The 55734-nt window shown below is 70.5% G+C and carries 54 protein-coding genes and 4 pseudogenes (2 of these 58 cut by a window edge); 27 read left to right on the forward strand and 31 right to left on the reverse strand.

What is annotated here, in order from left to right:
• Window positions 1-2869, reverse strand: partial view of a nitrate- and nitrite sensing domain-containing protein gene (locus AB0H32_RS03855; RefSeq protein WP_361113708.1) — the 5' portion only. 338 nt of this gene lie to the left of the window's left edge; the window shows 2869 of its 3207 coding nt (coding positions 1-2869); it begins with the start codon at window positions 2867-2869; its stop codon lies beyond the left edge, outside the window.
• Window positions 2870-3254: 385 nt separating this feature from the next.
• On the opposite strand from AB0H32_RS03855, the gene AB0H32_RS03860 reads away from it, so the two are divergent.
• Window positions 3255-4043, forward strand: coding sequence for a hypothetical protein (locus AB0H32_RS03860; RefSeq protein WP_361113710.1), 789 nt, complete (start codon window positions 3255-3257; stop codon window positions 4041-4043).
• A gap of 37 nt (window positions 4044-4080) precedes the next feature.
• Here AB0H32_RS03860 and AB0H32_RS03865 read toward each other — a convergent pair whose 3' ends face one another.
• Window positions 4081-4572 carry a MarR family transcriptional regulator gene (locus AB0H32_RS03865; protein ID WP_361113713.1) on the reverse strand — a complete coding sequence of 164 codons (492 nt, stop codon included), beginning with the start codon at window positions 4570-4572 and terminating at the stop codon, window positions 4081-4083.
• Window positions 4573-4801: 229 nt separating this feature from the next.
• Between AB0H32_RS03865 and AB0H32_RS03870 the strand changes: the two genes are divergently transcribed.
• Window positions 4802-5626, forward strand: a complete 825-nt coding sequence (locus AB0H32_RS03870; protein WP_361113716.1) for a lysozyme — start codon at window positions 4802-4804, stop codon at window positions 5624-5626.
• Window positions 5627-5769: 143 nt separating this feature from the next.
• Entirely contained in the window at window positions 5770-8181 is a 2412-nt protein-coding gene (locus AB0H32_RS03875; RefSeq protein ID WP_361113719.1) for a SpoIIE family protein phosphatase, read from the forward strand.
• A 290-nt stretch (window positions 8182-8471) separates the two neighbouring features.
• Here the strand turns inward: AB0H32_RS03875 and AB0H32_RS03880 are convergent, their stop codons facing one another.
• The 4 genes from AB0H32_RS03880 to AB0H32_RS03895 form a co-directional block, all read right to left on the reverse strand.
• The gene (locus AB0H32_RS03880; protein ID WP_361113722.1) at window positions 8472-8846 is read right to left on the reverse strand and encodes a hypothetical protein; all 375 of its coding nucleotides are present in this window, start codon (window positions 8844-8846) and stop codon (window positions 8472-8474) included.
• A 194-nt stretch (window positions 8847-9040) separates the two neighbouring features.
• Window positions 9041-10030 (reverse strand): serine/threonine-protein kinase, encoded by a 990-nt coding sequence (locus AB0H32_RS03885; protein ID WP_361113725.1) that lies wholly within the window; start codon window positions 10028-10030, stop codon window positions 9041-9043.
• 129 nt (window positions 10031-10159) lie between these two features.
• The gene (lon, locus tag AB0H32_RS03890) at window positions 10160-12580 is read right to left on the reverse strand and encodes an endopeptidase La (protein ID WP_361113728.1); all 2421 of its coding nucleotides are present in this window, start codon (window positions 12578-12580) and stop codon (window positions 10160-10162) included.
• A 212-nt stretch (window positions 12581-12792) separates the two neighbouring features.
• Complete coding sequence (locus AB0H32_RS03895; RefSeq protein WP_361113731.1) at window positions 12793-13599, reverse strand: rhomboid-like protein; 807 nt, start codon at window positions 13597-13599, stop codon at window positions 12793-12795.
• 219 nt (window positions 13600-13818) lie between these two features.
• On the opposite strand from AB0H32_RS03895, the gene AB0H32_RS03900 reads away from it, so the two are divergent.
• The 4 genes from AB0H32_RS03900 (at window position 13819) to AB0H32_RS03915 (ending at window position 20550) form a co-directional block, all read left to right on the forward strand.
• Window positions 13819-14496: a spermidine synthase gene (locus tag AB0H32_RS03900; protein ID WP_361113733.1), complete on the forward strand. Its 678-nt coding sequence runs from the start codon at window positions 13819-13821 to the stop codon at window positions 14494-14496.
• A 109-nt stretch (window positions 14497-14605) separates the two neighbouring features.
• Window positions 14606-15346: a response regulator transcription factor gene (locus AB0H32_RS03905; protein WP_361113736.1), complete on the forward strand. Its 741-nt coding sequence runs from the start codon at window positions 14606-14608 to the stop codon at window positions 15344-15346.
• On the forward strand, window positions 15343-16464 hold the full coding sequence (locus AB0H32_RS03910; protein ID WP_361113739.1) for an ATP-binding protein: 1122 nt from the start codon (window positions 15343-15345) through the stop codon (window positions 16462-16464). The genes AB0H32_RS03905 and AB0H32_RS03910 overlap by 4 nt, the downstream gene beginning before the upstream one ends.
• 291 nt (window positions 16465-16755) lie before the next feature.
• Entirely contained in the window at window positions 16756-20550 is a 3795-nt protein-coding gene (locus AB0H32_RS03915) for a multifunctional oxoglutarate decarboxylase/oxoglutarate dehydrogenase thiamine pyrophosphate-binding subunit/dihydrolipoyllysine-residue succinyltransferase subunit (protein ID WP_361113742.1), read from the forward strand.
• A 167-nt stretch (window positions 20551-20717) separates the two neighbouring features.
• On the opposite strand, the gene AB0H32_RS03920 is transcribed toward AB0H32_RS03915, so the two are convergent.
• Window positions 20718-20897 carry a DUF6104 family protein gene (locus AB0H32_RS03920; protein WP_023586593.1) on the reverse strand — a complete coding sequence of 60 codons (180 nt, stop codon included), beginning with the start codon at window positions 20895-20897 and terminating at the stop codon, window positions 20718-20720.
• Between the two features lie 345 nt (window positions 20898-21242).
• Between AB0H32_RS03920 and AB0H32_RS03925 the strand changes: the two genes are divergently transcribed.
• Complete coding sequence (locus tag AB0H32_RS03925) at window positions 21243-22166, forward strand: DUF4097 family beta strand repeat-containing protein (protein ID WP_361113745.1); 924 nt, start codon at window positions 21243-21245, stop codon at window positions 22164-22166.
• 2 nt (window positions 22167-22168) lie between these two features.
• A complete protein-coding gene (locus tag AB0H32_RS03930) occupies window positions 22169-23239 on the forward strand; it encodes a helix-turn-helix transcriptional regulator (RefSeq protein ID WP_361113748.1) in 1071 nt (356 codons plus the stop codon).
• 189 nt (window positions 23240-23428) lie between these two features.
• Here AB0H32_RS03930 and AB0H32_RS03935 read toward each other — a convergent pair whose 3' ends face one another.
• From AB0H32_RS03935 to AB0H32_RS03950, 4 genes are all read right to left on the reverse strand, one after another.
• Complete coding sequence (locus AB0H32_RS03935; RefSeq protein WP_361113751.1) at window positions 23429-23992, reverse strand: Clp protease N-terminal domain-containing protein; 564 nt, start codon at window positions 23990-23992, stop codon at window positions 23429-23431.
• A complete protein-coding gene (locus AB0H32_RS03940) occupies window positions 23992-24201 on the reverse strand; it encodes an HTH domain-containing protein (protein ID WP_361113754.1) in 210 nt (69 codons plus the stop codon). Before AB0H32_RS03940 ends, AB0H32_RS03935 begins: the two co-directional genes overlap by 1 nt.
• 118 nt (window positions 24202-24319) lie before the next feature.
• Window positions 24320-25285, reverse strand: a complete 966-nt coding sequence (locus AB0H32_RS03945; protein ID WP_361113757.1) for a zinc-binding dehydrogenase — start codon at window positions 25283-25285, stop codon at window positions 24320-24322.
• A 302-nt stretch (window positions 25286-25587) separates the two neighbouring features.
• Window positions 25588-26811, reverse strand: a complete 1224-nt coding sequence (locus AB0H32_RS03950) for an NADP-dependent malic enzyme (protein WP_361113760.1) — start codon at window positions 26809-26811, stop codon at window positions 25588-25590.
• Between the two features lie 631 nt (window positions 26812-27442).
• Between AB0H32_RS03950 and AB0H32_RS03955 the strand changes: the two genes are divergently transcribed.
• Genes AB0H32_RS03955 through AB0H32_RS03965 form a run of 3 tightly spaced genes read left to right on the forward strand, consistent with a single transcriptional unit; the run spans window position 27443 to window position 30181 of the window.
• A complete protein-coding gene (locus AB0H32_RS03955) occupies window positions 27443-28402 on the forward strand; it encodes an ABC transporter substrate-binding protein (RefSeq protein WP_361113763.1) in 960 nt (319 codons plus the stop codon).
• Between the two features lie 37 nt (window positions 28403-28439).
• The gene (locus AB0H32_RS03960) at window positions 28440-29378 is read left to right on the forward strand and encodes an amino acid ABC transporter permease (RefSeq protein WP_361113765.1); all 939 of its coding nucleotides are present in this window, start codon (window positions 28440-28442) and stop codon (window positions 29376-29378) included.
• The gene (locus AB0H32_RS03965) at window positions 29375-30181 is read left to right on the forward strand and encodes an amino acid ABC transporter ATP-binding protein (RefSeq protein ID WP_361113769.1); all 807 of its coding nucleotides are present in this window, start codon (window positions 29375-29377) and stop codon (window positions 30179-30181) included. Before AB0H32_RS03960 ends, AB0H32_RS03965 begins: the two co-directional genes overlap by 4 nt.
• A gap of 51 nt (window positions 30182-30232) precedes the next feature.
• Here the strand turns inward: AB0H32_RS03965 and AB0H32_RS03970 are convergent.
• A pseudogene (locus AB0H32_RS03970) lies at window positions 30233-30418 on the reverse strand (SAM-dependent methyltransferase); the annotation flags it as partial.
• Between the two features lie 318 nt (window positions 30419-30736).
• On the opposite strand from AB0H32_RS03970, the gene AB0H32_RS03975 reads away from it, so the two are divergent.
• The 5 genes and pseudogenes from AB0H32_RS03975 to AB0H32_RS03995 all read left to right on the forward strand — a co-directional run.
• Window positions 30737-30940: a transposase gene (locus AB0H32_RS03975; RefSeq protein WP_361113772.1), complete on the forward strand. Its 204-nt coding sequence runs from the start codon at window positions 30737-30739 to the stop codon at window positions 30938-30940.
• A gap of 384 nt (window positions 30941-31324) precedes the next feature.
• Window positions 31325-31660 carry a hypothetical protein gene (locus AB0H32_RS03980; protein WP_361113775.1) on the forward strand — a complete coding sequence of 112 codons (336 nt, stop codon included), beginning with the start codon at window positions 31325-31327 and terminating at the stop codon, window positions 31658-31660.
• A complete protein-coding gene (locus AB0H32_RS03985) occupies window positions 31660-32232 on the forward strand; it encodes a DUF6529 family protein (protein WP_361113778.1) in 573 nt (190 codons plus the stop codon). The genes AB0H32_RS03980 and AB0H32_RS03985 overlap by 1 nt, the downstream gene beginning before the upstream one ends.
• A gap of 63 nt (window positions 32233-32295) precedes the next feature.
• Window positions 32296-32463 carry a hypothetical protein gene (locus tag AB0H32_RS03990; protein WP_361113781.1) on the forward strand — a complete coding sequence of 56 codons (168 nt, stop codon included), beginning with the start codon at window positions 32296-32298 and terminating at the stop codon, window positions 32461-32463.
• A gap of 255 nt (window positions 32464-32718) precedes the next feature.
• A pseudogene (locus tag AB0H32_RS03995) lies at window positions 32719-33126 on the forward strand (ATP-binding protein); the annotation flags it as partial.
• A gap of 963 nt (window positions 33127-34089) precedes the next feature.
• Here the strand turns inward: AB0H32_RS03995 and AB0H32_RS04000 are convergent.
• Window positions 34090-34492 (reverse strand): annotated as a pseudogene (locus AB0H32_RS04000) (class I SAM-dependent methyltransferase); the annotation flags it as partial.
• 100 nt (window positions 34493-34592) lie between these two features.
• Here AB0H32_RS04000 and AB0H32_RS04005 point away from each other — a divergent pair.
• On the forward strand, window positions 34593-35222 hold the full coding sequence (locus AB0H32_RS04005) for a CGNR zinc finger domain-containing protein (protein WP_361113784.1): 630 nt from the start codon (window positions 34593-34595) through the stop codon (window positions 35220-35222).
• On the opposite strand, the gene sodX is transcribed toward AB0H32_RS04005, so the two are convergent.
• Complete coding sequence (gene sodX / locus AB0H32_RS04010; protein ID WP_361113985.1) at window positions 35126-35560, reverse strand: nickel-type superoxide dismutase maturation protease; 435 nt, start codon at window positions 35558-35560, stop codon at window positions 35126-35128. The two genes, AB0H32_RS04005 and sodX, sit on opposite strands and share 97 nt — an antisense overlap.
• Before the next feature lie 145 nt (window positions 35561-35705).
• On the opposite strand from sodX, the gene sodN reads away from it, so the two are divergent.
• On the forward strand, window positions 35706-36101 hold the full coding sequence (gene sodN, locus AB0H32_RS04015) for a superoxide dismutase, Ni (protein WP_356142172.1): 396 nt from the start codon (window positions 35706-35708) through the stop codon (window positions 36099-36101).
• A gap of 7 nt (window positions 36102-36108) precedes the next feature.
• Here the strand turns inward: sodN and AB0H32_RS04020 are convergent.
• Window positions 36109-36396: pseudogene (locus tag AB0H32_RS04020) on the reverse strand (tyrosine-type recombinase/integrase); the annotation flags it as partial.
• Window positions 36397-37329: 933 nt separating this feature from the next.
• Between AB0H32_RS04020 and AB0H32_RS04025 the strand changes: the two are divergent.
• Window positions 37330-38571, forward strand: coding sequence for a PP2C family protein-serine/threonine phosphatase (locus tag AB0H32_RS04025; RefSeq protein ID WP_361113787.1), 1242 nt, complete (start codon window positions 37330-37332; stop codon window positions 38569-38571).
• A gap of 115 nt (window positions 38572-38686) precedes the next feature.
• Here AB0H32_RS04025 and AB0H32_RS04030 read toward each other — a convergent pair whose 3' ends face one another.
• Window positions 38687-38848, reverse strand: coding sequence for a hypothetical protein (locus AB0H32_RS04030; RefSeq protein ID WP_361113790.1), 162 nt, complete (start codon window positions 38846-38848; stop codon window positions 38687-38689).
• 5 nt (window positions 38849-38853) lie between these two features.
• Window positions 38854-39459: a DUF5994 family protein gene (locus AB0H32_RS04035; RefSeq protein WP_361113793.1), complete on the reverse strand. Its 606-nt coding sequence runs from the start codon at window positions 39457-39459 to the stop codon at window positions 38854-38856.
• Between the two features lie 120 nt (window positions 39460-39579).
• Here AB0H32_RS04035 and AB0H32_RS04040 point away from each other — a divergent pair, with 120 nt between their 5' ends.
• The 3 genes from AB0H32_RS04040 to AB0H32_RS04050 are packed head-to-tail and all read left to right on the forward strand — an operon-like array spanning window position 39580 to window position 41106.
• Window positions 39580-40161 carry a DUF5994 family protein gene (locus AB0H32_RS04040; protein WP_361113795.1) on the forward strand — a complete coding sequence of 194 codons (582 nt, stop codon included), beginning with the start codon at window positions 39580-39582 and terminating at the stop codon, window positions 40159-40161.
• A 10-nt stretch (window positions 40162-40171) separates the two neighbouring features.
• Window positions 40172-40435 carry a hypothetical protein gene (locus AB0H32_RS04045; RefSeq protein WP_361113798.1) on the forward strand — a complete coding sequence of 88 codons (264 nt, stop codon included), beginning with the start codon at window positions 40172-40174 and terminating at the stop codon, window positions 40433-40435.
• The gene (locus tag AB0H32_RS04050) at window positions 40435-41106 is read left to right on the forward strand and encodes an ATP-binding protein (RefSeq protein WP_361113801.1); all 672 of its coding nucleotides are present in this window, start codon (window positions 40435-40437) and stop codon (window positions 41104-41106) included. Before AB0H32_RS04045 ends, AB0H32_RS04050 begins: the two co-directional genes overlap by 1 nt.
• 38 nt (window positions 41107-41144) lie before the next feature.
• On the opposite strand, the gene AB0H32_RS04055 is transcribed toward AB0H32_RS04050, so the two are convergent.
• From AB0H32_RS04055 to AB0H32_RS04085, 7 genes are all read right to left on the reverse strand, one after another.
• Window positions 41145-41630, reverse strand: a complete 486-nt coding sequence (locus AB0H32_RS04055) for a DUF5994 family protein (protein ID WP_361113804.1) — start codon at window positions 41628-41630, stop codon at window positions 41145-41147.
• A gap of 287 nt (window positions 41631-41917) precedes the next feature.
• A complete protein-coding gene (locus AB0H32_RS04060; protein ID WP_361113807.1) occupies window positions 41918-42190 on the reverse strand; it encodes a hypothetical protein in 273 nt (90 codons plus the stop codon).
• Window positions 42191-42233: 43 nt separating this feature from the next.
• Window positions 42234-42443: a hypothetical protein gene (locus AB0H32_RS04065; protein WP_361113810.1), complete on the reverse strand. Its 210-nt coding sequence runs from the start codon at window positions 42441-42443 to the stop codon at window positions 42234-42236.
• Window positions 42444-42875: 432 nt separating this feature from the next.
• Window positions 42876-43853, reverse strand: coding sequence for a magnesium transporter CorA family protein (locus AB0H32_RS04070; protein WP_361113813.1), 978 nt, complete (start codon window positions 43851-43853; stop codon window positions 42876-42878).
• A gap of 370 nt (window positions 43854-44223) precedes the next feature.
• Window positions 44224-45102, reverse strand: a complete 879-nt coding sequence (gene ppk2, locus AB0H32_RS04075) for a polyphosphate kinase 2 (protein WP_361113816.1) — start codon at window positions 45100-45102, stop codon at window positions 44224-44226.
• A gap of 32 nt (window positions 45103-45134) precedes the next feature.
• A complete protein-coding gene (locus tag AB0H32_RS04080; RefSeq protein WP_361113819.1) occupies window positions 45135-45368 on the reverse strand; it encodes a hypothetical protein in 234 nt (77 codons plus the stop codon).
• A 16-nt stretch (window positions 45369-45384) separates the two neighbouring features.
• Complete coding sequence (locus AB0H32_RS04085; RefSeq protein ID WP_361113822.1) at window positions 45385-46539, reverse strand: inorganic phosphate transporter; 1155 nt, start codon at window positions 46537-46539, stop codon at window positions 45385-45387.
• Between the two features lie 326 nt (window positions 46540-46865).
• Here AB0H32_RS04085 and AB0H32_RS04090 point away from each other — a divergent pair, with 326 nt between their 5' ends.
• Window positions 46866-47264 (forward strand): helix-turn-helix transcriptional regulator, encoded by a 399-nt coding sequence (locus AB0H32_RS04090; RefSeq protein WP_361113825.1) that lies wholly within the window; start codon window positions 46866-46868, stop codon window positions 47262-47264.
• A 91-nt stretch (window positions 47265-47355) separates the two neighbouring features.
• Complete coding sequence (locus AB0H32_RS04095) at window positions 47356-47772, forward strand: VOC family protein (RefSeq protein ID WP_361113828.1); 417 nt, start codon at window positions 47356-47358, stop codon at window positions 47770-47772.
• A 335-nt stretch (window positions 47773-48107) separates the two neighbouring features.
• On the opposite strand, the gene AB0H32_RS04100 is transcribed toward AB0H32_RS04095, so the two are convergent.
• The 6 genes from AB0H32_RS04100 to AB0H32_RS04125 all read right to left on the reverse strand — a co-directional run bounded on the left by AB0H32_RS04100 (window position 48108) and on the right by AB0H32_RS04125 (window position 53356).
• Window positions 48108-48413, reverse strand: coding sequence for a hypothetical protein (locus AB0H32_RS04100; RefSeq protein WP_361113831.1), 306 nt, complete (start codon window positions 48411-48413; stop codon window positions 48108-48110).
• Complete coding sequence (locus AB0H32_RS04105) at window positions 48410-48742, reverse strand: DUF952 domain-containing protein (protein WP_361113834.1); 333 nt, start codon at window positions 48740-48742, stop codon at window positions 48410-48412. The genes AB0H32_RS04100 and AB0H32_RS04105 overlap by 4 nt, the downstream gene beginning before the upstream one ends.
• A gap of 269 nt (window positions 48743-49011) precedes the next feature.
• Window positions 49012-49227 (reverse strand): hypothetical protein, encoded by a 216-nt coding sequence (locus AB0H32_RS04110; RefSeq protein WP_361113837.1) that lies wholly within the window; start codon window positions 49225-49227, stop codon window positions 49012-49014.
• A gap of 26 nt (window positions 49228-49253) precedes the next feature.
• Window positions 49254-49844, reverse strand: a complete 591-nt coding sequence (locus tag AB0H32_RS04115) for a dihydrofolate reductase family protein (RefSeq protein WP_361113840.1) — start codon at window positions 49842-49844, stop codon at window positions 49254-49256.
• A gap of 817 nt (window positions 49845-50661) precedes the next feature.
• Window positions 50662-51837, reverse strand: coding sequence for a family 2 encapsulin nanocompartment cargo protein polyprenyl transferase (locus AB0H32_RS04120; protein WP_361113843.1), 1176 nt, complete (start codon window positions 51835-51837; stop codon window positions 50662-50664).
• 112 nt (window positions 51838-51949) lie between these two features.
• Window positions 51950-53356 carry a family 2B encapsulin nanocompartment shell protein gene (locus AB0H32_RS04125; protein ID WP_361113846.1) on the reverse strand — a complete coding sequence of 469 codons (1407 nt, stop codon included), beginning with the start codon at window positions 53354-53356 and terminating at the stop codon, window positions 51950-51952.
• A 293-nt stretch (window positions 53357-53649) separates the two neighbouring features.
• On the opposite strand from AB0H32_RS04125, the gene AB0H32_RS04130 reads away from it, so the two are divergent.
• Window positions 53650-54246, forward strand: coding sequence for an N-acetylmuramoyl-L-alanine amidase (locus AB0H32_RS04130; protein ID WP_361113849.1), 597 nt, complete (start codon window positions 53650-53652; stop codon window positions 54244-54246).
• A 31-nt stretch (window positions 54247-54277) separates the two neighbouring features.
• Window positions 54278-55189 (forward strand): pyridoxal-phosphate dependent enzyme, encoded by a 912-nt coding sequence (locus AB0H32_RS04135; protein WP_361113852.1) that lies wholly within the window; start codon window positions 54278-54280, stop codon window positions 55187-55189.
• 19 nt (window positions 55190-55208) lie between these two features.
• On the opposite strand, the gene AB0H32_RS04140 is transcribed toward AB0H32_RS04135, so the two are convergent.
• A protein-coding gene (locus AB0H32_RS04140; RefSeq protein WP_361113855.1) for a Na+/H+ antiporter crosses the window boundary here: on the reverse strand, window positions 55209-55734 show its final stretch. It continues 1070 nt past the right edge of the window; only the last 526 of its 1596 coding nucleotides appear in the window; the start codon falls outside the window, past its right edge — the gene reads right to left on this strand; it ends in the stop codon at window positions 55209-55211.

The raw sequence follows: 55734 nt of genomic DNA on the forward strand, positions 1-55734 counted from the left end.
TCTCCGGGAGCAGCAGCTCCATCGTCGTCTCGGCGAAGGTCTCCAGCGGCTCCTTCGGCCGGGCCGGCGACTCCGCGAGGCCCGGCTCGGGAGCCTCGGCCCGCATGTGCGTCTCACCGATGCCGGAATCCGGGTCGGCGGAGCGCGCCTCGGCGTCCTCGGCGTCCGACTCGGCGACCCGCGCCTGGACGTCCGGCCCGGTTGCGCGTGCCTGGGCGTCCGGCTCGGTGGTCCCGGTCTCCGGGCCGACGGCATCCCCCGCGGCGCGCGCCTCGGCACTCGCGGCCTCCGGGGCGGAGGCATCCGCCTGCGCGTACAGCCCGCCGTCGCCGGACTCCGGAACGGCCGCACCCGCCTCCGCGAGCAACCCGTCGTCCCCGAGCTCCGGGACGGAGGCTTCCGCCTGCGCATGCAACGCGCCGTCGCCGGACTCCGGGACGGCCGCACCCGCCTCGGCGAGCAACCCGCCCACCCCGAACTCCGGGGCAGGGGCATCCGCCTGCGCGAGCAACCCGTCGTCCCCGGACTCAGGTTCGGCTGTCCCCGCCTCCGTCTGCTCTGCGACGTTCCCGGGATCCTGCTGTGCGGCCGCGGCCGTGGTCCCGGCCGCCTCCGGGGTGGTCTGCTCCGCCTCGCGGGCCGCCCTCTCCGCCAGGGCCACCAGCGGGTCCGGGTGCTTCGGGCGGGAGCGCAGGACGTTGGAGTTGGCCTCGGCGTCGGCGCCCGGGAGGGAGACGGTCTGGGTGGTGTCGGAGAGGAGGGCGGTCTGCGGGGTCGCTGCGGACGGGGCCTCGGTGAGGAGGGGCTGGGGAAGGACGACGACCGCGGCCACCCCGCCCTGCTTCTGCTCGCGCAGCTGGACGCGGACGCCGTGGCGGTGGGCGAGTCGGGCCACGACGTACAGACCGAGGCCCAGGCCGTCCTCGCCCTCCTGGTCGTAGGGCGAGTCGGGGTCGAACTCGGCCAGGCGGGAGTTGAGGCGGTCCAGGCGGTCCGCCGCCATGCCGATGCCCTCGTCCTGGACCGACAGCATCACCTCACCGCTCTCCAGCAGCCAGCCGGAGACCTCCACGGGCAGGTCCGGCGGGGAGAACGAGGTGGCGTTCTCCATGAGTTCGGCAAGGAGGTGGGAGAGGTCGTCGGCCGCGAAGCCCGCCACGTGGGCGTGCGGGGGCAGGGCGGCGATGCGGACGCGCTCGTAGCGCTCGATCTCGCTGACCGCCGCGCGGACCACGTCGACCAGCGGGACCGGGCCGTGGTGCTGCTGCACGTGCTCGGTGCCGGAGAGGACCAGGAGGTTCTCGCTGTGGCGGCGCATGACCGTGGCGAAGTGGTCGAGCTTGAAGAGGGTGGCGAGGCGCTCGGGGTCGTGTTCGCGCTCCTCCAGGCCCTCGATGACGGCCAGCTGGCGCTCGACCAGGCCCAGGGTGCGCAGGGCGAGGTTGACGAACGTACCGCCGATGCTGGTGCGCAGCCGCTCCAGCTGGGCGGCCGACTCGTTGAGTTCGGCGTGCAGTTCCTCACGGGCGTCGGCCATCTTCTGCCGCTGGCCGACCAGGTGCTTGCGGTCGGTCTCCAGGGTGGTCACGCGCTCGTGCAGGGCGACGGCGTGCGTGTGCAGGGCGTTGACCGAGCGGACGACCTGGGCGAACTCGTCGTTGCGGCCGGTGAAGGCGATCGGCTCCTGGGCCGTCGGGTCCTCGGCCCCGGCCAGGCGGGCCGAGCCGCGGCGCAGGACCGACAGCGGGCGGGTGAGGGTGCGGGCCATGGCGCCGGCGATGCCGACGGCGACCAGCATCAGGGCGCCGAGGACGGCGACCCGGATCTCCAGGGCGGTGACGTCGTCGTCCCGGAGCCCCTCGAGGTCCTTGGTGCGGTGGTCGTAGAGGGCCGACTCGGCGCCCCGCATGAGGTCCACACGGGCGGACAGGGCCGCGTCCAGCTTCTTGGTGCCGGGGGTCGTCTCGGTGTCGGAGAGCGAGGGCTGGTCGGTGAGGGCCGCGAGGTACTTCTCGGCGGAGTTGACCTCGGGTCCGGTGACCGTGGAGTCGTAGGAGTCGACGGCCGCCTTGGGCGCGGTCTCGCGGAAGTCGGCGAGGGCCGCGTCGGCGCGCAGGCGGGCCTGCTGGGCGGCGGCGGTGAGCGCGTCGCGCTGCTTGCGCTCGGCCTCGCTCGGGGCGGTGGTCGTGGTGGCCAGGCCGGTGACGGGGTTGATCACCGTCCGGGTGGTGGCCGGGATGTTGAGCGCGGCCAGCAGCAGGCCGCGGGCGGCGGCGGACTGCTGGACGGCGGAGTCCAGTTCGGCGAGCGCGTGCGCGCCGGAGCCGGCCCGCGGGGGCATCTGCTCGGCCAGGTCCTCGGCGAGCCGGTGCAGCTCGGCGATCGTGGCGGAGTAGGCCTGGTGGGTCTGGAGCGCGCTCGACTTGCCGGTGAGGGCGGCGCGGCGCAGGGCCGCGATGCCGGCCAGTTCGGAGCGCAGGGAGGCCGGGGCGTCGGCGTCGGCGCTCAGGTCCTCCACCTGACGGTCGACGCGGGCGCTGCGCTGCTCGGAGGGAGCCTTGGACCTGGGCCGGCCCGCGGCGACGTAGGAGGTGACCTCGTCGCGTTCGTCGGCCAGCGAGTGGGCGAGCGCGAGTGCGTCCTGGGTGCGGGTGGCCAGCGTCACCAGGTCCTGCGAGTCACTGAGGTCCTGGGAGGCGGTGAGCAGCGCGGGGGCCCCGGCTCCGGCGATGGCGGCGGCCACCACGGCCACGGCGACGATCAGCCGGGTGCGCACATGGGTGGGGCGGCCGGTGCCCACGGGGGTCTGCTCGGCGACCCCCTCGGGGGCCGTCTGCCTGCCTGTGCGCCGAGGCCGCTTCTTCTGCACCGGTGCTCGCAATCCTGAACTCGTCTACCCAAGGGCCCGGGTGGCGCCCCGTGGTCTTGGTGCCAAGTGGTGCGTACACCCGTGTTCGTACGGTTCCCGACCCTCCCAGCGCCGGTGGGCAGTGGTCGCGCATCACCTGACCCGCCACCCGAAGGAGTGAACATCGGAGGAGAGTTGGCGGGCAAGTTCCTCTGGCCCGTGCAGTGGTCTTGTTCAGCGGGCCGGTTGGACGCGGGCGGCAGGCTTTGGCAGTATTCGCCACCACGCCTTTCCGGAGCTCCCCATTTACCCCCAAACCAGGCGCCTGACCTGGGTGAGCGTGCCCGTTCGACGGCGGTTGCCAGCCTTTGGCGAAGCCTGTGAAGGGGTCGTGCAGACTGGCCGGATGCGCACTGATCTCGTTTCGGAACCCGGTGACACGACCCGCCCCAACGAGGACTTCGCCGGCGTCGGACTACCCGCCTCCGGTCAGGGAGGTTGCGTGATCTTGCTGGACGGGGTGACGCCTCCTCGGGACGGGACGGGGTGTCTGCATTCCGTTCCGTGGTTCACGGCGCGGCTCGGCGGCGCGCTGACCGAACTGACCCTTTCCGGCCGAGATCTGACGCTCCCGGAGATTCTCTCGCGGGCGATCGGCCGAACCGCCGAAGCGCATGCTCAAACCTGTGAGCTTTCTCACCCGCGAACCCCTCAGGCGACCGTCGTCGTGACCCGCTGGTCCGCCGACACCCTGGAGTACCTGGTCCTGTCCGACTCGGTGCTGCTCCTGCAGTCCCCCGACGGCACGGTCAGGGAGGTCCTGGACGACCGTCTCGCCCGGCTGCCCCGCTCCGCCCTGGCCAGCGACGCCCTGATCGACGCCCGGTTGCGCAACAAGGAGGGCGGGTTCTTCACGGCCGCCGCGGACCCCGCGGTCGCCTCCCGCGCGGTGAGCGGCACCGTGGCCCGGCGCGAGGTGCGGGCCCTGGCCGCGCTGACGGACGGGGCGGCCCGCTGGACGGAGAAGTTCCACGAGGGCGACTGGACGGCCCTGTTCGGCCTGGTCGCCAAGGAGGGCGCCCACTGCCTGGTCGACCGGGTCCGTGAGCTGGAAGTGGCGGACCTCGACGAGCGGGCGTTCCTGGGGCGCAGCAAGACGCACGACGACGCGACGGTGGTGTACGTGGAGTTGTGAGGCCGCCGGGAGGCCGGCCTGCTCCCCCGGCTGTTTCCTACTTCTCCATGACCCGGTTCAACTGGTTCAGCAGCCGGGCCAGTTCGGACACCTCGCGGCGGTCCCAGTGGGCGAGCTGGCGGACGTAGCGGGCGCGGCGGGCCTCGCGGACCGTGCCGACGCGGCGGCGGCCCTCCTCGGTGAGGGTGACCAGCCAGGCGCGGCCGTCGGCCGGGTCGGGCGTGCGGGCGATCAGGCCCAGCTCCTCCAGGGCGCGCAGCTGGCGGGACATCGTGGCCTTGCCGACGCCGATGTAGGCGGCGAGTTCGGTGGCGCGCTGGCCGCCGAGTTCGTCGAGGCGGATGAGCAGGCCGTACGCGGCGGACTCCAGGTCGGGGTGGACCTCGCGGGCCATCTCGCCCTGGCTGGCCCGGGCGCGCCTGAGCAACACGCTCAACTCGCGCTCCAGGGCCAGGAATTCCTGGTCTGCACCACTCGGTGTCACCTGGCCGGCGGCGTGATGTCCGCCGTCGTTCTCGTCCTCGTGCACGTCAGCACCCCTGATCGGTTTCGCCGTCCTGAAAGTTTCCGTCAAACGACGTCATTGCCGCAGCTCCGTAAGTATTTCGCAGGCGTAGACCAACGGCAGCCTCCGGACCCCCTTCCCACGCCGTCATCTACGTGCGTAGCTTCTTTATCAGGCAATTAATGGCATGCGCACGTCCAGTACGTCTGCGGTCGCTCCACGGTTCCCCCCACCCCACTCCCGGAGGCACGCCATGCCCGTGCACAGACCCGGCTCCATCCGCCCGCGTCCCCTCGCCGTCCTCGTCACGGCCCTGCTCGCGGCGCTCTCCCTCACCCTCCCCCTCACCACCGCCCAGGCCGCGACCACCCCCACCCGCGGCTCCGCCCACATGGGCATGGGCGTCCTCGCCCACGACGGCCGAAGCGGCACCCCCACCACCGGTGACGTCACCCAGACCGAGGGCGTCGACGTCGCCGGCTACCAGGGCAACGTCGCCTGGAGCACCCTGTGGAGCAGCGGCGTCCGCTGGGCCTACACCAAGGCCACGGAAGGCACGTACTACACGAACCCGTACTTCGCCCAGCAGTACAACGGCTCCTACAACGTCGGCATGATCCGCGGCGCCTACCACTTCGCGACCCCGGACACCACGAGCGGCGCGACCCAGGCCAACTACTTCGTCGACCACGGCGGCGGCTGGTCCCGGGACGGCAAGACCCTGCCCGGTGCGCTCGACATCGAGTGGAACCCGTACGGCGCCGCCTGCTACGGCAAGTCCGCCAGTGCCATGGTCGGCTGGATCGCCGACTTCCTGAACACCTACAAGGCGCGAACGGGCCGGGACGCCGTCATCTACACCGCCACCAGCTGGTGGACCCAGTGCACCGGCAACTACGGCGGTTTCGCCGGCAACAACCCGCTGTGGATCGCCCGCTACGCCTCCGACCCCGGGACCCTGCCCGCGGGATGGTCGTACTACACGATGTGGCAGTACACGTCCTCCGGCCCGACCGTCGGGGACCACGACAAGTTCAACGGGGCACTGGACCGGGTACAGGCGCTCGCCAACGGCTGACCACGGCTGTCCGTGTGCGGGCGGCCGTCCTGAGCGGGCGGCCGTCCTGAGCGGGCGGCCGTCCTGAGCGGGCGGCCGTCCTGTGCGGGCGGCCGTCGTCGTGGTGCGGATGCCTGCGTTGGTGCTCCGCGCCGCCCAGGATCATGCTGGTCAGGGAGAGCCTGCCGAGCAAGGGCGAGATGGCGATGGAGCGACACTCGACGTACACGGCCACGGCCACCATCGACGAGCAGGGCATCCTGACCGGCTGGAGCGAAGGCGCCCAGTGGCTGCTCGGCTACGAGGCCCCGCAGGTCGTCGGTCGGCCCGCCGCCGCCCTGCTCGCCGCCGACGTCGGCGCGGCCCGGCGGATGCTGGCCGGGCGGGACCGGTGGAACGGCACGGTGCCGGTGCGGGACCGGGACGGCCGGCGCCTCGAGCTGGGGCTGCTCGCCCACCGCCGGACACCGGACACCGGAACGACCGACTGGCTCGTGGTGACCGCCGTCGCGGACCGGCCGCAGCCGCCCCGGGGCGAACCGCTGGAGGAATGGGCGTTCCTCCAGTCCCCCTTCCCGCTCGCCGTCTTCGACACCGAGCTGCGTCTGATGCGCGCCAACCGCCGGCTCGAGCGCGCGCTCTCCCTGCCCGAGGCGGCGATGCGCGGGCTGCGCCTGCCGCACATCGCGCCCGGCTCCGCGAGCGACGAGGCCGACCGGATGATGCGCGAGGTGCTGGAGACCGGCGAAACGCGGGAGGCCGAGGCCCGCCTGGGCCCGGACCTCGGCCCGCCTGCCGTCATCACCCCGCTCAAGGACGGCACCGGCACCGTGCGCGCCGTGTGTCTCGCCGCGCACCGACGCGTCCAGGACTCCCCCGCCGGGCAGCGCCCGCCGGACGAGACCGACTCGCGTGCCGGCCCGGCCTCCGGCCTCGCGCGGGCCGCACAGGAGCTCGCCGAGGCAGCGGTCCCCCGGCTCGCCGACTTCGTCGCCGTGGATCTGCTCGACTCTCCCCGGACCGCGGCCGGTCCGCCCGACGCGTACGACGGCGCGGCGAGCCCGGTCGTCCTGCGCCGCTCGGCGCTGCGGACCGCCCCGGACGGCGACGGCTCCCCGCCCGGGGCCCAGGTGGGCGAGGCGACCGCCTACGAGCCGGGTTCACCGCCCGCCGACTGCCTGATCTCGGGCCAGTCCGTCCTCTACGACATCACGGACCCCGTGGTCGCGGGGTGGGCGGCCGTGGACCCGGCCGCGGCCTGGCTGCACGCGTACGGCACGCACTCGCTGATGGTGGTGCCGATCCTCGCCGAGGGCAGCACGCTCGGGGTCGCGCTGTTCGGCCGTCACCGGCGCCCGGAACCGTTCGGTCCGGAGGATCTCCGGCGCGCCGAGGACCTCACGGCCACGGCGGCCGCCGGCCTGCACAGCGCCCGCCGGTACTCCCGGGCCCGCACCACCACCATGGCGCTGCAGCGCAGCCTGCTGCCGCACACCCTGCCCGAACAGGACGCGCTGGAGATCGCCACCCGCTATGTGCCCGCCGCCACCCGGGCCGGCGTGGGCGGCGACTGGTTCGACGTGATCCCGCTGTCCGGCGCGCGGGTCGCCCTGGTCGTCGGTGACGTCGTCGGCCACGGCATCCGCGCCTCCGCCACCATGGGCCGGCTGCGTACGGCGGTGCGCACGCTGGCCGACGTCGACCTGCCCGCCGACGAGCTGCTCACCCACCTCGACGACCTCGTGCTGCGGCTGGCAGCGGACGAGGGCAGCGCGGACCCCTCCGCCGAGACCGCCGGCGGCATCGGCACCACCTGTCTGTACGCCGTCTACGACCCGGTCTCGCGCCGGTGCACGCTCGCCCGGGCCGGTCATCCGCCGCCCGCCGTGGTCAGCCCGGACGGCGCCGTCCGCTTTCTCGACGTGCCGGCGGGACCGCCCCTGGGGCTCGGCGGGCTGCCCTTCGAGGCATACGAGACCGAACTGCCCGAGGGTTCCCTGCTCGCCCTCTACACCGACGGACTGCTCGAAGCCCGCGACCACGACATCGACGAGGCCCTGGACAAGCTGTTCGCCGCGCTCGGCCGCCCCGCACCGACCCTGGACTCGGTCTGCGACCGGGTCCTCACCGAGCTGCTGAGCCACCGCCCCGACGACGACATCGCCCTGCTGGTCGCCCGCACCCGGGCGCTGCACGCCGACCGGGTCGCCGTGTGGGAGCTGGACAGCGAGCCCACCGTGGTGGCCCGGGCGCGCAAGCACACGGGCGACCAGCTGTCCGCGTGGGGACTGGAGGAGGCCGCGTTCGCCACCGAGCTGATGGTCAGCGAGCTGGTCACCAACGCCATCCGCTACGGCCGGCCGCCCATCCGGCTGCGCCTCATCCACCAGGACTCCACCCTGATCTGCGAGGTCTACGACTCCAGCGGCACCACCCCGCACATGCGGCGGGCCCGGATCTTCGACGAGGGGGGCCGGGGCCTGCTGCTCGTCGCCCAGCTCGCCGAACGCTGGGGCACCCGGCACGACCGGGTCGGCAAGACCGTGTGGGCCGAGCAGTCGGTGCCCGTGGGCTGACTCCTTCCGTCTTCAGATGTCTGTGCCTTTGTCTGTGCCTTTGTCTGTGCCCTTGTATGTGCCTTTGGATGTGCAGCTCACTTGACGACCACGTCTCCGGAGCCGTGCGGACCGGGGTGGTGCCCGTGTCCTCGTGGTCCTCCTTCTTGTGGTGGTCGGCGTGACGCCGGTCGTTCTCGTGCATCTGGACCTGGCCGTGGGCCGCCGCGGCGAGGCTGTTCGTGCGGGTGTCGTCGTTCATGGGAATTCTTTCCTTTGCGGGAAAATCAAATGTGCGGAGCGGACGCATTTCAGTCGTCGTCGAAGAGCACGGACCAGTCGCCCTTGAGAAAGGCCTTTTCCCAGACCTCGATCTCGTACTTCGGCAGCTTGTACTTCCCGGCGATCTGCGCCTCGGTCACGCCGCGGTTCAGCAGGACCGTCACCACGCGGGCCTTGTCCGCCACGGTGAGGTTCTCCCCGAGCTTGTCCGGCAGGTCGCCGTGTCGGGTGCACTCGTGCGTACCGGGCTTGCCGCAGTCCGCGGCGGCGACGGCGGTGGGGGCGACGGCGGTGACGGAGGGCTGATGGCCCGGCAGGGCACGAGCGGCGCCTTCGGCGCCGGCGGCAACGGCCACGGCAGCCACTGCCAGGGCGATCGCACGGAGCCGGAGTTTCCTGATCATGAGGGTTCCCCACGATGGGACACAGCGTCCTCACGGCTCTCGTTGCTGTACTTCACGACTTTCTCCTACCTGATGTCCGGGGCCTTTCGCTTTCCGGTATTTCCGGTGCGGCCCGTGCTTCAAGTAGGCCGGAGCGCCATGACGTGGTCACGTTCCGGGGATTCGGGACTTGACGAGGAGAAATACGCCCGGTATTACGCCGGTCCCCTGAGGACCGGGCCGGCCCAGGCGGGCGGGTCGGGCACGGGATGGGCGGCGGGGAGGTTGCCGGCCGGGAGAGGGTCCACCAGCGTCGGCGTACGGTCGCGCGGCGCGGGCTGCCCGGCCATCGCGGTACGCAGGGCCGCGACGAACTCCAGGCAGGAGTCGTACCGGTCGTCCGGCTGCTTCGCCAGCGCCTTCTTCAGGACCTCGTCGGCGGCCGCCGGAAGACCGGGCCGCTCGTCGCTCAGCGCGGGCGGCGGGTCGTACTGGTGCGCCCAGAGCAGTTCGAGGTCGTCCTCGCGGCGGAAGGGCGGGACGCCCGTGAGGGTCTCGTAGACGACACAGGCCAGGCTGTAGAGATCCGACCTGCCGTCCACGGGGCGGCCCGCGACGCGCTCCGGCGCCACGTAGTCGAGGGTGCCGACGAACTCGCCCGCGGTGGTGAACCCGGTGAGCGACAGGGACTTCTTCGCCAGCCCGAAGTCGGTGAGGTAGACGTGCTCGGGGTGGTCGCTGTCCACGCCCTTGGCGACCAGGACGTTGCCGGGCTTGACGTCCCGGTGCACCAGATCGTGCTCGTGGGCGGCGTCGAGCGCGGACGCCAGCTGGCCGGCGATGCGCAGCGCGGCCGGCGCAGGGAGCGGACCCTCCCGGTCGAGCAGGGCGCGCAGGTCCTGCCCGGTGACGTAGCACATGGCGATGTACAGGACGCCCTCGGTCTCGCCGGCCTCGAAGACGGGCACGATGTGCGGGTGCTCGATCGCGGCGGCCACCCGGGACTCCTGGGCGAAGCGGCGGCGGAAGGCGTCGTTGCGGGTGTACTCGGGGGCGAGCAGTTTGAGGGCGACGGTGCGGCCGAGGCGCAGGTCCCTGGCGCAGTAGACGACGGCCATGCCGCCGCGGCCCAGCTCGCGCTCCACCCGGTAGCCGGCGATCTCCGTCCCGATCAGGGCGGAGGGTTGCCCCACTGGCCCACTCACGCCTGAATTCTATCCAGTTGATCCCTCTGCGCGCCCTGCGCACGGCAGGGCGAAGGCCCGGTCTCCCTCCCGGGAGCCGGGCCTTCTCCTGTCCGGAGCCCGCGGGCGGGGCCCGCCATGGACACTGCGTCACGCCGCCACCGGAACCTCCGGCTGCGCGCCGTTCGTGGCGGGCGCGAGCGCCAGCTCCAGGACCTGGCGGACGTCGGTCACGGCGTGGACGTCGAGCTTGTCCAGCACCTCGGCCGGGACGTCGTCCAGGTCGGGTTCGTTGCGCTTGGGGATGATCACGGTGCTCACCCCGGCGCGGTGGGCGGCGAGCAGCTTCTGCTTCACGCCGCCGATCGGCAGGACGCGGCCGGTCAGCGAGACCTCGCCGGTCATCGCCACGTCCGTGCGGACCAGGCGGCCGGAGAGAAGGGACGCGAGGGCCGTGGTCATCGTGATGCCCGCGCTCGGTCCGTCCTTGGGGACCGCGCCCGCCGGGAAGTGGATGTGCACGCCCCGGTCCTTCAGGTCGGCCACCGGCAGCTCCAGTTCGGCGCCGTGGCTGCGCAGGAAACTCAGCGCGATCTGCGCGGACTCCTTCATCACGTCGCCCAGCTGACCGGTCAGGGTCAGGCCCGCCGCGCCCGTCTCCGGGTCGGCGAGGGACGCCTCGACGAAGAGCACGTCACCGCCGGCTCCGGTCACCGCGAGGCCGGTCGCCACGCCCGGCACGGACGTACGGCGCTCGGCCGGGTCCTGGGCGGACTCGGGCACGTGGTGCGGGCGCCCGATCAGCGCGCGCAGGTCCTCGTCCCGGACGGTGAACGGCAGCTCCCGCTCGCCGAGTTCGTGCTGGGCCGCGACCTTGCGCAGCAGCCGCGCGATGGACCGCTCCAGGGTGCGCACGCCCGCCTCGCGGGTGTACGCGCCGGCGAGCCTGCGCAGCGCGCCCTCGTCGATCGTGACCTCGTCCTCGGCCAGCCCTGCCCGCTCCAGCTGGCGCGGCAGCAGGTGGTCCCGGGCGATGACGACCTTCTCGTCCTCGGTGTAGCCGTACAGGCGGACGATCTCCATGCGGTCGGCCAGCGCCTCCGGGATGGCCTCCAGGACGTTGGCGGTGGCGAGGAAGACCACGTCGGACAGGTCCAGCTCCACCTCCAGGTAGTGGTCCCGGAAGGTGTGGTTCTGCGCGGGGTCGAGGACCTCCAGCAGCGCCGCGGCCGGGTCGCCGCGGAAGTCGGACCCCACCTTGTCGATCTCGTCGAGGAGCACGACCGGGTTCATGGACCCGGCCTCCTTGACCGCGCGGACGATCCGTCCGGGCAGCGCACCCACGTAGGTACGCCGGTGGCCGCGGATCTCGGCCTCGTCCCGGACACCGCCGAGGGCGACCCGGACGAACTTGCGTCCCATGGCGTGGGCGACGCTCTCGCCCAGGCTGGTCTTTCCGACGCCGGGCGGTCCGACCAGAGCCAGCACGGCACCGCCGCGCCGCCCGCCGATCACACCCAGCCCGCGGTCGCTGCGCCGCTTGCGCACGGCCAGGTACTCGGTGATGCGTTCCTTGACGTCCTGCAGGCCCGCGTGCTCGGCGTCCAGGATCGCCTTGGCGCCCTGGATGTCGTACGCGTCCTCCGTCCGCTCGTTCCACGGCATCTCCAGGACCGTGTCCAGCCAGGTCCTGATCCAGGAGCCCTCGGGCGACTGGTCGGAGGCCCGCTCCAGCTTGTCGACCTCCTTGAGAGCGGCTTCGCGGACCTTCTCCGGCAGGTCGGCGGCCTCGACGCGGGCGCGGTAGTCGTCGGACTCCTCGCCGTCCTGCTCGCCGTTCAGCTCGCGCAGTTCCTTGCGGACCGCCTCCAGCTGGCGGCGCAGCAGGAACTCGCGCTGCTGCTTGTCGACGCCTTCCTGGACGTCCTTGGCGATGGTCTCGGCCACGTCCTGCTCGGCGAGGTGGTCGCGCAGCTGCTGGGTGGCGAGCTTGAGGCGGTCGACCGGGTCGGCGGTCTCCAGGAGCTCGACCTTCTGCTCGATGGTGAGGAAGGGCGAGTAGCCGGAGTTGTCGGCGAGCGCGGAGACGTCGTCGATGGCCTGGACGCGGTCGACGACCTGCCAGGCGCCGCGCTTCTTCAGCCAGTCGGTGGCGAGGGCCTTGTACTCCTTGACGAGTTCGGCGACCTGTCCGGGCACGGGTTCCGGCACGGTCTCCTCGATCCGTGCGCCCTCCACCCACAGGGCCGCGCCCGGCCCCGTCGTACCGGCGCCGATCCGCACCCGGCCGCGGCCGCGGATCAGGGCCCCCGGGTCGCCGTCGGCCAGCCGGCCGACCTGCTCGACCGTGCCGAGCACGCCGGTCTTGGCGTAGGTGCCGTCGATGCGCGGCACCAGCAGCACCTGGGGCTTGCCGGGCTCCGAACGGGCGGCGGCCTGCGCGGCCTCCACCGCGGCGCGCACCTCGGTGGCACTCAGGTCCAGCGGAACCACCATCCCGGGCAGCACGACCTCGTCGTCGAGCGGCAGCACGGGCAGCATGAGCGTGAACGCCGTGGACTCAGCAGCCATGATCTCCCCTTAGGCAGTCAACTTGAGTTACGTCGACTCAATGCGCGGCGCTTCACCGATGTTCCCGAGTTTGTGTTCGCTGTGAGCGATCGGGTGGTGACTGGCGCGTTTGGGCAGGCAGGGGCGCCTGAGGGGGTGGGGGGTTCGGACACGTGCGCGGGCGCGGGCTCGTGGTGGCCGCTCGCGCAGTTCCCCGCGTCCCCGGGCTGGGCTCAGCCGGAGAGTGCCGACAGGCGCCAGCGGCGTACCAGCGGCCAGCCGGCGATGCCGATGCCCAGGGCGATCAGGTGGCCCCAGTTGGTCATCGGGTCCAGGAAGTCGATCAGGTCGCTCACGAGCATGCCCGCGAACAGGGCGAGCAGGGGCCAGCGGAACCAGGGGGTGAGCAGGCCGGCCAGGGCGCCGGTGCTGGCCGCGACGCCGAAGCTGATGCCGTAGTCGAGGCGGTGCAAAGAGGTGTCCGGGAGGTGACCGAGCAGGACCGCGAGGCCCACCGGGACCTCCGTCGCAAGGGTGGCCAGGACATGGCCCGCCAGGAACACACAGGCCGCCCGCGCCCCGCCTATCCGCCGCTCCAGCGCGGTCAGCACCAGCACGAAGGCGACCGCGTACGGCGAAACGATCCCGCCGGCGATCCACAGCGCGCTCGCCAGCAGCACCAGCACGGGCGTGCGCACCAGGTGGGCGACGTCGGTGCTGGAGTCCTGGTACAGCGCGTGCACGAGGGCGGGGGCGGCGTAGGCGGCGAAGAGGGAGGTGACGGCGAGGACGGCCGCGTAGGCGAAGGTGAACGGCGTGCCGCCGGGGGTGGGCAGCAGGTGCCAGGGCCGGACGGGACGGCGAACCGTCGCGGGCGCGGAGACCGGTGCAGCGGAGGGAACCGGGGCCGGGGCCGGCAGCTCGCGCTGCCGTGGGACACCGTCGAGGAGCCCGGCGACGTCCGGCAGGGAACCGGCGGGAAAAGGCGTGCCCAGGGGCGGGGCCGCGGCCGTCGCAGGGCCGGTCACGATCCGTTCCACGGTGAGGCGCTCCTTCCGTCGCGCCCCACCCTTCGTGTTCTCGGGGCCGCTGTCTATGACCGACGCCACGCGAGAGCGGATTCACAGCAACCTCGAAGGCTCCGGACGCGTCCGGAGCCACCGGGTTCACGCCCGCCGCAGGCTCATCTGCGGACCATCCTCCTTCCCTTCCCCCTGAATTCCCGTGAAACCCGCCTCCCGTTCGACCAAGATGGATCCATGACTGCCCTGTACGACTCGCCCGTGGTCCTGGATCGTCGCGACGGCCCGTACGGGGAGGTGGTGCTGCGCCGGCACGGCGGGCTGCTGCAGATCATCGCCAACGGCTGCTTCCTGATGGACACGTCCGACGGGCGCTCGGAGCGACTGCTGGTCGATGCCGCGCACGACGCGCTGGACGGGCGCCCCGCGCCGGACGTGCTGATCGGAGGCCTGGGCGTGGGATTCTCTCTTGCACATGCCGCGGCGGACGGCAGATGGGGGCGGATCACCGTCGTGGAGCGGGAGCCCGCCGTCATCGGCTGGCACCGGGACGGCCCTCTTTCGGAGCTGTCCGCCGGGGCGATGGCCGATCCTCGGACCGAGATCGTCGCAGCGGACCTGGTTGCCTACATCCATGAGACATCGGACACGTTCGACGCCCTGTGTCTCGATATCGACAACGGCCCGGCCTGGACCGTCACCGAGGACAACGACAGCCTCTATTCGGCGAGCGGACTCGCCGCCTGCGCAAGGGTGTTGAGGCCGGGAGGGGTTCTGGCGGTATGGTCGGCGCAACCCTCTCCGGAATTTGAAGGAACCATGCGGAATGCCGGGTTCCGGCAGGTGCGTACCGAAGAGGTGCCCGTTGCCCGGGGCGTTCCGGACGCCGTACATCTCGCCGTCCGCCCTGGATAGCGACGGCACGGTGTGTCCCCGTAATGTGCTGCCCTGACGCGGATCATTCAAGCGTCAATCGCAGGCATGGGATCACCCCACTGGTTCCGGAAAGCAACAGGGGCGGGCGATGGAGCAGACACACACCTCCCAGACCGGCGCGGCCACGACCTCCCCGGGCGCGCAGCGCCGGGTGCTGGTCGTCGAGGACGACCCCACGATCGTCGACGCCATCGCGGCCCGGCTCCGCGCCGAGGGATTTCTCGTACAGACGGCGTCCGACGGTCCGGCCGCGGTCGACACGGCCGAGGCCTGGCAGCCCGACCTGCTGATCCTCGACATCATGCTGCCGGGCTTCGACGGACTCGAGGTCTGCCGGCGGGTGCAGGCGCAGCGGCCGGTGCCGGTGCTGATGCTCACCGCGCGGGACGACGAGACCGACATGCTGGTCGGGCTCGGCGTCGGCGCCGACGACTACATGACCAAGCCGTTCTCGATGCGGGAGCTGGCCGCGCGGGTGCACGTCCTGCTGCGGCGCATGGAGCGGGCCGCGCTGGCCGCCACCACGCCCCGCTCCGGCATCCTGCGCCTGGGCGAGCTGGAGATCGACCACGCGCAGCGCCGGGTGCGGGTGAAGTCCGAGGACGTCCACCTCACCCCGACCGAATTCGACCTGCTGGTGTGCCTGGCGAACACCCCGCGCGCGGTGCTCTCCCGGGAACAGCTGCTGGCCGAGGTCTGGGACTGGGCGGACGCCTCCGGCACCCGGACCGTGGACAGCCACATCAAGGCGCTGCGCCGGAAGATCGGCGCCGAGCGGATCCGTACCGTGCACGGCGTGGGCTACGCGCTGGAGACACCGACGCCATGAGCGAAGGGCGTCAGGCCGCACGGAGGAGCCCCGGGATGCCCGGAGAGGAACCCTGGGGCGGCGTGCGCCCGTTCTCGGTCAAGACCAAGCTGGGCACGTTGGTCGTCATCTCGGTGCTGATCACCACGGGTCTGTCGATGATCGCGGTGCACACCAAGACGGAACTGCGCTTCATCACGGTCTTCTCGATGATCGCCACACTCCTGATAACGCAGTTCGTGGCCCATTCGCTCACCGCTCCGCTGGACGAGATGAACGCGGTGGCCCGCTCGATCTCACAGGGCGACTACACCCGCCGCGTGCGCGAGAACCGCCGCGACGAGCTGGGCGACCTGGCACAGACGATCAACGTCATGGCCGACGAGCTGGAGGCGCAGCACCAGCAGCGAAAAGAACTGGTGGCGAACGTCTCGCACGAGCTGCGCACCCCGATCGCCGGGCTGCGCGCGGTGCTGGAGAACATCGTCGACGGGGTCACCGAGGCCGACCCGGAGACCATGCGCACGGCCCTCAAGCAGACCGAACGCCTGGGCCGCCTGGTGGAGACCCTGCTGGACCTCTCCCGGCTCGACAACGGCGTCGTACCGCTGAAGATGCGCCGTTTCGAGGTGTGGCCGTACCTGTCGGGCGTGCTGAAGGAGGCCAACATGGTCGCCTCCGCGCGCGCGGGCATCGCCTCGGGTTCCGGCAGTCACACCCGCACGGACGTCCATCTGCACCTCGACGTGTCCCCGCCGGAGCTGACCGCGCACGCGGACCCGGAGCGCATCCACCAGGTCGTCGCCAACCTGATCGACAACGCGGTCAAGCACAGCCCGCCGCACGGGCGCGTGACCCTGAAGGCGCGGCGCGGGCCGCAGCCGGATTCGCTGGAACTGGAGGTCCTGGACGAGGGCCCCGGCATCCCCCGGTCGGAGTGGCACCGGGTGTTCGAGCGGTTCAACCGCGGTGCGGTGACCCGGCCGCACGGACCGGGCAGCGACGGCGGAACGGGCCTCGGCCTGGCGATCGCCCGCTGGGCGGTGGATCTGCACGGCGGCCGAATCGGCGTGGCCGAATCCGACCGGGGCTGCCGGATCATCGTCACTCTCCCGGGACTGACTTCCGCCCCAAGTTGACGTAAAGTCCGAACCGGAGCCACAAGATCCACGGACGTACGCGCAGCCGGACACGTGTGATCAGGCACAGGCCCGGGACGCCGTCGCGCCGGGCCCCGCTCGGCGATCCCGCGCACCCCCGCCCAGATGCGGAACCACGCTTGTTTCCCGCCATATCAAGCCCTGAAACAAGATTTCTGATGTGACTTACGCGACGATGAACCGGCCCGACCTGACCTTCACGCTCTCGGGGGCGTAGCCTTTATTTCCGCTGTCCATCACCTTGTGAAGCGGAAGAGGGCGGTTGCCGCCGTGTCGCCACAGTCCCCCAGTAACTCGAGCATCTCGACCGACGACCAAGCCGGGAAGAACCCCGCTGCTGCGTTCGGTCCCAACGAGTGGCTCGTCGACGAGATCTATCAGCAGTACCTCCAGGACCCGAATTCGGTAGACCGTGCCTGGTGGGACTTCTTCGCCGATTACAAGCCGGGTGCACCGGCTGCGGCCGCGGGGGCCGCAGAGACCGTCACCACGGCCCCGCAGGCCCGGCCTGCGGCTCCGGCGGCCCCGGCCGCTCCGGCCCCGGCCCCGGCGGCCCCGAAGCCCGCGGCCGCAGCTCCGGCCCAGGCCCCGGCCCCGGCGCCCGCGAAGGCCCCCGCCCCGGCCAGGCCGGCGACGCCCGCACAGGCGCCGGCCCAGCCGAAGGCGAAGGCCGCGCCCGCCGCCGGAGCCCCGGAGGGTCCTGAGCTGATCACGCTGCGCGGCCCGGCCGCCGCCGTGGCGAAGAACATGAACGCCTCGCTGGAGCTGCCGACCGCCACCTCGGTCCGCGCGGTCCCGGTGAAGCTGCTGTTCGACAACCGGATCGTCATCAACAACCACCTCAAGCGGGCCCGGGGCGGGAAGATCTCCTTCACGCACCTGATCGGCTTCGCGATGGTGCAGGCCATCAAGGCCATGCCGTCGATGAACTGGTCCTTCGGCGAGAAGGACGGCAAGCCGACCCTCGTCAAGCCGGCGCACGTCAACCTCGGCCTGGCCATCGACCTGGTCAAGCCGAACGGTGACCGCCAGCTCGTCGTGGCCGCCATCAAGAAGGCCGAGACGCTGAACTTCTTCGAGTTCTGGCAGGCCTACGAGGACATCGTCCGCCGCGCCCGCGACGGCAAGCTGACGATGGACGACTTCACCGGCGTGACGGTCTCCCTGACCAACCCCGGCGGCCTCGGCACCGTCCACTCCGTGCCGCGTCTGATGCCCGGCCAGTCCGTGATCATGGGCGTCGGCTCCATGGACTACCCGGCGGAGTTCCAGGGCACCAGCCAGGACACCCTGAACAAGCTCGGCATCTCGAAGGTCATGACGCTCACGTCGACCTACGACCACCGGGTCATCCAGGGCGCCGCCTCCGGCGAGTTCCTGCGCCAGGTCTCGAACCTGCTGCTGGGCGAGAACGGCTTCTACGACGAGATCTTCGAGGCGCTGCGCATCCCCTACGAGCCGGTCCGCTGGCTCAAGGACATCGACGCCTCGCACGACGACGACGTCACCAAGGCCGCCCGTGTCTTCGAGCTGATCCACTCCTACCGGGTCCGCGGCCACGTCATGGCCGACACCGACCCGCTGGAGTACCGCCAGCGCAAGCACCCCGACCTGGACATCACCGAGCACGGCCTCACCCTGTGGGACCTGGAGCGCGAGTTCGCCGTCGGCGGCTTCTCCGGCAAGTCCCTGATGAAGCTGCGCGACATCCTCGGCGTGCTGCGCGACTCGTACTGCCGCACCACCGGCATCGAGTTCATGCACATCCAGGACCCCAAGCAGCGCAAGTGGATCCAGGACCGCATCGAGCGCCCGCACACCAAGCCGGAGCGCGAGGAGCAGCTGCGCATCCTGCGCCGCCTGAACGCGGCGGAGGCCTTCGAGACCTTCCTGCAGACGAAGTACGTCGGCCAGAAGCGCTTCTCGCTGGAGGGCGGCGAGTCCGTCATCCCGCTGCTGGACGCGGTCATCGACTCGGCGGCGGAGTCCCGTCTCGACGAGGTCGTCATCGGCATGGCCCACCGCGGCCGCCTGAACGTGCTCGCCAACATCGTCGGCAAGTCGTACGCGCAGATCTTCCGCGAGTTCGAGGGCAACCTCGACCCGAAGTCGATGCACGGCTCCGGCGACGTGAAGTACCACCTGGGCGCCGAGGGCACCTTCACCGGCCTGGACGGCGAGCAGATCAAGGTCTCGCTGGCCGCCAACCCGTCCCACCTGGAGACGGTCGACCCGGTCATCGAGGGCATCGCCCGCGCCAAGCAGGACATCATCAACAAGGGCGGCACGGACTTCACCGTCCTGCCGGTGGCCCTGCACGGCGACGCGGCCTTCGCGGGCCAGGGCGTGGTGGCCGAGACCCTGAACATGTCGCAGCTGCGCGGCTACCGCACCGGCGGCACGGTCCACATCGTCATCAACAACCAGGTCGGCTTCACCGCGGCCCCCGAGTCCTCGCGTTCTTCCATGTACGCGACGGACGTGGCCCGCATGATCGAGGCCCCGATCTTCCACGTGAACGGCGACGACCCGGAGGCCGTGGTCCGCGTGGCCCGCCTGGCCTTCGAGTTCCGTCAGGCGTTCAACAAGGACGTGGTGATCGACCTCATCTGCTACCGCCGCCGCGGTCACAACGAGTCGGACAACCCGGCCTTCACCCAGCCGCTGATGTACGACCTGATCGACAAGAAGCGCTCGGTGCGCAAGCTGTACACCGAGTCCCTGATCGGTCGCGGCGACATCACCCTGGAAGAGGCCGAGCAGGCGCTCCAGGACTACCAGGGCCAGCTGGAGAAGGTCTTCACGGAGGTCCGCGAGGCCACCTCGCAGCCGGCCGCCGCGGACACCCACGAGCCGCAGGACGGCTTCCCGATCGCCGTCCCGACGGCGATCTCCTCGGAGGTCGTCAAGCGCATCGCCGAGTCCCAGGTCAACATCCCCGACTCCTTCACCGTCCACCCGCGACTGCTGCCGCAGCTGCAGCGCCGGACGGCGATGGTCGAGGACGGCACGATCGACTGGGGCATGGGCGAGACCCTCGCGATCGGCTCCCTCCTCCTGGAGGGCACCCCGGTCCGCCTCTCCGGCCAGGACTCCCAGCGCGGCACCTTCGGCCAGCGTCACGCGGTCCTCATCGACCGCGAGACGGGCGCGGACTACACGCCGCTGCTCTACCTGTCCGAGGACCAGGCCCGCTACAACGTCTACAACTCGCTGCTCTCCGAGTACGCGGTCATGGGCTTCGAGTACGGCTACTCGCTGGCCCGTCCGGACGCGCTGGTGATGTGGGAGGCGCAGTTCGGCGACTTCGTCAACGGCGCGCAGACGGTCGTGGACGAGTACATCTCGGCGTCGGAGCAGAAGTGGGGCCAGACGTCCGGCGTCACCCTTCTCCTCCCCCACGGCTACGAGGGCCAGGGCCCGGACCACTCGTCCGCCCGTATCGAGCGCTTCCTCCAGCTGTGCGCGCAGAACAACATGACGGTCGCGATGCCCACGCTCCCGTCGAACTACTTCCACCTCCTGCGGTGGCAGGTGCACAACCCGCACCACAAGCCGCTGATCGTCTTCACCCCGAAGTCGATGCTGCGCCTGAAGGCCGCGGCCTCGAAGACGGAGGAGTTCACCACGGGCCAGTTCCGCCCGGTCATCGGCGACGAGTCGATCACCGACCCGGCGGCCGTGAAGAAGGTCGTCTTCTGCTCCGGCAAGGTCTACTACGACCTGGAGGCCGAGCGTCAGAAGCGCGGCGTCACGGACACGGCGATCATCCGCATCGAGCGCCTGTACCCGCTGCCGGGTGCCGAGCTCCAGGCGGAGGTCAACAAGTACCCGAACGCCGAGAAGTACCTGTGGGCCCAGGAGGAGCCGGCGAACCAGGGTGCCTGGCCGTTCATCGCGCTCAACCTGATCGACCACCTGGACCTGGCGGTCGGCGCGGACATCCCGGCCGGCGAGCGGCTGCGGCGCATCTCGCGTCCGCACGGCTCGTCCCCGGCGGTGGGCTCCGCCAAGCGCCACCAGGCCGAGCAGGAGCAGCTGGTGCGTGAGGTGTTCGAGGCGTAAGGCCTCCGGCACGGCATGTGCCAAGGGCCCGGCCCCGAGTCCGCAGGGACTCGGGGCCGGGCCCTTGGCACACCGGCCGGGTGCCGGCCCGGGTACCGCACACGGCCGGATGCCGGCCTCGGTACGCCGTGCGGGGCGCTGACGCCGCCCGCCCGGGGCGGTCGGCGTTACTCTTCGTCCTCGTCGTCGAGCCGGGCGAGCCAGGTCGCGAGCCGCTCGACGGGGACCTCGAAGTCCGGGTTGAGATCGACGAACGTGCGCAGCTGCTCGGCAAGCCACTCGAAGGTGACCTCTTCCTCGCCGCGCCGCTTCTCCAACTCCTCGATACCGCGGTCGGTGAAGTACATGGGGTGCCTCTCCTGCGTCTGCGTCCGTACGGATGAAGAATCCAGGGACAGCCTATGCGCAGTCGCACGACCGGGACGGCCGCCGAAGCACCGCGGCCGATCGCTCACGTGCCGGCCGGCCGATCGCACATGTGCCGACCCGCCGTGACCGGCACCGCCGCTCCCCGCGGCCCCTTCCGGGCGCTCGTTGTTCCAGCCACACCTCGCGGTCAACGGCCGCCACCGCCGCTCGGCTCCCACGAACGGGTGCCTTGACTTTCCCCAACCACGATATATCGTGTTTCACAGAAGACGCGATATGGCGTGTCGCGGTGGCGCGGCCGCGTCCGGTCGAGGAGGTTCCCCATGTCCGAGTGGTCCGTCGCCGAACCCCGAAAGCTCACCTTCGACGCCCCCGTGAGCGACCTTCACGTGCGCATCGTCAACGGAACGGTGAACGTCGTGGGCACGGACGAGGGTTCCGCCCGCCTGGAAGTCTCGGACATCGAGGGCCCGCCCCTGATCGTCACCCAGCAGGGCGGCACCCTCACCGTGGCCTACGAGGACCTGCCCTGGAAGGGCTTCCTGAAGTGGCTCGACCGCAAGGGCTGGCGCCGCAGCGCCGTCGTCTCCCTCACGGTCCCCGCCGACACGCGCGTGGAGGTCGGCGTGGTCAGCGCCGGCGCGGTCGTCTCCGGCATCGGCGGCTCCTCGGTGGTCAAGGGCGTCAACGGCGACACGACCCTCGTCGGCCTCTCCGGCCCGGTCCGCGCCGACACCGTGTCCGGAAACCTGGAGGCCCAGGCCGTCACGGGCGACCTGCGGTTCAACTCGGTCTCGGGCGACCTGACCGTGGTCGAGGGCTCGGGCCAGTCCGTCCACGCCGACTCCGTCAGCGGCTCCATGATCATCGACCTGGACCCGGACGGCCCCACCGACGTCCGGCTGACCAGCGTCTCCGGCGAGATCGCCATCCGCCTGCCGCACCCTGCGGACGCGGACGTGGAGGCGAACACCACGAGCGGCACGATCTCCAACGCGTTCGAGGGCCTGCGGGTGCACGGCCAGTGGGGTGCCCACAAGGTCACCGGCCGGCTCGGCGCGGGCAACGGCAGGCTCAGGGCCACCACGGTCTCCGGCTCCATCGCCCTGCTGCGCCGGCCGCCGGGCGAGGAGGAGAAGGACACCTCCGAAGACACCCCCAGGGAGACCGAGCCTCCCGCCGGCCCCGCGGCCGCGGAGACACCCACCGCCCCGGCCGACGGCACGACCGACAAGAAGGTGCTCTGACTATGCCCCCCGTCTTCGCCCACGGCCGCCTGCGCCTCTATCTGCTCAAGCTGCTCGACGAGGCCCCGCGCCACGGCTACGAGGTGATCAGGCTCCTCGAAGAGCGCTTCCAGGGCCTGTACGCCCCCTCGGCAGGCACGGTCTACCCCCGCCTGGCCAAGCTGGAGGCCGAGGGTCTGGTCACGCACACCACCGAGGGCGGCCGCAAGGTGTACGCCATCACGGACGCCGGGCGCGCCGAACTGGCCGACCGCAGCGGCGAACTGGCCGACCTGGAGCTGGAGATCCGCGAGTCCGTCGCCGAACTCGCCGCCGAGATACAGGCTGACGTGCGCGGTGCCGCCGGCGATCTGCGGCGCGAGGTGCGCGCGGCGGCCTCCGAGGCCCGCAGGGGCGGCAAGGCGGCCGGGGCGGGCCCGTTCGGGGAGTACGGCGACCTCGGCGACAAGGAGGCCTGGCGGGCCGCCAAGGAGGAGATGCGCCGAGTCAAGCAGGAGTGGAAGGAACAGGCCCGCCGCGCCAAGGACGAGAGCCGCCGCGCCCGCGAGGAGGCCCAGCGGGCCCGCCATCAGGCCCAGGAGGCGCAGTCGCGGGCACGGGCGCAGGCGCAGGAGGAGATGCAGCGCATCGCCCGGCACGTCCAGGACCGCGTCCAGGACCACTTCGCGCGCGGCGACTGGCCGACCGGCGTACGGGAGGGCCTGACCGAACTGGCCAAGGAATTCGGCGAGTTCGGCAAGGGCTACGGCAAGGAGTTCGGCAAGGACTGGGGCTTCGGCCGCCCCGCCGAGGAGTCCGCCCCGGGCTCGCGCACGTCGGCTCCCGCCGCGGAACCGGACTACTCCTCCACCCCGGAGGACTTCCCGGCCGCGTACGAACCGTCCTGGGCCCACGAGGACTCCACCGGCGACCCGGCCCGTGACCTGGACCGCCTCCTCGACCGCTTCCGCGACGACATCCGCGACGCGTCCCGCGACCACGGCGTCACTGCCGACCAGCTCCGCGACGTCCGCCGCCATCTGTCGACGGCGGCGGCCCACATCGGGGCGATACTGCGCGGCCCCAAGGTCTGAGCCGCCCCGGCACGGCGGTGCGCCCGAACCCTTCGGGCGCACCGTCGGCGGCCGCCCGAGCCGTCCGCCGAGCCGTCCGCCGAGGCGTCCGCACCAGCGAGTCCGACAAGCCGCCCGACCTGTCCGCCCGACCTGTCCGCCCGACCTGGCCGTCCTGGCCGTCCTGGCCGTCCGCCGAGTTGCCCGCCGTCAGCCGGCCTGGGCCGTGCCCTCGCCGTACAGCACGCGCCGCAGGGACTCGTGGGTCACCCCGTGGTCGGCGAGCACCTCGGCCGGGACTCCGGGGCGCAGGGTCAGGGCGAGCAGGATGTGTTCGTCGCCGATGTGCCGGTCGCGGCGGTCGACGGCAGTGCGCAGGGCCCCTTCCAGGATGCTCTTGGCGCCAGGGCTGAAGGAGCGGCGCCCCGACCACCAGCCCTTGTCCCGGCGGTCGCCGGCCATCGCCCCGGCACCGTGTGCCTCCTCGACCCGGGAGACGATCTCCCCGACGTCGATCCCGAGCCCGGCGAGGGCGTCCGTCTCGGCCCGGGTCAGGCCTCCTCGTCGCCGCGCCTGGCCCAGCGCCTCCCGTACGGACGCCTTGCGGTCGGTGAGCCCGAGGGCGGCCAGCGCGAAGGAGGCACGGCTCGCCTCGCGGTCGAGGAGGGCGAGCAGCAGATGCTCGGCATCGACGACCTGCGCCCCCTCGCGTTCCCCCTTCTCGACAGCGCCCCGTACGACGTCGCGCGCGTCCTTGGTGAAGCGTTCGAACATCACAGCCTCCCGTACTTCTTGTGCACGGCCTGCCTGCTGACACCCAGCTCCGCGGCGATTTCCTGCCACGACCAGCCTTGATTGCGCGCACTGCGCACCTGTACCGCTTCCAGTTGCTCCAGCAGCTTGCGGAGCGCGGCCACGGCCCGCAGCCCGACCCGTGGATCGCGGTCACCGGCACGCTGGGCGAGATCGGTTGCCTCGGTCATGATGTCAACTTACGTTGACATCCGACGGGTGTCAACCATGATTGACGCCGTGGACACGGAAAAGGCGGGCCCGGTATCCGGACCCGCCCGGCCGCGCCCCCGAAGGGACGTCAGGATGTCAGGAGTTGGTGAGCACGATCTTCCCGAACTGCTCGCCGGACGCGAGCCGTTCGAAGCCCTCGCGGGCCCGGTCCAGGGGCAGCACCTCGTCGATGACGGGCCGCACGCCGGTGGCGGCACAGAAGGAGAGCAGGTCCTCCAGCTCTTCCTTGGTGCCCATGGTGGAGCCGACGACCTTCAGCTCCAGGAAGAAGATCCGGGTCAGCTCGGCATGCGAGGGGCGGTCGCCGCTGGTGGCGCCGGAGATGACGATCGTGCCGCCGGGCCGCAGGGACTTCACCGAGTGCGACCAGGTGGCCGCCCCCACGGTCTCGATGACGGCGTCCACGCGCTGCGGCAGCCGGGCCCCCGGCTCCACCGCCTCGACCGCCCCCAGCTCCAGGGCCCGCTTCCGCTTGGCCTCGTCCCGGCTGGTGGCGAAGACCCGCAGACCGGCCGCCTTGCCCAGGATGATCGCGGCCGTGGCGACACCGCCGCCCGCGCCCTGCACGAGGACCGAGTCACCGGGCCGCACCCCGGCGTTGGTGAACAGCATCCGGTACGCCGTCAGCCACGCGGTCGGCAGACAGGCGGCCTCCGCGAAGGACAGCTCCTTGGGCTTGGGCAGGATGTTCCAGGTCGGCACGGCGACCTGCTCGGCGAAGGTGCCCTGGTAGCGCTCGGTCAGGATGGAGCGGGGCTCCTTCGGGCCGACACCGTGGCCGCTCTGGCCGATGACGGAGTGCAGGACGACCTCGTTGCCGTCCTCGTCGATCCCGGCGGCGTCGCAGCCGAGGATCATCGGCAGCCGGTCCTCCGGGAGCCCGACGCCCCGCAGGGACCAGAGGTCGTGGTGGTTGAGGGAGGCGGCCCGCACGGTGACGGTGCTCCAGCCGGGCCGGGCCTCGGGAGCCGGACGCTCTCCCAACTCCAGGCCGGAGAGCGGCTGGTCGCGGTCGATTCGGGCGGCGTAGACAGCGAACATGGGCTCGACGATAGGGTCCCGGCTCCGCCGAAGGAACCAGCGGCGTCTGTGACACATACCCTCTTGCGCAGCGGCACCCGTGCGGCGCAGCAGCACTTGAACGCCAAAGCCGTACCAAGCCGGGCCCGGACACCACAACCGAACGACGGCAGGCCCGGACACCACAGCCGAACGACGGCAGGCCCGGACACCACAGCCGAACGACGGCGAACCCGGGCGGTGCCTTCACGGCACCCGAACGGACGGGTGGGTGGGCAAAGGAAATGGCCCCGCCCAAACGGGCGGGGCCATTCGGCGCAGCGTCAGCGACGGGCAACGCCCTCGGCACGAGCAGCAGCCGCAACCGCCGCGGTGACGGCCGGAGCAACCCGCTCGTCGAACGGCGACGGAATCACATAGTCGGCGGCAAGATCGTCACCCACGACGGCGGCCAGCGCCTCCGCGGCGGCGATCTTCATCCCCTCGGTGATCCGGCTGGCCCGCACCTGCAGCGCGCCCGCGAAGATCCCGGGGAAGGCCAGCACGTTGTTGATCTGGTTGGGGAAGTCCGAGCGCCCGGTCGCGACGACCGCCGCGTACTTGTGCGCGACGTCCGGGTGCACCTCCGGGTTCGGGTTGGCCATCGCGAACACGAAGGCGCCCTCCGCCATGGAGGCGACTGCCTCCTCCGCGACCGTACCGCCGGAGACGCCGATGAAGACGTCGGCGCCCGCGAGGGCCTTCTCCAGCGGGCCGGAGATGCCGGCCTTGTTGGTGAAGGAGGCCAGTTCCCGCTTGACCGGGGTGAGGTCCTCCCGGTCCGACGACACGACGCCCTTGCGGTCCGCCACCGCCACGTCCCCGATGCCGGCCTCGACCAGCATCTTGGCGATGGCGACACCGGCCGCGCCGGCGCCCGAGATGACGGCCCGCAGCTGCCCGATCTCGCGCCTGCTCAGCCGCGCCGCGTTGCGCAGCGCCGCGAGCGTCACGACGGCCGTACCGTGCTGGTCGTCGTGGAAGACCGGGATGTCGAGGCGCTCCTGCAGCCGGCGCTCGATCTCGAAGCACCGGGGGGCAGAAATGTCCTCCAGGTTCACTCCGCCGAAGGAGGGAGCGAGCCGGACCACGGTCTCGACGATGTCGTCCACGTCGGTGCAGTCGAGCGCGATCGGCACCGCGTCGACGCCGCCGAACTGCTTGAACAGGATCGCCTTGCCCTCCATGACGGGGAGGGAGGCCTGGGGACCGATGTCCCCGAGTCCGAGCACGGCCGTGCCGTCGGTCACGACGGCGACCACCGAGGACTTCCACGTGTAGTCGTTGACCAGCTCCGGCTGCTCCGCGATCGCGGTGCACACGCGCGCGACGCCGGGCGTGTACGCGAGGGAAAGGTCGTCCTTGTTCCGGACCGGCACGGTGGCCTGCACGGCCATCTTGCCGCCGCGGTGCAGCGCGAACGCCGGATCGAAGGAATCGAGGGGCTCGGCCCCGCCGTCCTGATCCGCTGTGCTGTCGCTGCGAGGATTGACGATCTCCGCTGCCACTTTGTCTTACCCCTTAGGTATGCATGGTTTGAGGGTCGACCACTCCTGGTGAGGGGTGGGCGGGCACCGCGTAAGACCCGGTTGCTGATACGTACGGGCACATACGCGACGGGCGCGCCGCACACGCGCCCTGAGCCCCGGATGAGGGGTGTAAAGAACCTTCTTACCGGACGGACGGCGGTCACGACGAGTCCATTAGGTCCAAGGTCACATCTCGGGACCAGAAAGCCACACGCGAATGACGCGCGGCTGACATGAGCGCAACACGGGTGCGTCGCGGGCGCGACACGGCCGTGACCCGGCGGCGACGCGCGGCCGACCGGCCGGCGAACACGACGATCGGGCCGGCGAACGAGACGATCGACCGAAACGATGGACCACATCGTGAGATGGTCCGAAGATTTTCCGGCCTGAATGATGGATTTCCGCAGATGGTGCGGCCCTGAGGCCCCGTCCTGGCGGGACCTGGCGCGGTTCGGAAGTCACCCGTTATGCGATTTTGACATATTGACGCCCCTGAATGGCGTAGTCCGAATGGCAAGATGCCGTAAAGCCACGAGGTCGCGGCACCCGAAAGTGTGTGTTTCCGTCGACCCATCGGCATGTCTTCCCATCTGCCGGAGGAACCACGATGACCGCAAGCTTCACCCCTCGTACGACCGCCGCGCGCTCCCGGCTGGCTGCGGTCGGCGCCATCGCGGTCGCGGGCGCCCTGCTGCTCACCGGCTGCGGTGACCAGACCAAGGACAAGAACAAGGACTCCGGCAGCGCCTCCAGCGCGAGCGCCCCGCTGGCCGACAAGCTCCCCCAGGAGTACCGCGGCAAGGGGAAGATCAAGGTCGGTTCGGACATCGCCTACGCCCCGGTGGAGTTCAAGGACTCCTCCGGCAAGGTCGTCGGCCTCGACCCCGACCTTGCGGCCGCCATGGGCAAGCAGCTCGGCGTGACGTTCGAGTTCGACAACGGCACCTTCGACGGGCTGCTCACCGGTCTGCGCTCGGGCCGCTACGACATCGCGATGTCGGCGATGACGGACAACAAGAACCGCCAGGAGGGTGTCGACCCGGACACCGGCAAGAAGGTCGGCGAGGGCGTCGACTTCGTCGACTACCTGACCGCCGGTGTGTCGATCTACACGCGCAAGGGCGAAACCCAGGGCATCACGTCCTGGACGGACCTGTGCGGCAAGAAGATCGCCGTGGAGCGCGGCACCGTCTCGGAGGACCTGGCCAAGCAGGAGGCCAAGAAGTGTCCGAGCGGCAAGAAGCTCACCATCGAGGCATTCGACGACGACCAGCAGTCCCAGACCCGTCTGCGCTCGGGCGGCGTGGACGCGGCCTCCTCCGACTTCCCGGTCGCCGCGTACGCGGTGAAGACCTCCGGTGGCGGCAAGGACTTCCAGATCGTCGGCGACCAGGTCGAGGCGGCCCCGTACGGCATCGCCGTCGCCAAGAACGACGCGAAGCTGCGGGACGCGCTCCAGGCCGCGATGGACGCGATCATCAAGAACGGCGAGTACCAGAAGATCCTCGAGAAGTGGGGCGCCCAGGACGGCGCCGTCAAGGAGTCCGCAGTCAACGGCGGCAAGTGACCCGCGCATCCCGAGCGGCCACCGAGAGGCAACACCCGTGACTGACATCGACAAGACGGCCGGGGGGCCGAGCGCTCCCCCGGCCGGCCCGGAGGCCATCAAGGCCATCCCGGTCCGGCACTACGGACGCTACGTCACCGCCGTCATCGCGATCGCGATCCTGGTCGCGATCATCTACGCGTTCGGCCAGGGCAGGATCAACTGGCACGCGGTACCCGACTACTTCTTCGACGACCGGATCATGACCGGCGTCGGCAAGACCCTCCTGCTGACAGTCCTGTCGATGCTGATCGGCATCGTCGGCGGCATCGTCCTCGCGGTGATGCGCCTGTCGAAGAACCCGGTGACCTCGTCGATCGCCTGGTTCTACATCTGGTTCTTCCGCGGCACTCCGGTCCTGGTCCAGCTGTTCCTGTGGTTCAACCTGGGTCTGGTCTTCGAGTACATCAACCTGATGCCGTTCTACAAGGACTACTGGTCGAACTTCATGACGCCGCTGCTGACGGCGTTGCTCGGCCTGGGTCTGAACGAGGCCGCGTACATGGCCGAGATCTGCCGGGCCGGCCTGCTCGCGGTGGACGAGGGCCAGACCGAGGCGGCCCACGCGCTCGGCATGAGCCACGGCAAGACCCTGCGCCGGGTGATCATCCCGCAGGCGATGCGCGTGATCGTGCCGCCGACGGGCAACGAAGTGATCAACATGCTGAAGACGACCTCGCTCGTGGCGGCCGTCCAGTATCCCGAGCTGTTCCGCTACGCCCAGGACATCGGCCAGAACTCCGGTGCCCCGGTGGAGATGTACTTCCTCGCCGCGGCCTGGTACCTGATCATGACCTCGGTGCTGAGCGTGGGTCAGTACTACATCGAGCGGTACTACGCCCGTGGCTCCAGCCGCCAGCTGCCGCCGACCCCGTGGCAGAAGGTGAAGGCCAACATGCTGTCGCTGGGACGCCCGAAGGGAGCGGTGGGCGCATGACCGACAAGCTGAGCAAGACGCAGGACGCCCGGCCGCAGGGCACGGTCCCGATGGTCAGGTCGCAGGGCGTGCACAAGTCCTTCGGCCACGTCGAGGTACTGAAGGGCATCGACCTGGAGGTCAAGCCGGGCGAGGTGTTCTGCCTCATCGGCCCCTCCGGCTCCGGCAAGTCGACGTTCCTGAGGTGCATCAACCACCTGGAGAAGATCAACGGCGGCCGTCTGTACGTGGACGGCGAGCTGGTCGGCTACCGCCAGAAGGGCGACAAGCTGTACGAGCTCAAGGACAGCGAGGTCGCGCTCAAGCGCCGGGACATCGGGATGGTCTTCCAGCGCTTCAACCTGTTCCCGCACATGACGGCCGTGGAGAACGTCATGGAGGCGCCGGTCCAGGTGAAGGGTGCCAGCAGGGCCCAGGCCAGGGAGCGCGCACTGCAGCTCCTGGAGCGGGTGGGCCTCGCGGACAAGTCCGGGAACTACCCCTCGCAGCTCTCCGGCGGCCAGCAGCAGCGCGTGGCGATCGCCCGGGCCCTCGCCATGGACCCGAAGCTGATGCTGTTCGACGAGCCGACCTCGGCCCTCGACCCGGAGCTGGTCGGTGACGTCCTGGACGTCATGCGCGACCTCGCCGAGTCCGGCATGACGATGGTCGTGGTCACCCACGAGATGGGCTTCGCCCGTGAGGTGGGCGACAGCCTGGTGTTCATGGACGGCGGAGTGGTGGTCGAATCCGGTCATCCGCGCGATGTCCTGACCAACCCCCAGCACGAGCGGACGCAGTCGTTCCTGTCCAAGGTCCTCTGACGCCCGTCCGGTGAGAAGGGCGGTACGGGTTCTCCGTACCGCCCTTCCGCGTCACTTCAGTGCCGGCAGCAGGGTGCCGGACGGCGAGCACCACACCGCCCGCGCCTCCCCGAACCCCTTCTCGCGCAGCACGCGCGCGTGCCGGGCCACCGACGGCATGTCCCCGTCGGCATGCTCGCCGTAGATCTCGAAGCGCCGGGCGATGGGTTCGGCGAGGACCGGGTCCTGGGCCACGAGGGGTTCGCTGTGCAGTCGGTGCCGGGCCGTGGCGGTCAGGAGCGCGCAAGAAGACCGCCTACCGGCTCTGTTCGCGAGATCGGACAGCAGTTGTTCACCAGTCCCGGCAGCATGCTCGTGGGGTTCAATTCGAACACCCGGCGCCGGATCGGCGACTGAGGCCGGCGCTGAGGAAGTGGCCCACCGTGGCCTACCGCATCAGTGCCGCATCCGATGGCTGAGCCCGCGTTGTCGCATGTACTGACCTGAACGGGGATGGAAGGGGCCTGTCTCTGATGTCGAGGCGATGCCCCACACACGCAGCTTGAACGGACAGCGGTGACGCTTCCCTCCTCGGGGCCGGTTCTGGCTCCGGTTGATGTCCACGCAGGCACTTCGTCGGCCAACCTCGCCGTCGTCGCCCTCGACCGCCTGGAGTCGCTCGTCCGCAACCCGCTCAAACGCCTCCCGTACCGGCCCGAGGTCCTCGACGGCTTCATCGCCGGAACCGGCCTGGCCCTCGCCGACCCGACGTCACCCTGACGAGCCAAAGTCAGGTGTACGGGGACCTCGCCAATGGAGCAGCGACTGCCCAGGCGGACCAATTGGAGTGGACAGGCCCCGAGCACCCGGGGCCAACTGGGAGAAGAGGTCCGCTGGGGTCTTTTCCCGCGGCTGCACGGATGCGCCGTTCGACACCATGGAGCGCTCATGAAAGGAACGGCCGCGGCGACAGTGCCGACGGTTTCCGCCGTGCCGCTTGCTGCTGCACGCCACTGTCCCAGCCGGACGGCCTCGTCCGCTTGCGCCAGGCCCACATCCGGAGCGATGTCAGCGGGCATCCCCGTATGCATCGGCCCGGCCGCACCCGGCAGCCCGGCCGCCGCCATGGGCACGGGCACGGTGCACTTCAGCAAGCTCCGTCCCATGCTGGATGACGCCAAGGGGCGGACGCTCTCCCTGTCCGAGGCCGCCAGGTCGACCACACCGGCCAGCGGCGGAGCACACGCGTGTACCTGGCCGCCGCCGCTCGCCTCCGGCACCCCCAAGGCGGCCCCGTTTGCCAGGAGCAGCCTGATCAGCGCCTCGAAGCGCTCCAACGGCATCACTCAAGTGACCTGCATCGGGCACCCGCAGCACTGCTTCGCGGGTAACACGCCGGCCGGTGACACCAACGGCGGGGAAACCAGCGCGTGCGGCGCCACAGTGGTACGTCGTCAAGGCATCCGGCAGCAAGGTCGAACCCGATTGATCGGGGACTGATGACCGGGCACACGGGCGCGCAGAAGCGGCGCCCCACACGAACGGTGGCGGGCCTTTTGGCTGCTTTGCTGCCGGTCGCGGTCACGGTGGGGGTATATGCGTTCGGCCGCACGCACACACCCGACTACACCAGGAGCCTGTTCGGGCAGCACGGCGTCGGCGTCATCGATCTCAAGGCGCGCCTGGGCAGCGCTCTGATGGCACTCGCGGTCGTCCAACTGCTGCTCGGGCTGTGGATGTACCGGCGCCTACCGGGAGCGGGGGCCGCGCCGCACCGGGTGCAGCCCACACACCGGCTCATCGGCCTTCTTGCCTTTCTGCTGTCGCTGCCCATCGCCTACCACTGCATCACCGCCTACGGAGTCGAGTTCACGAGCAGCCGAGTGGCGGTGCACTCCATCGCGGGCTGCGTCCTGTACGGCGCGTTCGTCGCCAAGGTGCTGGTGGTACGCAGCCGCCAACTGCCCGGCTGGGCGCTTCCGGCCGCAGGCGGCGCCCTGGTCACCGCCATCGCACTGCTGTGGTACACAGCCGCCTTGTGGGTCTTCGTCGGCTCCGCCCCCGGCTTCTGACCGTGCTATCACCAAGGCCCGCCATGGCCTGCACGGCAGCCCTGTTGCAGATCGGACATCGCGTTGCTCCGTGCCATCGCCTCTCCCGGCCGCGTTGGCCGCCCGCACGACCGGGGTGGCGACCGCACGGAGAGGCAGGACGAGGCGATCTTCGTGCACCCTTCGCAGTGGTACACCGACCACGAGATCGATCTGCGACTGGACGGCACAGTCACCACGATCGACCGCTGATTCGAACGGTGTCGCCGGCCAAGTGCCTCCCGCAGTGGTGAACAACTGCTGCCCGATCGCGCGGACAGAGCCACTGCAGGGGATTCGCTCTGGCCACTCGCATCCTTGCAGGTCAACGTCACCTTGCAGCTGTCGGGGCGTCAGATCACCCAATTCCGCTGAATACCCAGGACGAAAGAGCCCTTTCGTCACACTGCTCGAGGCCACTACCACCAGTCACGGTCAAGCGGCATGATGAGGGGCATGGGAAGCCGGGACGAGGGGCCGGCGACGATGGCCGATGCGGTGCGGCTGCTCGCCGCCGAGGTCGAGGGCCACTACGGCGTCCCCATCGAGGTCGTGGTCGTCGGTGACTGCGTCCTGGACGAGAAGCTCAATGCGCAGATGCAGGCCGCGTGCGAGGCGATGGTGAACGCCGCCAAACACGGTGGCGAGGGCGGCGCCGTGCAGGTCTACGCGGAAGTCGAGGGTAGGACGGTCATCGTGGCCGTGCGCGACCGCGGCCCGGGCTTCGACCTCGACTCGATACCCGCCGACCGCATGGGGGTCAGAGAATCGATCACCGGCCGGATGCAGCGCAACGGCGGCACGGCGCGGCTGCGCGCGGTGCCGGAGGGCGGCACGGAGGTCGAGCTGGAGATGGACCGCGCTCAAGGTGATGCATCGTCAAAAGGCATGACCTGGCTCAGCTTTCCGTCAGGATCAGGTGATCTCGTGTGGTCTGCCGTTGTAGCCCGCCAGTATCGTGAAGCACAGCGGGAGGAGGAGCAGGCCAGGCAGCGTGAGCGGGTGCGGCGCCTCCGACGAGTACGCAAAGCCGTCGGGAGGGCGGAAGCCTGTGCTGTGGCTGGGCTCTTTGCCCTGGCGGTGGTCGGGTACGCCATCTCCGCCCTTGCCACACGCAGCGTACTGGAAAGCACCCAGCACGGGCAGTTCAGCCCGTCGGACACCGCGCAGATCATTACTGCGATCGGCGGGCTGACGACAGCCGTTGGCCTCAGCATCGCAGGTGTTCTGAAGGCACTTGCTCTCCTTGTTCATGCGCGTGCCGACATGGTGCGCGCCCGTGAAAGTCTTCCGCCAGGGGAGGGAGCAGCGGTGGCCGACGAAGGCGAGCCGACAACATGACGGCTGACCCGCGAGGCGGGCGGCGATGGCGTGCGAGGTAGTGGGCTTGCGCTCGCCGGCAGGGGCGCCGTGGAACTCGGCGCCGCCCAGTGCGGCTGCAGGAGCGCGGCTCATGCCTCGCCGGCAGATCAGGTAGCACGGCGGGGCCAGTGTCTCAATGCCGCTTCCTCGAACTGCGAAGACTCCTCGAGTGCTGCAGAAATCCGAGCTGGGATGCCTCGTCCTCATGGATGTCTCATGAGACGTACCGAACGTAGAGAACATCTGCGTCCCAGCCGCATCCGACCGGCGTACCTCACTAATCTCGCGTCCAAGATCGTGTTTGAGTTCCAAGGAACAAGCTGAGACCCGTTGCTGAACCCAGGGCGATGCAACGCCACACCACCGCAGCTGAACCCCCCCAGGGATCTGGCCGACAACCACCACGCCCCGTCCGGCTCCTGCTGGACGGGGCGCACTCATGCATCCAGGATGATCGCTGAGGGGAACAGCCATACTCCAGAAGGCGGACATCGGTACCGTGTGGTTAACGAGCGCTCCCGGTCAGGACCGCGTCGCAGGAGTCGTACGGCAGTTTCGCCGTCCACTCGGGGTCCTTGAGGTCGGCGGTGACGAAGGAGACGCGGTCGCCCCCCTCGAAGGTGCCGTGCGCGATGGCGAGCAGCGCCGGGTCGAGGTCGACCCCGGTGCTGGTGGCTCCGGGGAACCGGGCCGGCAGCCGGGCGGTGATGCTGCCGGTGCCGCAGGCGAGGTCGAGCACGCGCGGAGCCGTGCCGACAAGCGCCTCGACCATATCGAGCATGATCCGGAACCGCTCCTCGCGGTCCGCCATGAACCACTCCTGCTGCCGGTCCCAGCTCTCCTGCCAGGCGGCCCAGTCGGTTCCGGTACCGGTCGTCATGAAATCCCCGTCCCCTCACCGGCACGTAATACCCTTTAGGTACGACCGGCTGTTACCCGACCGCAGACACGACCATAGAGCGCCCTCGTAAGGATTACAAGTGGAACTGGCCTATTACTCGGATTACGCCGTACGTCTCGTCAACAGCGAGGACCCGGCCCGGGGCAAGGACTCGCTGACCTCGGTCGAGGCCATCCGCGACCTCTTCGGCGCCAACTCGTCGGCGGCCCGCCGCGCCACCGACACCGACGTCACGCGCTTCCGCTCGGTACGGGGCAGGCTGCGCGGGGTCTTCGAGGCGGCGGACCAGGGCGACGAGACGCTCGCCGTGGACCTCCTGAACTCGCTCCTCCTGGAGTTCCCGGTCAGCCCCCAGATCTCCGGCCACGACCACCGCGACGAGGACGGCCGCCCCCTGTGGCACATGCACCTGGCCGACCACCCGTCGAACGCCACCGCCGGCTACGCGGCGATCGCGGCGATGGGCCTGGCCTTCCACCTGACCGAGTACGGCGTGGACCGCCTGGGCCTGTGCCAGGCCGCCCCGTGCCGCAACGCCTATCTCGACACGTCCACGAACCGCTCCCGGCGCTACTGCTCGGACCGCTGCGCGACCCGCGCCAACGTGGCCGCCTACCGGGCCCGCAAGCGCCTGGAGGCCGACCGGTCGGGCAGCAGCGGCCTGGCGGCCGAGAAGATCCAGCGCGCCAGCGCCACCGGTGAGCGCTGACCGCTCTTCAGCGGCCGGTACCTGAACCGCGCCCTGCCGAGGACCAGCTCCTCGGGAACGACCCCGTAGTCGGTGCTGTCCCCACCCGCGTACGGATTGTCCCCGAGCACCCACCAGCCGCCCTCGCGCAACTCCACGGCACGCTTGACGACCAGCAGGTCCTGCTGGAAGGGATGACGCAGGACGACGATGTCCCCCGGCCTGACCGAGGCCCCGTACCGCACCAGCAGCCGGTCCCCGTGATGCAGCGTGGGCACCATGGACGGGCCGGTCACCTCGGCCAGTCCGAAGAGTGCTCCCGTCCTCCCCCGCTCGGTCTCCTGCGACAGCTCCGGCATCCCCGGCACCTCCCCGGTCCGTTCCTCCACCAGTCTCAGTCTGACCCTGGACTTTTGTCCTAAGCCCTAGGGGGCACTCGCGAAAACCCGTCCCTCAGGGAGTAATGTCCCACCTGAGAAGACGATCACGAGGAAGGAATGCTCCATGCTTTCCCGCCTGTTTGCCCCCAAGGTCAAGGTCAGCGCGCACTGCGACCTGCCCTGCGGCGTGTACGACCCGGCCCAGGCCCGCATCGAGGCGGAGTCCGTGAAGGCCGTTCAGGAGAAGATGGCCGCCAACGACGACCCGCACTTCCAGGCGCGTGCCACCGTCATCAAGGAGCAGCGCGCGGAGCTGGCCAAGCACCACGTCTCCGTGCTCTGGAGCGACTACTTCAAGCCCCCGCACTTCGAGAAGTACCCGCAGCTGCACCAGCTGGTCAACGACACCCTGAAGGCCCTCTCGGCCGCCAAGGCGTCGACGGACCCGAAGACGGGCGAGAAGGCGCTGGAGCTCATCGCCGAGATCGACCGCATCTTCTGGGAGACCAAGAAGGCCTGATCTTTGGCTAGGCCGTTTGACCTGCGGTTTCGCGGGTCGTATCGCCTACCTGTCCGCACCCGGTCCGCAGGCCGCCGAGCATGGCGTCCATGACGGTCCGGGTGCGGTCTTCTTCGCCCGGCCACAGGTGGGCGTAGATCCGCAGCGTGATGACGGCGGACGCATGGCCGAGAACCAGCTGCACATGCTTGACGCTTGCTCCGCCGGCGATGAGGGCGGAGGCGAAGAAGTGGCGCAGGCCGTGGGTCACCATGCGGGGCAGCTCGACGGGCTTGCGGCCATCGCGGGCGGCTGCCGCCAGGAGTGATCAGCCGACGCACGATGGTGGCCGACAGTTGGCTGTTGACCATGCCCAGCACACTGGCCGACAAGCCGGCTCCCCTCGCTCCGGCACCTGACATGGGTGGCGCTTTCCAGCACCGCACGAGGCTTTTCGACCGACGCCGGACCACACGAGGCGTCGCCCGGACATGCGTCGCCGAGACCCTTGTCCAATGGGGCCGGACCGAACGCCTCGACGACGTCCAGCTGTGCGTCTCCGGACTCGCCGCCAACGCCATCCCGCACGGAGCCCCCGCCGGCGGACTGGTCCTGGTGCGCGTCACGCTCGACGATCTCCAACTCCGCATCGAAGTACAGACAGGGGCGACGCCCCACCCCGCAGACGACCCGTACCGGCCGGCGCCGCCAGCGGTCGCGGCCTACTGCTCGTCTCGGCCGTCGCCGACCACTGAGGCGTGGAGGAACGCCAGGGCCCCGGCAAGTGTGTGTGGGCCGTGCGCTCCCTGTAAGGCGACAATGGTCTGCGACGGCGGCGTCGTGTGCGGCGGACAGTTCGGTCACGTCCGTCGGCAGCTCCGGAGGGTGGGCGGCAGGGGAGGTCGCAAGGACGGCCGTGCGCTGGAGTCGTTCGGACAGCCCCCGAAGTGTGGTGCCGCTCCATGGGGGATTTGGTGCACAACGGGTTTGAAAGCCAGCTGTCCTGATCACCTATGACATGCCACGTTTGACGTAATGGGCACTTTGGGTTGGTCGGCCGCGTCACTCTGGAGGGGTTGATCACGGTCGCGTCAGGAGCCCTGTGTACGGATCACGTGAGAGGGTCGAGCGGATCGGCCATCACCGCCGGATGGCCCGAGCGTGTCGGAGCCGGCGCTGCATCCGCAGCACGATGTCGGCAGGGACACTGTGACCGAGACTTTGAGGACACCGGTGCAAGGGCGCGGCCATGGCACAAGGTGATCGGCGACCGGACAACGGCATGATTGACCGTTCCGAAGGGTTCGGTGAGCGGCTGCTGGGGGTGCTGCTGGACCGGGCACACGAGATGCCGCCGCAGCTGATCGCCCCGCTGATCGCGGAAGAGGTGGCCAGGGTCGGTGGTCGCGACGTCTCGATCCTGCTGCAGGACTATGGCCAGCTGGTGCTGGTACCGCTGCCGGGTCGGCGGCTGATGGTCGGCGAGCCCGAGCCGATCAGTGACTCTCCCTCCGGCATGGCCTTCCTGCAGGCAACCACTGTCGAGGTGCCGCAGTCCGACGGCGTCCGGATGTACCTACCGCTGCTGGACGGCAGCGACCAGGTGGGAGTGATGGGCCTCACCCTGGACACCGTCGATGACGACGACCGGCGGCTACTGCGCAGACTCGCCGGTCTGGTCGCCGACATGCTGGTCACCAAGCACAGCTACACCGACCAGTTCTTCCTCGCCCGGCGCCGCGAACCGATGAGCGTGGCCGCGGAGATCCAGTGGTCCCTGCTGCCGCCGCTGGCGATGTCCGTCCCCCAGACAGCGGTGGCCGGAATCCTGGAGCCCGCCTACAGCGTCGCAGGCGACAGCTTCGACTACGCCCTCAACGAGGACATCCTGCACCTGGCCATCGTCGATGCGATGGGCCACGGCCTGGACGCCGCCACTATGGCGACCGTCGCCGTCGGGGCCTACCGGCACGCCAGACGTGCCGGCATCGGCCTGTCCGAGATCTATGCGTTCATGGACCGGGCCATCGCCGACCAGTTCGGGCCCGACCACTTCGTCACCGCGCAGATGATGCGGCTGAACATCGCAACGGGCCACCTGCAGTGGGTCAACGCGGGCCACCCCGCACCGCTGCTGATCCGCAACCACCAGGTCGTCCGGCAACTGACAGGCCCGACCACCCTGCCGGTCGGTTTCGGCGGTGAAGAGCCCAGGATCAGCGAGCAGATGCTCCAACACGGCGACCGGGTGCTGTGCTTCACCGACGGCCTGATCGAGGAACACGAAGCCGGTGAAGAGCAGTTCGGCGAGGAACAACTCATCCACTGGGTCAACCGCATCGAACACACAGAGAAGGGAGTACGCGCGGTGGTGCGCGCACTCTCCCACGCTCTGAAGCAGCAACGGGGCGGCCGCACCAGCGACGACGCGACCCTCTTCCTGATCGAGTGGCGCGGGGGCGCCGCCGACCACCTCGCCATCCTGGAGTGAGCCGACAGCCGCACCACCATGGACATGGCCTACGGCACGCAACCCGTTCCACTCTCGCCGCTGCCCGCGAACCCCCTGCCGGCGCAGTCGGCTCCGCGATCCTCCATGGGCGGGTTCACTTCTCCGTACGGTGCCACGGCCATAGCCGCCACCGCCGGGGACGGCCGGACGGCAAGGTCGCCATGCGACCATCGTGGCTCGCGGTGAACAGCTGGATCACGATCACACCCAAGACGAGCATCGCGAGGAGCACGCTCACCGTCGCGAAGGTGTCCATGCCTCTCACACTCCTTCTGGCGGGGTCGGCACGTGACCGATGACCGCTCTGCCAGGAGCACGTGAGTCCGGGTGGTGGGCGTCATGTCCGCCTTCGGAGTCCCAGAACGCCTCCCGGAACGAGTCCGAGTCGGCCTCTGCCTCTGCCGCGGTCCGGAAGCGTTCGGCCTCATGGATGAGGCCGGTAGCCGTGAGGCTCCGCGACGGGTCGGTGGCCATGGCCATCAGCCGGGCCGCGGTGGCCGGCTCTGTCTCCGGTGGGACCACGAGCAGGTCCCAGCGGCCGACGGTGTAGGAGAGCAGCAGCAGCTTGTGCGGGTCTTGCTCGGCCTCGAACCAGCCGACATGCACCACGTGCCCGTGGACGGGCACCTTTCGCGGGATGACCGGCCAGAACGCGGGGTTCACCGTTACTCGGGTGATCCGCCCCCACAGCGGGTCGAGGACCTCGATGAGCGCCGGAAGCCCCGCCTTCAGGTCGCGGGAGCGGGGCCACCAGGCACCGTCGATCAGGGCCGGGGCCGTCTCGGCGGGTGCCAGCAGGAGTCGGGGTGGCAACGAAGAAAGGGGCCGCTCCCCGACCGCGAGCGTCGACAGAATGGTCGCGGTCATGATGCGGACCCAACCCCGGGCCGGTCACGGCCGGCCCGGTTGTCATGAATCGCCGAGAACGACCCGGCGAGAGATGAAACCCGGGGCGCCGCGAAGGCGGCCCGGAGACAGGTCCGCATCATGTCGGCGACCTTGCACCAACCCCTGCCACACCACGAGCCCGTCGCAGCCCCGGCCGCGCGTCTCGCGCTGAAGACCGACGGCACGTCCCGTGGACTCCTGGACGGTGCCTGGTGGCCCCGCTCCCGGGACCTGCTGAGCGAGCTGCCCGCACTGACCGATGTGCTGGACCCCTTGTGGGGCCGCATCACCCGCATCGCCGTCAACCCGAAGTACTGGCCGGTCATCCCGCACGAGATTCCCGTGGGCGGTCATGTCGTCAGGGTCGGCTGGTTCACCCCGGAGATCGACCCGCACAAGCTGCTGCTGCTCTCCTACGGCACCGGCCGCTGGGATCTGCTGGTCATCCCACCCGAGACCGGGGCGGAGTCGGCGGCCCGCCTGATGGCGGCCGCGTCCGACTACGACGGTCCGCCGCTGACCGCAAGCGCTCTCATCGCCGCTGACGAGACCCGGCACGCCGTCTCCGCTGCCGACCGGTCACTAGTACCGGACGAGGCAGGGAAGTACGAGGGCGGCCCCTCCTCTGCGGCCGTTCCGGCACAGACCGGTCGCATCAGTCGCCTGATCATCGGCATGTGAGACAGCCGCCGTGAACACCTTCCTGACGATCGGCGCCTTCCTGGTCCTCATCGCAGCGGCCGCGTTCGTGATCCACCGGCTCAACATCGAGCACGCGGAAAGGATCGCCGTGCACCGGTACGGTCGCGCCCTGCCCGGCGGCCCGCGCAGCGGCACCGACGCGGCACGGCCCCCTGCGGGACCACCACTCTCCAAGTCTCCGACCGTCGGCGAACGACGTGACCACCGCGACGGGGGCCGCGGCCGCTTCCCACCGCGCCGCCGCGGGCGGTGATGCTGTTCGGCCCGCCCGGGACCGGCAAGAGCACGTTCGCGCACGCGATCGCCAGCCGCCTGGGATGGCCCTTCCTCGAACTGTTCCCCGCACGTCTGGCCGCCGAGTACGGCCTGGCGACCGGGCTGAACCGGCGCTTCGACGAGATCGCACAACTCGACCACGTCCTCGTCTTCATCGACGAGGTCGAGGAGATCGCCGGCGAACGCGGCGGCGCGGACGCGACCGCGGTCGGCGTCGTCAACGAACTGCTCAAGGCGATCGTCCGGTTCCGAAGCCAGGACGGACGGCTGCTCGTCTGTGCCACGAACAACGTGACCACGCTCGACTCCGCGTTCCTGCGGCACGGCCGCTTCGACTACGTGCTGCCGATCGGCCCACCCGACCACACCGCCAGGACCGCACTGTGGGAGAGCTACCTGACCCGAGCGGGCGCGCGGGCTGGCAGCGCGGTTCTTGCGTCCGCCAGCGAGGGGTTCACCCCCGCCGACATCGCCCACGCGGCGCGCACCGTCTCCCAGGCCCAGTTCGAGCGCACCTTCGACACCGGAACCCGGACCGCCCCCACCACCGACGACTACCTGGACACGATCCGCGACACCAAGCCCACGGTCAGCGCCGCCATGGCCCAGGAATTCGCCCAGCAGACGCAGAAGTTCGCCCGCATCTAGCATCCAGGCCGACGGGGAGTCGATCTGGGACGGATGTGTCAGGCCGGCGTAGGCGGCGTGTCGCTGCCCGTATCGATGAGGATCTGTTTGGCCTCGGTGACGTTGTCTGCCCGTACGGCCCTGGCCATCGCGGCGCGTGCCGCGTCGAGCGTCGTGTCCGGAGGGACCAGCATCAGGGAGAAATGGTCCCGGTCGCCCCGGGTGATGAGGACGGTGTCGTCACCGACCGGGAAGGAATCGATGCGGACTACTCGGCCGTCGACCATCACCCGGGTCGGCAGTTCGTCCCAGGCACTGCCGTCCAGACCGACCCGGGTGACAGGTCCGAGATGCTCGGTCAACGCGGAGATCAGCGAGGGGAGCTCGGCACCGATGTCCCGGGACCGCGGCCACCATGCGCCGTCCAGGATTCCCTCGCGTGCGTGTGTCGTCTCCAGCCTCAGCAGGGCCGTCCCGGGTTTCACCGACCCGTGGACGGCGTCCGGCAGGAGCCTGGGGAGGTCGGGGGTGTCGGAGTCGGCCATGGTGTCCGCCCGTCCGCAGAGAGCAGTGCGACCGCAGGGCGTGCGACCGCCGCACGAAGTGACCTTGCCACCTCACCGTACTCCGCACGACGCTCGCGCGAGCGCTTCGCCGCAGAGCGGTTACGGAAACAGGCAACGGCTCCGGCGTATACCCGCCGGAGCCGCCCTTCCGGGTCATTGCACGTGAGCGTGCGCCGACCCGCTTTCCATATTACGCCAAAGGGATTTCTCCGACATAAGCAATCCTTGCGAAGGTTCACTTCGGTCCGAGAAGCCGACGCGGCGGCTCAGCCACGGCCTTCCTCTTCTGTCTCCATCTGTCGGATCCCCTGGTGCGTCAGCGTGATCATCGCGGGCGTGTTGCCCCTCGCCCAGTCCACGACGACCCAGCCTTCACCCGCCAGGTACATACAGGCAGCGGCCATGTCCTGCTCAGGGATACCGAGGTCGTTGCGGAGCTTCACCCCGTCGACGCCCAGGAGCCGATTGCCCTCGGCAGCTTCGTACACAGCCCGCATGATCCTCTCGCGGTACGTCTTCCGGTCTCGCAATATCGCCATGACGTGCCTTCCTCTACCGCCCGCGGTCGGGCCGAAGTCGATGTCATCCGCGGCCGCTGTCGTGGTGAGGCGTGTCGGCGGTCCCGTCCGCCGCCGGCCGGCGGTGCCTCCGGAGCCGGCGGCCGATCCCCGGCAGAGCATCGCTGTAGTGGAAGGCAGCAATCCGTTCGTTGTGCTGAGCGTTGAGCCGGTGGATGAGAACGACTCCGACGGCGATCACGACAAGCAACACAGCCACTGCGATGAGAGTCATGGTTCTCTCACATCCGTTGGCCGGAGGGCGGACGCCCGCCCTGGCGATCCCATGGGCCGCCGCAGGGGCGACGCCCGAGCTGCCCCGCAGTCGGTCTCCCAAGCTTCTTCCCGGCTTCGGGCATCGACGCCCTCTGCGTCTTCCCGGCCTCCGGCGCCTTGCAGCCGGCCCGGAACCGGGCGCGCCGGCGTCAGCGAGAGGCGGGCCGGCGGCGAGGGTGCGCGCTCACTCGTTGTCGTACGGTTGATGGTCACGGTCATGGCGCGGACCTGCCCCCGGGCTCGTCTGCGACAGCCCGGCGTTGTTCATCACCGGGAGCGACACCACAGGCGAACCGGCGTGCGAAAAACTCCCGGTTACTTCACTCTACTCCGCTCCGGAGCCCGAAAAAGTGCGCATGACCAGCTATTTCCCTGGCTCGGGAGTGACTGGTCAGAGCCAGTCCTTGCGCTTGAACGTCAGATACAGCACGGCGGACAGGGCCACGATGACGGCAGCGGAGGTGATGAATCCGGACTGGCGGCCGAAACCGGGGTAGGGGAGGTTCTGGCCGTAGTAGCCGGTGATCGCGGTGGGTACGGCGATGATCGCGGCCCAGCTCGTCACCTTCTTCATGATCAGGTTCATGCGGTTGGCCTGGACCGAGAGGTTCGTCTCCATGACCGAGGCCACCAGGTCCCGCAGTGATTCAGTCCATTCGGTGGCACGCAGCACGTGGTCGTAGACGTCCTGGTAATAGGGGACGAGAGGCTCGGTGATCACATGCAGGCCGGGGCGCATGAGCGAATTGACCACCTCACGCATCGGGAGCACGACGCGGCGCAGCTCAACGAGCGATTTGCGCAGCACGAAAGCCCGGCGCTGCACGGCTTCGATCTGACGACGTCCGGCCGCGAAGAGCAGACCCTCCAGCTCCTCGATGCCGTCATCCAGTCGCTGGACCGCGGCAAAGTGGCCGTCCACGAGATGGTCGAGCAGGCCGTGCAGCAGGAATCCGACGCCATGGCCGGCCAGATCCGGGCTCTCGTCCCAGCGGGCGACGACGTTCTCGATGTCGAACCCGTCGTCCTTGCGGACCGTGATCATCGCCTGGCCGGTGAGGAACACGGCGATCTCGGTGTATGACAGTTCCACACCGTCCGGGCCGGCGGTGACGGAATAGGCGCTGAGGAATTCGTGGGTGCGATAGCGGTCGAGCTTCGGCCGCTGCCCACGCTGTGCGGCATCCTCCAGAGCCAGTTCGTGGATGCCGAACTCTTCGCCGAGCATGGTGAATTCGGCGGGCCCGGGCCGGTACAGGTCCAGCCACACCACCGACGCCGGATCAGCGAGCAGCCCGGAGACGTCACTGGCGGGAAAGTCCTCCAGGACGAGAGTGCCGTCGTGATACAGCCGGGTGCGCGTGACCATGGCCCGAGGCTAGTGTCTTGTGCCCTGATCGTGTCGCTTCGCCCCCATTACCAGCGCGGCAGGCTCCCGACATGACAGGACAGTCGGCACACCCACACACATGCTCTCCGGCCGATGTCGCAACGAGACGATACGGCGCCCCAACGGTCCGGCGTCAGCCACCTCTGTCCCCCGAACGGGACAGCAGTCCGCACACAGTCCGCAAGACACCCGCTCAAGACCGTCGCACCCCATCGCACACTGACGCCGAATCGTCCGAGCCGGACGCAAGGGGCACCCCGGCTTCGGGCCGCCCTGCCGGCCGCTCGTCTGCGGGTCGGTGCCGCGCGGGAGCCGTCGCCGCAGGTCACCGACCTGGGGGTGCTCGCCCCTAGGGATGGTCCCGGTCGTCCTCCCCCGCCTCCAGCAGGCCCGCCGCCACGCCGACGATGCGGGCGTCGGGTGTGCCGACCCCCTCCTCGTCCTTGTCGGCGTACGCGAAGCGCGCCAGTACGCTGCGCATCGCCTCGACCCGGGCCCGCTTCTTGTCGTTGCTCTTCACCACGGTCCAGGGGGCGTGCTCGGTGTCCGTCTCACGGGACATCGCGGCCTTCGCGGCGGTGTGGTCGTCCCAGCGGTCCAGGGAGGCCAGGTCCATCGGGCTGAGCTTCCACTGCCGTACCGGGTCGACCTGACGGATCGTGAAGCGGGTGCGCTGCTCGCCCCGGGACACCGAGAACCAGAACTTGACCAGGTCGATGCCGTCGTCGACGAGCATCCGCTCGAACAGCGGGGCCTGGCGCATGAACCGGCGGTACTCGTCGTCAGAGCAGAAGCCCATCACCCGTTCCACCCCGGCGCGGTTGTACCAGGAGCGGTCGAGGAGGACTGTCCCGCCCGCGGTCGGCAGGTGTTCGACGTACCGCTGCAGGTACCACTGTCCCCGCTCGCACTCGGTCGGCTTCTCCAGTGCCACCACGCGCGCGCCGCGCGGGTTCAGGTGCTCGGTGAACCGCTTGATGGTGCCGCCCTTGCCGGCCGCGCCCCGTCCCTCGAAGACGACGACGAGCCGGCACCCCGTCTCCTTGATCCAGCTCTGCAGCTTCAGCAGTTCGGTCTGCTGGAGCCGCTTGTGCCACTCGTACTCCTTGCGCTCCGTCCGGTGGTCGTACGGGTAGTTCTCCCGCCAGGTGTCCACCGGGGTGCCGTCGGGCCGGATCAGGACGGGGTCGTCGTGGTCGGTGTGGTCGACCCGCAGGCCCTGCGTCATCAGAGGTGCCGTCCCGTCCGCCTCCGCCCGTCTCAGTGGAACTGCGGCACGATCAGGTAGATCCCGTACGCCACCACCGCCGCGCACGCCAGGAAGCACAGCCCCGCCTGGGCGAGGCCCAGGCTGCGGGCGCCGTCCGGGTGTCCGGCGGAGTCGTCGGTCCGGGCGAGGCCGAGGACGCCGAGGGCGAAGACGGCGACCACGGCGACGGTCACGCCGATGCTCACCGCGGTGACCTGGCCGAGTGCGGTCCAGTCGAGATGCATGGGGGCTCTCCTTGGCTCAGGCGGCCGTGTCGACGTCGGCCGGCGCGGTGGTGCGGAGGGTGACCTCGTGGTGGTCGTTGACGTTGTCGGCGTGCACCGGGTTGCGGCGCGAGGCGAGGACGATGACCGCCGCGAGCGCGAGTGCGACCAGGGCGATGACCGCCGTACCGGCGTTGCCGCCGTGCTTGACCACGCTCGCGGCCAGCCCGCCGGCCAGCGCCGCGGCGGGCAGGGTGATGAGCCAGGCGGCCACCATGCGGCCCGCGACGCCCCAGCGGACCTCCGCCAGGCGGCGGCCCAGACCGGCGCCGAGGATGGAGCCCGAGGCGACCTGGGTGGTGGACAGGGCGAAGCCGAGGTGGGCGGAGATGAGGATCACGGTCGTGGACGCCGTCTCGGCGGCGAAGCCCTGCGGGGACTGGATCTCGGTGAGGCCCTTGCCCATCGTGCGGATGATCCGCCAGCCGCCCAGATAGGTGCCGAGGCCGATGGCGAGACCCGCCGAGCCGATCACCCAGACCGGGGGGCCGGCGTCGTGCCCGAGGGCGCCCGCCGAGATCAGGGTGAGGGTGATGACGCCCATCGTCTTCTGGGCGTCGTTGGTGCCGTGCGCCAGCGAGACCAGGGAGGCCGAGGCGATCTGGCCGATCCGAAAGCCCCTGGTCACCGAATCCCTGCGGGCCCGCTCGGTGAGCCTGTAGGCGAGGTAGGTGGCTGTCAGCGCCGCGACACCGGCCACCACCGGCGAGGCCACCGCGGGGATCAGCACCTTCTCGACAACCTGGTCGAAGTGCACGCCGTCGGACCCCGCGCCGACCCAGACGGCCCCGACGAGACCGCCGAACAGGGCGTGCGACGAGCTGGACGGGAGCCCGGCGAGCCAGGTCAGGAGGTTCCACAGGATCGCCCCGACCAGTCCGGCGAAGATCATCGCCGGGGAGACGAGCGTGTCGTCCACGATCCCCCCGGAGATCGTCCTGGCGACCTCGGTGGACAGGAAGGCACCCGCGATGTTCAGTACGCCGCTCACCAGAACGGCCGTCCGCGGTTTCAGCGCCCCGGTCGCGATGGACGTCGCCATCGCGTTCGCCGTGTCGTGGAATCCGTTGGTGAAGTCGAAGGCCAACGCCGTGACGATGACGACCGCCACGAGGAACGTGATGTGGTCCATTCCCCCGAGGGAAGCAAGCGCAGGCCAATGCCCGGCGAACTGAAGGCGAAGGCGGTGCCGAAACCGGGGAACTGTGTTGTGCGGTCCTGTGTGAAACAGTTCGGTGTCCGACCGCGCGGACGCGTCCGGCGGCCTGCCCGGGGGACCTGTCCCGTCCGGAGCCCTGTCCGGGGGGACCGGTCCGGAGCCCCCTGCGCGGAAGCACCCGACGGCTTGTCTACGCGAAGGCATCCGAGGACTCGCCCGCGCGGGAGCACCCGACGCCCGTGGGCACGGAAGCACCCGACGGCCTGCCTGCGCGAAAGCTGCTGTGCCAAGCTGAGTGAATGACCCTGGAGGACCTGGTACGGCTGCGGCGGGTGCGCGACCGCATGGACCGCGAGTACGCCGAGCCGCTCGACATGACCGAGCTGGCCCGTGGCGCCCACATGTCGCCCGGCCACTTCCAGCGCAGCTTCCGCAAGGCGTACGGGGAGACGCCGTACAGCTATCTGATGACGCGCCGGGTGGAGCGGGCCAAGGCGCTGCTGCGCCGCGGCGATCTCACCGTGACCGAGGTGTGCTTCGCCGTCGGCTGTACCTCCCTCGGCTCCTTCAGCTCCCGGTTCACCGAGCTGGTGGGCCGGACCCCGAGTGCCTACCGGGCCGGCCCCCATGAGGAGAGCGCGGTGATCCCGTCCTGCGTGGCCCGTGCGTTCACCCGCCCGCGCCGTCGGCCGTACTGAGCCGCGGGGCCGGTCCGAAGAGGTCCCGGGCGCCGGTGGGCCGGTGCGTGACGTGCGCGCACGGCGGCCCGACTGGGCCTAGCGTGAAGCCATGGACCTGAAACTCAAGCAGTGCTTCATCGCCGTGGACGACCACGACAAGGCGCTCCACTTCTACTGTGACGTGCTCGGCATGGAGGTCCGCAACGACGTGGGCTTCGAGGGTATGCGCTGGGTCACCGTGGGCTCGCCGCTCCAGCCGGACGTGGAGATCGTGCTGGAGCCGCCCGGCGCGAGCCCGGACATCTCCCCGGCCGACAAGCAGGCGATCGCCGAGCTGCTCGCCAAGGGACTGCTGCGCGGTGTCATCTTCACGACCGCCGACTGCGACGCGCTGTACGAACGGGTCCGGGAGGCCGGAGGCGACGTGCTCCAGGAGCCGACGGACCAGCCGTACGGGGTGCGCGACTGTGCCTTCCGGGACCCGGCCGGGAACATGCTGCGGTTCCTGCAGCGGCCCGCGGACTGACCTTCCGCCGACCCGCCGACCGACCTTCCGCCCATTCACCGACCGGCCTTCCGCCGGTGCGACCGACCTTCCGCCGGTGCGACCGACCTTCCGCCGGTGCGACCGACCTTCCGCCGGTGCGGCGGGGACGGCTGCCTGCGATCCCCCCACCCCACCACCACGAACACCGGGCGATGGACCTGCGCCTTCGTCGGCCGCCCCGCCACCCGCCTCGCCCAGGCCGTTTCTTCTGGACGCCGCCACCGGCACACGGCCCTCCGAACCGCGCGGTGAGCGGGGCGAGTTCATGACTCCGCCGGCCGAGGGGACGGACGCATGGGGGCTGTCGGCGGCGGTCAGCGGACCGTGGACAAGTACGCGCAGGCGACGGCCGGGCGGGTCGGTCCCTGCGTCGGCTCGGGGAGCGGGCTCGGCGGGCACGCGTCGTCGTCCGCGCGCGGATCGTGGAGCGGGCGGGGTGTACCGCCGTGCACATTCCGTGGGGTTTCGGCGTCCCCGTTGTCCCACACATACGGCTCCCGCGGCCGGGCCGAGTCCTGGAGCCACAGGGTGAGCCCGCCCCCGGCGGCCACCGCCACGGCCCAGGCACCGACGACCCAGCGCCACCACCTGCGCCGTCGCGCGCCCCCCTGTTCGCTCACCCCCAGGGCTCCACGTCCACCACGGCCTCGACGGGCACCGGCCCGTACACGTGCGGGAATTCCTCGCCGTTGGGCGGCATGGCCTCGTACTTGAGCGGGACATCGAGCCGGGCCGGGTCCACGACCAGCACCACCAGCTCCTCCGGGCCCTCGTAGTCGCCGTACAGGAAGGCGGCGATACGCGGGAGTTGGTCCCTGGTGGAGAAGTGGATGAACCCCTCCTCCTGGAGGGTGCGGCCGCGGGTGGACATCTCGTAGGTGCCCGAGGCGCGGGCCGCCTCCCATTGGGAGCGCTCGGTGATGTGGACGATGTGCGGAAGTTTTGGCATGCGGCCACGCTAAGGACTCGGCCGGGCCCCGCGCATCCGCAAATAGCGCCGTTCCGATGGGCCGATGGGCCGAGGAGCCGAGGAGCCGAGGAGCCGAGGGGCCGACGGGCCGACGGGCCGACGGGCCGAGGAGCCGAGGGTTCCGGCCGCGGCGGACGCACGGGCGGCGCGGGCCGGCCGGGCCCGGTGCGGCCCGTTCGCCTCCGGGCCACTCGGCGGGCGGCTCCCGCCGAGGGCGTGGGAGCCGGGCCGGGATGCCCGGCATGGCCTCAGGGCTTCTCCGCGGCGGATTCCCCGGGGTACGGCTGGGCGGTCCCGGCGGCACGGGCCGCGGGTTCGGCCTGTTCCCCGTAGGCCGCGCAGTCGGGGTTGCGGCACGGGCCGGAGCCCCACACCGGCACCCAGGCGCCGAGTGTCTTGTGCCGCCCGACGACCGTTTCCACAGGCTGTCCGCAGGCGGGACAGACGCGTTCCTCGCTGTCCATACCCTCAGGGTAGGGCGGGCCAGGAGTCAGCGCTTCCTGTGATACGTCCGCACGAGCACGCCGTTGCCGAAGGTGCGCACGGATCCGGAGTCCAGGGTGAACTCCTTGATGTCGAGGCCGGTGCCGAACATCGGCATGCCGGTGCCGTAGACGATCGGATAGGTCTTGATGACCAGTTCGTCGATCTCGTCGAGCAGGGCGCCCGCGAGCTGCGAGCCGCCGCACAGGTAGATGTCCAACCCGCCGTCCTCCCCCTTCAGTTCGCGGACACGGCCGACCAGGTCGCCGTCGACGATCTCGACGTGCGGGTCGGGCGAGCTGCCCAGGGTGCGCGAGGCGACGTACTCGCGCAGATGGGCGTAGGGGCTGGTGATGCCCTCCTTCAGCGCCAGCTCGTAGCTGGCCCGGCCCTGGACGACGGTGTCGAACCGCCTGTTCTCCAGGTGGTCGAGGCCGAGAGGCGTACGGCCGTGGGTGGGCAGGGTCTCCGGGAACTCCGTCTTGAGGAACGCGAAGTACTCCTCGTCCATGAAGCGGAGCATCTCGGTGGCGTCGCCGTGCTCGTCACCGATGAAGCCGTCGAGCGAGCAGGCGATGAAGTACGTGAGCTTTCGCAAGCTGATCCCTTTTCGTAGGCCACGGAGCAGAACTTCAACCACTCCGCTTGTAGTGCTTCATTTGTAGTACTCCAACTGCAGTGGTTGCAAGCCGTTTCGGGGACACTTTCGGTACCGGAGAGAAGTGGGAGATGGCATTCCGCATATCGGGTGAACCGGAACGGCGGGCGGCGCTGGTCGACGCCGGGATCACGGCGCCGGCACGGTGGGGCGCCGGCGGGCTCACCTTCCGCTTCCCTGCGGTGGACACCGAGGCGGCGGGCCCGCCGCGGTGGACATCCAGGCGGACGGGCCCGGTCGAGAGGACCGTGCCGACGGCGGTTCCCGCGCAGGAGCTGGAGTGCAGTAGTCACCGTGCAGGAGCCGCGGCGCAATGGCCGAGGTCCGGTGGGGTCACAGCACGACCGGGGCTCGCCCACCGTACGGGCGCACTGCCCCGGACCGGCCGGCACGAACAGAGTGCCCCCGCACACTGTGGGGGTGTGCGGGGGCACGCCGGGCCGGAGCCCCCGGTGGCCGCGCGGGGTCAGGAACCGCACGGCCCCGGTGGCTCCGGGGTCCTTCCTCGCCCGCCGGGCACGGCAACCCCGGGACCGCCTCCGCGAGACACGGCAGGCGCAGATCGCCACCGCCGGGCACGGCAACCCCGAGGTGGTCACCACTGGACACGGCAGGCACAGATCGCCGCCATCAGAGACGGCAGCTCATCAGAGACGGCAGTTACAGATCGCCGCCGCCAGGGACGGCCGGCGCAGATCGCCGGGTCCGCCTCCGGGTGCGACCGGGGCGAGCGTTGTCGGCCGCTCGGACCGGAGCCTCAGGAGGTGCGTCGGGTCACGTACTCGGCCAGGGCCAGCAGGCCGCCCGCCGCCTCCGGCGCGGGCACGGCGCGGGTCAGCTCCTGCACCGCCAGGCTCATCCGGTCGGCCGCCTCGGCCTGCGCCCAGTCCCGGCCGCCGGCCTGCTCGACGGCCAGTGCCGTCCGGGTGATCTCGCCCCCGTCCCCGGCCTCCCCCGCGATGTACGGCTTGCCGTACAGCTCGGCGAGTTCGGCCGCAGCCGGGGTGCCGGAGGCGAGGGCCGCCACCACCGGCAGGGACTTCTTGCGGACCGCGAGATCCGCACCGGCCGGCTTGCCGGTGCGCTGTGGATCGCCCCATATGCCGATCACGTCGTCGATCAGCTGGAAGGCGAGCCCGGCCTGGCGGCCGAAGCCGTCCAGCGCCACCACATCGTCCTCGCCGACGCCCGCGTACAGCGCGCCGAGGGCACAGGCGCAGCCCAGCAGCGCGCCGGTCTTCGCCTCGGCCATGGCGAGCACCTCGTCCAGGGTGACCTCGCCGGGAGCGCGCTGCTCCATGGCCGTGTCGGTGTGCTGTCCGGCGCACAGTTCCACGACACAGTCGGCGAGCCGGGCCGCGGCAGATGCAGAGGCCGGGTGCGGATCCTCGGCGAGCAGCCGCAGGGCCAGCGCCTGCAGGGCGTCCCCGGCGAGGATCGCGTCGGGGACGCCGAACACGGTCCATGCGGTGGGCCGGTGCCGGCGGGAGGTGTCCCGGTCCATCACGTCGTCGTGCAACAACGTGAAGTTGTGGACCAGTTCGACCGCGGCGGCAGCCCGGACGGCCGCCGCCCGCGCCCCCGGCCCGCCCAGCGCGGCGGCCGCGGCGAGAACCAGCGCGGGCCTTATCGCCTTGCCCGCGTGTCCTGCCGCGGGGGTGCCGTCGGCGTGCTCCCAGCCGAAGTGGTAGAGCGCGATCCGGCGTATGGGGCCGGGCAGCGACTCGACGGCCGCCCGCAGTTCGGGGTCGACGAGGGCCCGGGTCCGCTCCAGGAGTGCCGCCGCCTCGTGCCCGTCGAGCGGACCGGCTCCGGCGTCACCGGCGGCCCCCCGCCGTTCGCATGGTCCGGGTGGTGCGGGCTCCTCCCCCGCCCCGGCGGACCGGGACTCTCCGGGCGAACGCTGTGTGGTCTCCGTCATGAACTCGGCCATGAGTCCCCCTCGCGCAGTCCGCGGACGGTGGCGCTTCCGCTCCGGCTGGACACATATCCCGAGGATGTACCCGCCCCGAAGGACGGGAACACGGCCGCGAAGTGCGGAAACGTCACCTCCACCGGCCGATCTCGACGTTTTCCAGCACGCCGAGCGCGTCGGGCACCAGGACGGCTGCCGAGTAGTACGCCGTCACCAGGTACTTGATGATGGCCTGTTCATTGATGCCCATGAACCGCACCGACAGGCTCGGCTCGATCTCGTCCGGGACGCCGGACTGCCTGAGCCCGATGACGCCCTGGTCGTCCTCGCCGGTGCGCATGGCGATGATCGAGGTCGTACGGGCCTCGCTGACCGGGATCTTGTTGCACGGGTAGATCGGCACACCGCGCCAGGTGGGGATGCGGTTGCCGCCGATCTCGACGCTCTCGGGGACCAGTCCGCGCTTGTTCAGCTCACGCCCGAACGCGGCGATCGCGCGCGGGTGGGCCAGGAACAGCTTGGTGCTGCGCCGACGGCTGAGCAGCTCGTCCATGTCGTCCGGGCCGGGCACGCCGTCGTGCGGCTGGATCCGCTGGTCGTACTCGCAGTTGTTCAGCAGCCCGAACGCGCGGTTGTTGATCAGCTCGTGCTCCTGGCGCTCCTTCAGCGCCTCGACCGTGAGCCGCAACTGCTGCTCGGTCTGGTTCATCGGCTGGTTGTACAGGTCGGCCACGCGCGTGTGGATGCGCAGAACGGTCTGCGCGATGCTCAGTTCGTACTCGCGCGGGCGGGCCTCGTAGTCCACGAAGGTGTGCGGGATGTCCGGCTCACCGCTGTGGCCGGCCGCCAGCGCGACCTCCTTCTCGCCGTACTTGTTGGTCTGCTGAGCGGGAAGCGAGCGCAGCTGCTGGAGGTGTTCGCGCAGCGAATCGGCGCGCTCGGCGACCTGGTCGAAGTCCTGCCTGCTGAGGATCAGCACCGTGCACGCGGTGTCCGCGCGGGCGGTGTACTCCCAGATGGCTTCCGGGTCCAGCAGCGCCTGCTCTCCGAAGTAGGCGCCGTCGGCGAGGACTCCGAGGACCGCGTCGTCGCCGTAGGGGCCCGTGCCGATCTTCTCTACCCGGCCGTGGGCCAGCAGATACACCTCGTCGGTCCGGCTGCCGAAGCCGGCGATCACCTCGCCCGGCGCGAAGTCCCGCTGACGGCAGCGCCGGGCCAGCTCCGTGAGCACCTCGTCGTCCTCGTAGGACCGGAGGACCGGCAGCTCGCCGAGTTCGGCCGGGATGACCTCGACCTGGTCTCCGGTCTTCACAAAGGTGATCCGGCCGTCGCCGACGGCGAAGGTCAGTCGCCGGTTCACCCGGTATGTGCCGCCCTGTACGTCCACCCAGGGCAGCGTCCGCAGCAGCCAGCGGGAGCTGATCTCCTGCATCTGCGGAACGGACTTGGTCGTGGTGGCCAGGTTCCGCGCCGCCGACGTGCCGAGAGACTGCTGCGGCTTGCCCTGTTCGGTGCGGACCTCATCGCCTACCGACATAAGAAAATGCCCTCTCCTGTATGCCCGGTGCCGAATCGCACACCGGTCTCACGAGCGAGCCTTCCATCACGCAGCGCACCCGCACCATTACCCGAATGAGCGGGAATGGATCATCGCACTACTGGGCAGAAAGAGGGACCCTGTCCAGCCCCTGCGCTGCGGGATCCCTGTCCGGATCGGCTCGCACAGTGTGCGAACGATGTAGTCCAAGACGTCCCGTTTCGGTAGAAGCAAGCCGTACGAGAGGGCCGCGACCGGCGGCCACCGGGCACGACAGCACGAAGGAGGCGGTCATGGCCCCACCCATGTCCGCGAGCCGGTTCCTGGACGCGCTCCGAGCCGAGGGCGTCACCGTCGTCGAGGTCGGGGACTGGCCGAACCACAACCGCAACCACAAGGGCCCCTGGGGCCCCGTCCACGGCGTGATGATCCACCACACGGTGACCACCGGCAGCAAGCACACGGTGGAGGTGTGCCGGGACGGCACCACCGAGCTGCCGGGCCCGCTGTGCCACGGCGTGATCACCAAGGACGGCACGGTCCACCTGGTCGGCTACGGCCGCGCCAACCACGCCGGCTCCGGCGACGACGACGTCCTGCGGGCGGTGATCGCCGAGAAGCGGCTGCCGCCGGACAACGAGGCGAACACCGACGGCAACCGCTACTTCTACGGCTTCGAGTGCGAGAACCTGGGCGACGGTGAGGACCCCTGGCCCGAGCCGCAGCTGGAGGCGATCGTGCGCGCCGCCGCGGCCGTCTGCCGCCACCACGCGTGGTCGGCACGGTCGGTCATCGGTCACCTGGAGTGGCAGCCGGGCAAGGTGGATCCGCGCGGGTTCACGATGGAGTGGCTGCGGGAGCCGATCGGCGAGCGGCTGAAGGAGGCGTAGCCACGGATCGGCGCCGGGCGACAATGGGGGCGTGACCAGCACCGACCTGCTCGCCCCGCGCCTGCCGTCTCCCCTTCAGGAACTGAGGGACGACCGTTTCTCCCGGCTCGGCCTGCGGCTGCTTCTCAAGCGGGACGACCTGATCCATCCGGAGCTGATCGGCAACAAGTGGCGCAAGCTGGTGCCCGGAATCGAGGCGGCGCGGGGCCGGGCGCTGGTCACCTTCGGCGGGGCGTACTCCAACCATCTGCGCGCCACCGCCGCCGCGGGCCGACTGCTCGGGCTGACGACCACCGGCGTGGTCCGCGGCCAGGAGCTGGCCGGCCGCCCGCTCAACCCTTCCCTGTCCCGGTGCGCGACCGACGGAATGCGGCTGCACTTCGTCGACAGGTCGACGTACCGGCACAAGAGCGAGCCGGAGACCCTGGCCGCGATTCTGCGCGCGGCCGGTGCCGAGGGCGCGTACGTCGTCCCGGAGGGCGGCAGCAGCGCGGAGGCGGTGCGCGGCTGCCGGGCCCTCGGTGAGGAACTGCGCGGCCGTGCCGACGTCGTGGCCGTCGCCTGCGGCACGGGCGGCACGCTCGCCGGACTCGCCGCGGGACTGGACGCCGGGCAGCGTGCGCTCGGGATACCGGTGCTCAAGGGCGGCTTCCTGGCGGGCGGCGTCCAGGCGCTCCAGGAACGCGCCTTCGGCGCCCGCACCGGCACCTGGTCCCTCGACGACCGCTTCCACTTCGGCGGTTACGCCCGGACGACCCCGGTGCTCGACGCCTTCGCCGAGGACTTCGAGCAGCGGCACGCACTGCCCGTCGAACGTCTCTATGTCGCCAAGTTGCTCTACGGACTCGTCGCCCTGGCCGAGGAGGGCGCCTTCGCGCGCGGGACGTCGGTCGCGGCGGTCGTCACCGGCCGGCCGTTCCCCGAGCCCGCGCCTGCGGACTGATCCGCCGGACAGGCTCCGGCTAGTCGGCCTCCCTGAAGGCGGCCGCTTCCTCCAGGTCGAGCCGGCGCAGGAGCGCGCGGAGCATCTCGTCGTCGATGTAACGGTGGTCGCGCAGCCGTACGAAGACCCCGCGTTCCACGCCGATCACCTCCCTGGACAGGCGGCGGTAGGTGTCGTCCACGGACTCCCCGGTGACGGCGTTGACCTGGCCGAGCCGCTCCCAGACCGCATTGCGCCGGCGCTCCAGGACGGTGCGCAGACGGTCGGCGAGCGGCGGCGGCAGGGCGTTGCGCTCGTCCACGAGGAGGTCGTCCAGGCGCCCCTCGGCGGCCCGGGACGCCTGCGCCTGGGCGTTGGCCTCGGCGAGCGTCTCGGCCTGCCGGTCGCGGCCGGGGAAGTGCATCAGGCGGATCACCAGCGGGAGCGAGAGGCCCTGCACGACCAGCGTGCCGATGACGGTGGTGAACGTCAGGAAGAGGATCAGGTTGCGCTGCGGGAAGGGGGCGCCCCCGTGCACCGTGGCCGGGATCGAGAAGGCGATGGCC

Source organism: Streptomyces sp. NPDC020362, from assembly GCF_040642095.1.
Taxonomy (GTDB): Bacteria; Actinomycetota; Actinomycetes; order Streptomycetales; family Streptomycetaceae; genus Streptomyces.

Bases quoted from the DNA above. Each gene is read 5' to 3' on its own strand.
- lon (WP_361113728.1), bottom strand. From the start codon at position 12,580: ATGGCTGCTGAGTCCACGGCGTTCACGCTCATGCTGCCCGTGCTGCCG.
- AB0H32_RS03980 (WP_361113775.1), top strand. From the start codon at position 31,325: ATGCTGGATGACGCCAAGGGGCGGACGCTCTCCCTGTCCGAGGCCGCC.
- AB0H32_RS04025 (WP_361113787.1), top strand. From the start codon at position 37,330: ATGGCACAAGGTGATCGGCGACCGGACAACGGCATGATTGACCGTTCC.
- AB0H32_RS04130 (WP_361113849.1), top strand. From the start codon at position 53,650: ATGGCCCCACCCATGTCCGCGAGCCGGTTCCTGGACGCGCTCCGAGCC.
- AB0H32_RS04120 (WP_361113843.1), bottom strand. From the start codon at position 51,837: ATGGCCGAGTTCATGACGGAGACCACACAGCGTTCGCCCGGAGAGTCC.
- AB0H32_RS04090 (WP_361113825.1), top strand. From the start codon at position 46,866: ATGACCCTGGAGGACCTGGTACGGCTGCGGCGGGTGCGCGACCGCATG.
- AB0H32_RS03965 (WP_361113769.1), top strand. From the start codon at position 29,375: ATGACCGACAAGCTGAGCAAGACGCAGGACGCCCGGCCGCAGGGCACG.
- AB0H32_RS03905 (WP_361113736.1), top strand. From the start codon at position 14,606: ATGGAGCAGACACACACCTCCCAGACCGGCGCGGCCACGACCTCCCCG.
- AB0H32_RS03875 (WP_361113719.1), top strand. From the start codon at position 5,770: ATGCTGGTCAGGGAGAGCCTGCCGAGCAAGGGCGAGATGGCGATGGAG.
- AB0H32_RS04095 (WP_361113828.1), top strand. From the start codon at position 47,356: ATGGACCTGAAACTCAAGCAGTGCTTCATCGCCGTGGACGACCACGAC.
- AB0H32_RS03920 (WP_023586593.1), bottom strand. From the start codon at position 20,897: ATGTACTTCACCGACCGCGGTATCGAGGAGTTGGAGAAGCGGCGCGGC.
- AB0H32_RS04080 (WP_361113819.1), bottom strand. From the start codon at position 45,368: ATGCATCTCGACTGGACCGCACTCGGCCAGGTCACCGCGGTGAGCATC.
- AB0H32_RS04085 (WP_361113822.1), bottom strand. From the start codon at position 46,539: ATGGACCACATCACGTTCCTCGTGGCGGTCGTCATCGTCACGGCGTTG.
- AB0H32_RS03945 (WP_361113757.1), bottom strand. From the start codon at position 25,285: ATGTTCGCTGTCTACGCCGCCCGAATCGACCGCGACCAGCCGCTCTCC.
- AB0H32_RS03900 (WP_361113733.1), top strand. From the start codon at position 13,819: ATGACTGCCCTGTACGACTCGCCCGTGGTCCTGGATCGTCGCGACGGC.
- AB0H32_RS04035 (WP_361113793.1), bottom strand. From the start codon at position 39,459: ATGACCGCGACCATTCTGTCGACGCTCGCGGTCGGGGAGCGGCCCCTT.
- AB0H32_RS04110 (WP_361113837.1), bottom strand. From the start codon at position 49,227: ATGGACAGCGAGGAACGCGTCTGTCCCGCCTGCGGACAGCCTGTGGAA.
- AB0H32_RS04105 (WP_361113834.1), bottom strand. From the start codon at position 48,742: ATGCCAAAACTTCCGCACATCGTCCACATCACCGAGCGCTCCCAATGG.
- AB0H32_RS03880 (WP_361113722.1), bottom strand. From the start codon at position 8,846: ATGATCAGGAAACTCCGGCTCCGTGCGATCGCCCTGGCAGTGGCTGCC.
- AB0H32_RS03910 (WP_361113739.1), top strand. From the start codon at position 15,343: ATGAGCGAAGGGCGTCAGGCCGCACGGAGGAGCCCCGGGATGCCCGGA.
- AB0H32_RS04030 (WP_361113790.1), bottom strand. From the start codon at position 38,848: ATGGACACCTTCGCGACGGTGAGCGTGCTCCTCGCGATGCTCGTCTTG.
- AB0H32_RS03955 (WP_361113763.1), top strand. From the start codon at position 27,443: ATGACCGCAAGCTTCACCCCTCGTACGACCGCCGCGCGCTCCCGGCTG.
- sodX (WP_361113985.1), bottom strand. From the start codon at position 35,560: ATGCCGGAGCTGTCGCAGGAGACCGAGCGGGGGAGGACGGGAGCACTC.
- AB0H32_RS04055 (WP_361113804.1), bottom strand. From the start codon at position 41,630: ATGGCCGACTCCGACACCCCCGACCTCCCCAGGCTCCTGCCGGACGCC.
- AB0H32_RS03860 (WP_361113710.1), top strand. From the start codon at position 3,255: ATGCGCACTGATCTCGTTTCGGAACCCGGTGACACGACCCGCCCCAAC.
- sodN (WP_356142172.1), top strand. From the start codon at position 35,706: ATGCTTTCCCGCCTGTTTGCCCCCAAGGTCAAGGTCAGCGCGCACTGC.
- ppk2 (WP_361113816.1), bottom strand. From the start codon at position 45,102: ATGACGCAGGGCCTGCGGGTCGACCACACCGACCACGACGACCCCGTC.
- AB0H32_RS04065 (WP_361113810.1), bottom strand. From the start codon at position 42,443: ATGACTCTCATCGCAGTGGCTGTGTTGCTTGTCGTGATCGCCGTCGGA.
- AB0H32_RS03925 (WP_361113745.1), top strand. From the start codon at position 21,243: ATGTCCGAGTGGTCCGTCGCCGAACCCCGAAAGCTCACCTTCGACGCC.
- AB0H32_RS03940 (WP_361113754.1), bottom strand. From the start codon at position 24,201: ATGACCGAGGCAACCGATCTCGCCCAGCGTGCCGGTGACCGCGATCCA.
- AB0H32_RS03930 (WP_361113748.1), top strand. From the start codon at position 22,169: ATGCCCCCCGTCTTCGCCCACGGCCGCCTGCGCCTCTATCTGCTCAAG.
- AB0H32_RS04060 (WP_361113807.1), bottom strand. From the start codon at position 42,190: ATGGCGATATTGCGAGACCGGAAGACGTACCGCGAGAGGATCATGCGG.
- AB0H32_RS04050 (WP_361113801.1), top strand. From the start codon at position 40,435: ATGCTGTTCGGCCCGCCCGGGACCGGCAAGAGCACGTTCGCGCACGCG.
- AB0H32_RS04125 (WP_361113846.1), bottom strand. From the start codon at position 53,356: ATGTCGGTAGGCGATGAGGTCCGCACCGAACAGGGCAAGCCGCAGCAG.
- AB0H32_RS03935 (WP_361113751.1), bottom strand. From the start codon at position 23,992: ATGTTCGAACGCTTCACCAAGGACGCGCGCGACGTCGTACGGGGCGCT.
- AB0H32_RS04040 (WP_361113795.1), top strand. From the start codon at position 39,580: ATGTCGGCGACCTTGCACCAACCCCTGCCACACCACGAGCCCGTCGCA.
- AB0H32_RS03985 (WP_361113778.1), top strand. From the start codon at position 31,660: ATGACCGGGCACACGGGCGCGCAGAAGCGGCGCCCCACACGAACGGTG.
- AB0H32_RS03870 (WP_361113716.1), top strand. From the start codon at position 4,802: ATGCCCGTGCACAGACCCGGCTCCATCCGCCCGCGTCCCCTCGCCGTC.
- AB0H32_RS04070 (WP_361113813.1), bottom strand. From the start codon at position 43,853: ATGGTCACGCGCACCCGGCTGTATCACGACGGCACTCTCGTCCTGGAG.